General features: G+C 29.9%; 52 protein-coding genes (2 of these 52 cut by a window edge). 40 read left to right on the plus strand and 12 right to left on the minus strand.

Annotation, left to right across the window (positions count from 1 at the left end; translation table 11 throughout):
- From cbiB to I6E17_RS01495, 27 genes are all read left to right on the plus strand, one after another.
- Positions 1–699 carry the 3' portion of an adenosylcobinamide-phosphate synthase CbiB gene (gene cbiB, locus I6E17_RS01365; RefSeq protein WP_235235053.1) on the plus strand. Its footprint begins 249 nt before the window's first position, so 699 of the gene's 948 nt are visible here — the last part of the coding sequence; its start codon lies off the left edge, out of view; its stop codon occupies positions 697–699.
- Positions 700–739: 40 nt separating this feature from the next.
- Positions 740–1,807 (plus strand): pyridoxal phosphate-dependent aminotransferase, encoded by a 1,068-nt coding sequence (locus tag I6E17_RS01370; RefSeq protein WP_235235055.1) that lies wholly within the window; start codon positions 740–742, stop codon positions 1,805–1,807.
- Positions 1,804–3,144 (plus strand): cobyrinate a,c-diamide synthase, encoded by a 1,341-nt coding sequence (locus I6E17_RS01375; protein WP_235235057.1) that lies wholly within the window; start codon positions 1,804–1,806, stop codon positions 3,142–3,144. The genes I6E17_RS01370 and I6E17_RS01375 overlap by 4 nt, the downstream gene beginning before the upstream one ends.
- Positions 3,144–3,791, plus strand: a complete 648-nt coding sequence (locus I6E17_RS01380) for a precorrin-8X methylmutase (protein WP_176829154.1) — start codon at positions 3,144–3,146, stop codon at positions 3,789–3,791. Before I6E17_RS01375 ends, I6E17_RS01380 begins: the two co-directional genes overlap by 1 nt.
- Positions 3,791–4,930, plus strand: coding sequence for a cobalt-precorrin-5B (C(1))-methyltransferase CbiD (cbiD, locus tag I6E17_RS01385; RefSeq protein WP_419180971.1), 1,140 nt, complete (start codon positions 3,791–3,793; stop codon positions 4,928–4,930). Before I6E17_RS01380 ends, cbiD begins: the two co-directional genes overlap by 1 nt.
- The gene (cbiE, locus tag I6E17_RS01390; RefSeq protein ID WP_235235059.1) at positions 4,917–5,552 is read left to right on the plus strand and encodes a precorrin-6y C5,15-methyltransferase (decarboxylating) subunit CbiE; all 636 of its coding nucleotides are present in this window, start codon (positions 4,917–4,919) and stop codon (positions 5,550–5,552) included. The genes cbiD and cbiE overlap by 14 nt, the downstream gene beginning before the upstream one ends.
- On the plus strand, positions 5,552–6,130 hold the full coding sequence (cbiT, locus tag I6E17_RS01395; protein ID WP_235235062.1) for a precorrin-6Y C5,15-methyltransferase (decarboxylating) subunit CbiT: 579 nt from the start codon (positions 5,552–5,554) through the stop codon (positions 6,128–6,130). Before cbiE ends, cbiT begins: the two co-directional genes overlap by 1 nt.
- Positions 6,123–6,842 (plus strand): precorrin-2 C(20)-methyltransferase, encoded by a 720-nt coding sequence (gene cobI, locus I6E17_RS01400; RefSeq protein WP_235235063.1) that lies wholly within the window; start codon positions 6,123–6,125, stop codon positions 6,840–6,842. The genes cbiT and cobI overlap by 8 nt, the downstream gene beginning before the upstream one ends.
- The gene (gene cobM / locus I6E17_RS01405) at positions 6,821–7,588 is read left to right on the plus strand and encodes a precorrin-4 C(11)-methyltransferase (protein ID WP_235235064.1); all 768 of its coding nucleotides are present in this window, start codon (positions 6,821–6,823) and stop codon (positions 7,586–7,588) included. The genes cobI and cobM overlap by 22 nt, the downstream gene beginning before the upstream one ends.
- A gap of 16 nt (positions 7,589–7,604) precedes the next feature.
- A complete protein-coding gene (gene cbiG, locus I6E17_RS01410) occupies positions 7,605–8,588 on the plus strand; it encodes a cobalt-precorrin 5A hydrolase (protein ID WP_235235065.1) in 984 nt (327 codons plus the stop codon).
- Positions 8,581–9,318, plus strand: a complete 738-nt coding sequence (gene cobJ / locus I6E17_RS01415) for a precorrin-3B C(17)-methyltransferase (RefSeq protein ID WP_235235066.1) — start codon at positions 8,581–8,583, stop codon at positions 9,316–9,318. The genes cbiG and cobJ overlap by 8 nt, the downstream gene beginning before the upstream one ends.
- Before the next feature lies 1 nt (position 9,319).
- Positions 9,320–10,078 (plus strand): precorrin-6A reductase, encoded by a 759-nt coding sequence (cobK, locus tag I6E17_RS01420; protein ID WP_176829161.1) that lies wholly within the window; start codon positions 9,320–9,322, stop codon positions 10,076–10,078.
- On the plus strand, positions 10,079–10,981 hold the full coding sequence (hemC, locus tag I6E17_RS01425) for a hydroxymethylbilane synthase (RefSeq protein WP_235235067.1): 903 nt from the start codon (positions 10,079–10,081) through the stop codon (positions 10,979–10,981).
- Entirely contained in the window at positions 10,974–12,452 is a 1,479-nt protein-coding gene (gene cobA, locus I6E17_RS01430; protein ID WP_235235069.1) for a uroporphyrinogen-III C-methyltransferase, read from the plus strand. The genes hemC and cobA overlap by 8 nt, the downstream gene beginning before the upstream one ends.
- Positions 12,453–12,556: 104 nt before the next feature.
- Positions 12,557–13,765: a threonine ammonia-lyase gene (gene ilvA / locus I6E17_RS01435; RefSeq protein ID WP_235235071.1), complete on the plus strand. Its 1,209-nt coding sequence runs from the start codon at positions 12,557–12,559 to the stop codon at positions 13,763–13,765.
- A gap of 100 nt (positions 13,766–13,865) precedes the next feature.
- Positions 13,866–15,137 carry a serine/threonine protein kinase gene (locus I6E17_RS01440; protein ID WP_235235073.1) on the plus strand — a complete coding sequence of 424 codons (1,272 nt, stop codon included), beginning with the start codon at positions 13,866–13,868 and terminating at the stop codon, positions 15,135–15,137.
- Complete coding sequence (locus tag I6E17_RS01445) at positions 15,121–15,963, plus strand: VacJ family lipoprotein (RefSeq protein ID WP_235235076.1); 843 nt, start codon at positions 15,121–15,123, stop codon at positions 15,961–15,963. The genes I6E17_RS01440 and I6E17_RS01445 overlap by 17 nt, the downstream gene beginning before the upstream one ends.
- 128 nt (positions 15,964–16,091) lie before the next feature.
- Entirely contained in the window at positions 16,092–16,874 is a 783-nt protein-coding gene (locus I6E17_RS01450) for an MBL fold metallo-hydrolase (protein WP_235235078.1), read from the plus strand.
- A gap of 11 nt (positions 16,875–16,885) precedes the next feature.
- A complete protein-coding gene (locus tag I6E17_RS01455) occupies positions 16,886–17,479 on the plus strand; it encodes a uracil-DNA glycosylase family protein (RefSeq protein ID WP_235235081.1) in 594 nt (197 codons plus the stop codon).
- Complete coding sequence (locus I6E17_RS01460) at positions 17,472–18,044, plus strand: 5-formyltetrahydrofolate cyclo-ligase (RefSeq protein WP_235235083.1); 573 nt, start codon at positions 17,472–17,474, stop codon at positions 18,042–18,044. Before I6E17_RS01455 ends, I6E17_RS01460 begins: the two co-directional genes overlap by 8 nt.
- A gap of 76 nt (positions 18,045–18,120) precedes the next feature.
- Positions 18,121–18,873, plus strand: a complete 753-nt coding sequence (locus tag I6E17_RS01465; RefSeq protein WP_235235085.1) for a YebC/PmpR family DNA-binding transcriptional regulator — start codon at positions 18,121–18,123, stop codon at positions 18,871–18,873.
- 283 nt (positions 18,874–19,156) lie between these two features.
- The gene (recG, locus tag I6E17_RS01470; protein ID WP_235235088.1) at positions 19,157–21,217 is read left to right on the plus strand and encodes an ATP-dependent DNA helicase RecG; all 2,061 of its coding nucleotides are present in this window, start codon (positions 19,157–19,159) and stop codon (positions 21,215–21,217) included.
- 99 nt (positions 21,218–21,316) lie between these two features.
- Positions 21,317–23,032 (plus strand): proline--tRNA ligase, encoded by a 1,716-nt coding sequence (locus I6E17_RS01475; protein ID WP_235235090.1) that lies wholly within the window; start codon positions 21,317–21,319, stop codon positions 23,030–23,032.
- Between the two features lie 414 nt (positions 23,033–23,446).
- The gene (locus I6E17_RS01480; RefSeq protein WP_235235093.1) at positions 23,447–28,318 is read left to right on the plus strand and encodes an autotransporter domain-containing protein; all 4,872 of its coding nucleotides are present in this window, start codon (positions 23,447–23,449) and stop codon (positions 28,316–28,318) included.
- A gap of 308 nt (positions 28,319–28,626) precedes the next feature.
- Entirely contained in the window at positions 28,627–29,286 is a 660-nt protein-coding gene (locus I6E17_RS01485) for a response regulator transcription factor (protein ID WP_176828584.1), read from the plus strand.
- Positions 29,286–30,632: a sensor histidine kinase gene (locus I6E17_RS01490; RefSeq protein ID WP_235235095.1), complete on the plus strand. Its 1,347-nt coding sequence runs from the start codon at positions 29,286–29,288 to the stop codon at positions 30,630–30,632. The genes I6E17_RS01485 and I6E17_RS01490 overlap by 1 nt, the downstream gene beginning before the upstream one ends.
- A complete protein-coding gene (locus I6E17_RS01495; protein WP_235235096.1) occupies positions 30,629–30,988 on the plus strand; it encodes a hypothetical protein in 360 nt (119 codons plus the stop codon). The genes I6E17_RS01490 and I6E17_RS01495 overlap by 4 nt, the downstream gene beginning before the upstream one ends.
- Positions 30,989–31,037: 49 nt before the next feature.
- Here the strand turns inward: I6E17_RS01495 and I6E17_RS01500 are convergent, their stop codons facing one another.
- Entirely contained in the window at positions 31,038–31,544 is a 507-nt protein-coding gene (locus tag I6E17_RS01500) for a KdsC family phosphatase (RefSeq protein WP_235235097.1), read from the minus strand.
- 174 nt (positions 31,545–31,718) lie between these two features.
- Here I6E17_RS01500 and cobU point away from each other — a divergent pair, with 174 nt between their 5' ends.
- The 13 genes from cobU to topA all read left to right on the plus strand — a co-directional run bounded on the left by cobU (position 31,719) and on the right by topA (position 45,442).
- Complete coding sequence (gene cobU / locus I6E17_RS01505; RefSeq protein WP_235235098.1) at positions 31,719–32,279, plus strand: bifunctional adenosylcobinamide kinase/adenosylcobinamide-phosphate guanylyltransferase; 561 nt, start codon at positions 31,719–31,721, stop codon at positions 32,277–32,279.
- 22 nt (positions 32,280–32,301) lie between these two features.
- Positions 32,302–33,132, plus strand: a complete 831-nt coding sequence (gene cobS / locus I6E17_RS01510; protein WP_235235099.1) for an adenosylcobinamide-GDP ribazoletransferase — start codon at positions 32,302–32,304, stop codon at positions 33,130–33,132.
- Positions 33,133–33,154: 22 nt separating this feature from the next.
- Positions 33,155–33,748 carry a histidine phosphatase family protein gene (locus I6E17_RS01515; RefSeq protein ID WP_235235100.1) on the plus strand — a complete coding sequence of 198 codons (594 nt, stop codon included), beginning with the start codon at positions 33,155–33,157 and terminating at the stop codon, positions 33,746–33,748.
- A gap of 11 nt (positions 33,749–33,759) precedes the next feature.
- Positions 33,760–34,818 (plus strand): nicotinate-nucleotide--dimethylbenzimidazole phosphoribosyltransferase, encoded by a 1,059-nt coding sequence (gene cobT / locus I6E17_RS01520; RefSeq protein ID WP_235235102.1) that lies wholly within the window; start codon positions 33,760–33,762, stop codon positions 34,816–34,818.
- Positions 34,819–34,862: 44 nt separating this feature from the next.
- Entirely contained in the window at positions 34,863–35,540 is a 678-nt protein-coding gene (gene radC, locus I6E17_RS01525) for a RadC family protein (RefSeq protein WP_235235103.1), read from the plus strand.
- A gap of 131 nt (positions 35,541–35,671) precedes the next feature.
- Positions 35,672–36,526, plus strand: a complete 855-nt coding sequence (locus tag I6E17_RS01530) for a PSP1 domain-containing protein (RefSeq protein WP_235235175.1) — start codon at positions 35,672–35,674, stop codon at positions 36,524–36,526.
- Positions 36,527–36,530: 4 nt separating this feature from the next.
- Positions 36,531–37,208: a tRNA1(Val) (adenine(37)-N6)-methyltransferase gene (locus tag I6E17_RS01535; protein ID WP_176828599.1), complete on the plus strand. Its 678-nt coding sequence runs from the start codon at positions 36,531–36,533 to the stop codon at positions 37,206–37,208.
- A gap of 111 nt (positions 37,209–37,319) precedes the next feature.
- Positions 37,320–37,688: an ankyrin repeat domain-containing protein gene (locus tag I6E17_RS01540; protein ID WP_176828600.1), complete on the plus strand. Its 369-nt coding sequence runs from the start codon at positions 37,320–37,322 to the stop codon at positions 37,686–37,688.
- A 161-nt stretch (positions 37,689–37,849) separates the two neighbouring features.
- Positions 37,850–39,838 (plus strand): excinuclease ABC subunit UvrB, encoded by a 1,989-nt coding sequence (uvrB, locus tag I6E17_RS01545; RefSeq protein WP_235235104.1) that lies wholly within the window; start codon positions 37,850–37,852, stop codon positions 39,836–39,838.
- 9 nt (positions 39,839–39,847) lie between these two features.
- Entirely contained in the window at positions 39,848–41,047 is a 1,200-nt protein-coding gene (xseA, locus tag I6E17_RS01550; RefSeq protein ID WP_235235105.1) for an exodeoxyribonuclease VII large subunit, read from the plus strand.
- Between the two features lie 3 nt (positions 41,048–41,050).
- On the plus strand, positions 41,051–41,887 hold the full coding sequence (locus I6E17_RS01555; RefSeq protein WP_176828603.1) for a tetratricopeptide repeat protein: 837 nt from the start codon (positions 41,051–41,053) through the stop codon (positions 41,885–41,887).
- Between the two features lie 20 nt (positions 41,888–41,907).
- Entirely contained in the window at positions 41,908–42,981 is a 1,074-nt protein-coding gene (gene dprA / locus I6E17_RS01560) for a DNA-processing protein DprA (RefSeq protein ID WP_235235106.1), read from the plus strand.
- Positions 42,982–43,132: 151 nt separating this feature from the next.
- On the plus strand, positions 43,133–45,442 hold the full coding sequence (gene topA / locus I6E17_RS01565) for a type I DNA topoisomerase (RefSeq protein ID WP_176828605.1): 2,310 nt from the start codon (positions 43,133–43,135) through the stop codon (positions 45,440–45,442).
- Between the two features lie 456 nt (positions 45,443–45,898).
- On the opposite strand, the gene dapF is transcribed toward topA, so the two are convergent.
- The 11 genes from dapF to secA form a co-directional block, all read right to left on the minus strand.
- Positions 45,899–46,735: a diaminopimelate epimerase gene (gene dapF / locus I6E17_RS01570; RefSeq protein WP_235235108.1), complete on the minus strand. Its 837-nt coding sequence runs from the start codon at positions 46,733–46,735 to the stop codon at positions 45,899–45,901.
- A 13-nt stretch (positions 46,736–46,748) separates the two neighbouring features.
- Positions 46,749–48,053 (minus strand): diaminopimelate decarboxylase, encoded by a 1,305-nt coding sequence (lysA, locus tag I6E17_RS01575; RefSeq protein WP_235235110.1) that lies wholly within the window; start codon positions 48,051–48,053, stop codon positions 46,749–46,751.
- Positions 48,054–48,177: 124 nt separating this feature from the next.
- Positions 48,178–49,074, minus strand: coding sequence for an Hsp33 family molecular chaperone HslO (gene hslO / locus I6E17_RS01580; protein WP_176828608.1), 897 nt, complete (start codon positions 49,072–49,074; stop codon positions 48,178–48,180).
- Positions 49,075–49,089: 15 nt separating this feature from the next.
- Positions 49,090–49,575, minus strand: coding sequence for a ComEA family DNA-binding protein (locus I6E17_RS01585; protein WP_235235111.1), 486 nt, complete (start codon positions 49,573–49,575; stop codon positions 49,090–49,092).
- Between the two features lie 48 nt (positions 49,576–49,623).
- Positions 49,624–51,021: a coproporphyrinogen III oxidase gene (locus I6E17_RS01590; protein WP_176828609.1), complete on the minus strand. Its 1,398-nt coding sequence runs from the start codon at positions 51,019–51,021 to the stop codon at positions 49,624–49,626.
- A gap of 48 nt (positions 51,022–51,069) precedes the next feature.
- On the minus strand, positions 51,070–52,116 hold the full coding sequence (locus I6E17_RS01595) for a type IV pilus twitching motility protein PilT (RefSeq protein WP_235235112.1): 1,047 nt from the start codon (positions 52,114–52,116) through the stop codon (positions 51,070–51,072).
- A gap of 25 nt (positions 52,117–52,141) precedes the next feature.
- On the minus strand, positions 52,142–52,945 hold the full coding sequence (locus tag I6E17_RS01600) for an undecaprenyl-diphosphate phosphatase (RefSeq protein ID WP_176828611.1): 804 nt from the start codon (positions 52,943–52,945) through the stop codon (positions 52,142–52,144).
- A gap of 23 nt (positions 52,946–52,968) precedes the next feature.
- Entirely contained in the window at positions 52,969–53,967 is a 999-nt protein-coding gene (gene rfaD, locus I6E17_RS01605; RefSeq protein ID WP_235235113.1) for an ADP-glyceromanno-heptose 6-epimerase, read from the minus strand.
- Positions 53,968–54,014: 47 nt separating this feature from the next.
- The gene (locus I6E17_RS01610; protein WP_235235114.1) at positions 54,015–54,869 is read right to left on the minus strand and encodes a PHP domain-containing protein; all 855 of its coding nucleotides are present in this window, start codon (positions 54,867–54,869) and stop codon (positions 54,015–54,017) included.
- 292 nt (positions 54,870–55,161) lie between these two features.
- Positions 55,162–55,881, minus strand: coding sequence for a hypothetical protein (locus I6E17_RS01615; protein ID WP_176828614.1), 720 nt, complete (start codon positions 55,879–55,881; stop codon positions 55,162–55,164).
- A gap of 25 nt (positions 55,882–55,906) precedes the next feature.
- On the minus strand, positions 55,907–57,671 hold the 3' portion of the coding sequence (secA, locus tag I6E17_RS01620; protein WP_235235116.1) for a preprotein translocase subunit SecA. Its footprint extends 845 nt past the window's final position; only the last 1,765 of its 2,610 coding nucleotides appear in the window; its start codon lies off the right edge, out of view; the stop codon is at positions 55,907–55,909.

Genomic DNA, 57,671 nt, shown 5'->3' on the forward strand with positions numbered 1-57,671 from the left:
ACTCTTGCTGGGAAATGTCTTGCTGATGAAGGAATAAGAGTATATAAAATTTTAAAATCAGGGGATTTAGAAGATGCTAAGAAAAAGCTCTCTTATCTTGTAAGCCGTGATACAGAAAAAATGGATAATAGACAGATAATAAGAAGTATTCTTGAAACATTCAGTGAAAACTCAGTTGATGGAATAATTTCTCCTATGTTTTTTGCTTTTGCAGGAAGTTTTTTTACAGTGAAAGGAGTTTCACTTGCTCTTCCTTTTGCTATGGGATATAAAGCGATAAATACTCTTGATTCTATGCTTGGTTATAAAAATGAAAGATACATAAATTTTGGAACTGTATCAGCAAAAATTGATGATATAGCAAATTTTATTCCTGCAAGAATAGCTGGTGCTTTTCTTATACCAACAGCAGCTTTTTTTACAGGATTTAACTGGAAAGAATCTTTTAAGATTTTTTTAAGAGATAGACATAATCATGCAAGTCCTAATTCAGCTCATGGAGAATCAGCTTTTGCAGGAGCTTTAGGAGTTCAGTTTGGAGGAAAAACAAAATATTTTGGAGTAGTTTATGATAAGCCAACAATAGGGGATAAGATAAAAGATTTTGAACTTAATGATATTTTAAGAGGAAGAAAACTTTTATATGGAACTTCTGCTATTGGAATAATATTTTTTTCATTATTAAGAATTGTTATATAAAATATTTCAATAATCTTTGTTTAATAGATGGAGGAAAACTGTGGAAATTCATGGAGGAAATATATATAAATTGCAGAGAGAGGGAAGAAAAGATATACTTGATTACAGCTCAAATATTAATCCTCTCGGAGTTCCTGAAAGTTTAAAAAAGGCTGTTTTAGAAAATTTCTTACTTTTAGAAAGATATCCTGATATAGATTATACAGAATTAAGAGAAAAGATAGGAAAGTATAATAATATACCTGCTGAAAATATTATTGTAGGAAATGGTGCAACAGAAGTCCTTTTTCTTTATATGAAAGCTTTAAAGCCTAAAAAAGTTTTAATTGCAGCTCCAACATTTGCAGAATATGAAAGAGCTTTAAAAAATATTGATTGTATAATTGATTTTTTTCAAATGAAAGAGGAAAATAATTTTGTTTTAGATAAAGAAAATTTTATGAAAAAAGCAGCTGAATATGATTTAGCTGTTATTTGTAATCCAAATAATCCAACAGGAAAATTTATTTTAAAAGAAAATATATTTGAAATAAATGAATATCTTGAAAAATCAAATACAAAACTTTTTATAGATGAATGTTTTATAGAATTTATAAAAGGTTGGGAAGATAAAACAGCTGCAGGGTTTAAGTCTGAAAATATTTTTATACTGAGAGCTCTTACAAAATTTTTTGCTCTTCCTGGATTAAGACTAGGATACGGGATAGTTTTTAATAAAAAAATAAGAGAGGAAATAAATAATATAAGAGAACCATGGAGTGTAAATGCTTTTGCAGACCTAGCAGGAAAAGTTATTTTAAACGATGAAGAGTATATAAAAAATACTGAAAAATGGATTGCAGAAGAAAGAGAGTGGTTTACAAAAGAATTAAAAAAATTTGAAAATAATAAAATAATAAAAGTTTATGAGACAGAAACAAATTTTATTTTAATAAAGTTATATAATAAAACAGCAGAAGAATTTAAAAATATGATGACTGAAAAAAATATACTTGTCCGTAATGCTTCAAATTTTAAATTTCTTGATAAAAGTTTTGTAAGACTAGCAATAAAAGACAGAGATAAAAATGAAAAAGTAATAAAAGCTATGAAAGAGGTTTTAAAATGAGAGGATTTCTTATTGCAGGAACAAATAGTGGAATAGGGAAAACAACAGTTTCAATGGGGCTTATGGCATGTTTTGAAAATGTTTCTCCTTTTAAAACAGGACCTGATTATATAGATGGAAAATTTCATGAATATGTTACAGGAAATAAAAGTTATAATCTTGATTACTTTTTAATGGGAGAAGATGGAATAAGAGAAAGCTTTTTAAAACATACAGAAAATTTTGCTATAGTTGAGGGAGTGATGGGACTTTATGATGGAATGGATAACTCTCTTGATAATGGAAGTTCTGCTCATACAGCAAGAATATTAAATCTTCCTGTTATTCTTGTTGTAGATGGAAAAGGAAAAAGCACAAGTATTGCAGCCCAGGTTATGGGATATGTAAATTTTGACAGAAGAGTTAATGTAGCAGGAGTAATTATAAACAGAATTTCAAGTGAGAAAACTTATAAAATTTTAAAGGAAGCTGTAGAAAGATATTGTAATACAAAATGTTTTGGTTATATTCCTGAGCTTAAAGAAGTCTCTGTTTCAAGCAGACACCTTGGGCTTATGCAAGCTCATGAAGTAAAAGATTTGAAAGAGAAGATAGAATTTTTAAAAAATGAAATAAAAAAGACTGTTGATATTCAAGGGATTTATAAAGTTTCAGAATTTATTCCAAATTATTCTTTAAAAAATTTATTTTTTTATAATAAAAATAAATATAAAGGACTTAGAATAGGAATTGCAAAAGACAGTGCTTTTTCATTTTATTATAATGATAATATAGAATTTCTTCAAAATACAGGAGCAGAAATAGTATATTTTTCTCCTTTAATGGATAAAAAAATTCCTGAAAATATTAATATGCTCTATTTTGGAGGGGGCTATCCTGAAATTTATTCTGAAGAACTTTCAAAGAATATTTCAATGATAAATTCAGTGAAGGATTTTTATAATAAAGGAGGAGTTATTTATGGCGAATGTGGAGGATTTATATATCTTTCAGATAAACTTATAACTTTTTTTGGAAAAGAATATTCTTTTGTAGGTCTTACAGGAAATATAATTGAAATGAGAGAAAAACTAGATATAGCTAGATTTGGATATATAAATATAGAATATAAAGAGAATATATATGGAAGAGGGCATGAATTTCATTATTCAAAAATAAAAAAAGAGGGAGAGGAAAGAAAAGAATTTAAAATAGAAAAACCTAATGGAAGAAAATGGGAATGTGGTTTTTCTTCAAAAAATCTTTTGTGTGGTTATCCTCATATTCATTTTTTTAAAAGCAGTGGTATAATTTTTGACCTTATGGACAGAGCATTGAAAAACAAGGAGAAGATGTAATGGGAGATTATATAAAAAAGCCTGAAGATATAGAAAAAAGAAGTTTTGAGATAATAACAGAGGAACTTGGAAAAAAATCAGAAAAATTTACAAATCAGGAACTTCCAATAGTAAAAAGAGTTATTCATACAACAGCAGATTTTGAATATGCTGATCTTATTGAATTTATAAATAATCCTGTAAAATTTGGTGCAGGAGCACTTTCAAAAGGGTGTAAAATTTACTGTGATACAAATATGATAGTAAATGGACTTAGTAAAATAATTTTAAAAAAATATAACTGTGTTCCTTATTCTCTTGTAAGTGATGAAAAAGTTGCAGAGGAAGCTAAAAAAAGAGGAATTACAAGATCAATAGTTGGAATGGAACATGCAGGAAAAGATAAGGAAACTAAAATCTTTCTTATAGGAAATGCTCCTACAGCTCTTTATAAATTAAAAGAAATGATTGAAAAAAAAGAAATAGAAAAACCCTCTCTTGTAGTAGGAGTTCCAGTAGGATTTGTAGGTGCTAAAGAGTCAAAAGAAGTATTTAAAAATACAGGAGTCCCTTATATTACAGTAAATGGCAGAAAGGGAGGAAGTACAGTTGCAGTATCTATACTTCATGGGATTTTGTATCAGATTTATAAGAGAGAGGGATTTTAGTGAAAAAATTAAAATCAGGTTATACTACAGGAGCATGTGCTACTGCCTGTGTAAAAGCTGCTCTTTTGGCTGTCCTTGATAATAAAAATATAGAAACAGCAGAAATAGAAGCCTTAAATGGAGAAACTTTAAAGATTCCTATAAAAAAAGTAAAAAAAAGAAAAAATTCAGCTACTGCAGTTGTAGAGAAATATTCAGGTGATGATCCTGATGTTACAAATGGAATAGATATTTGTGTAAAAATTAAAATACTTGAAAAAAACAGAGAATTTCCTCAAATAAAAAAGGGATATTATTTTAACAATATTTTAATTTATGGAGGGTATGGAGTAGGAGTTGCCACAAAAAAAGGACTTCAGTGTCCTGTAGGAAAATCAGCTATAAATCCTGGTCCTCTTAAGATGATAGAAAATACTGCTGTAGAAATAATTCAGGAAAGAAATATTAGAGCAGAAATAATAATATATATCCCTTCAGGAAAAGAAAAAGCAAAAAAAACTTTTAATGAAAAATTAGGAGTTATAGGTGGACTTTCTGTTTTAGGTTCAACTGGAATATTAAACCCTATGAGTGAAGAAGCTCTTAAAAATTCTCTTTATACAGAACTTAAAGTTTTAAAGGAAAATAGAGGTGGAGATTTTGTAATTTTTTCTTTTGGAAATCATGGAAAAAAATATTGTGAAGAACATGGACTTAATACAGAAAGAATAATTGTGATGAGCAATTATGTTGGTTTTATGCTTGAGAGCGCAGCAGAATTGGGATTTAAAAAGATTTTTCTTGTCGGGCATATAGGAAAGGCAGTTAAAATTGCAGGAGGAATATATAATACTCACAGCAGAACAGCAGATTGCCGTATGGAAATTATGGGAGCAAATGCTTTTCTTATAGGAGAAAGTTATGAGAATATAATGAAAATTTTAAAATCAAATACAGTTGAAGAAGCTTGTGAATATGTAGAGAAAAAAGAGCTTTTTAATTTGATAGCAGATAAGGCAGCACAAAAATCAAAAGAATATGTAAGAGATGAAAAAATAGAGTGTGAAGTCATGCTTTTTGCTTTCAGTGGAAAAGAACTTGGACACAGTAAAGGATTTTATAGACTTTTAAATGAGGTGCAGAAAAGTGAAGAAGATTAATGTTGTAGGTCTTGGAACTGGGAATATAGATTATCTTACAGGAGCAGGAATAAAATGTATAAAGTCTGCTGATATAGTTATAGGAGGAGAGAGACAGCTTGAAGATATATCTTCACTTTTAAATTTATCACAAGAAAAATATATTTTAAAAAAACTTTCAGATACAGTGGAATATGTACAGGAAAAAATATCTGAAAAAGAAATAACTGTAGTAGTTTCAGGGGATACAGGGTTTTACAGTTTTTTGAATTATCTTAAAAAGACAGTCCATAACGGAGTTTTTAATGTAGTTCCAGGTATATCATCTTTTCAGTATCTTTTTGCTAAATTGGGAGAGACTTGGGAACATTATAATTTATACAGTGTTCATGGAAGAGAGATTGATATTCCAGAAGCTTTAAAAAACAGTACTGCAGGTATTATTCTGCTTACAGATGATAAAAATTCTCCTTATTATATAGGAAGGATTTTGATAAAAAATAATTTTTCAAATATAAAAATGATAGTTGGGGAAAGGCTTTCGTATCCTGATGAAAAAATAACAGAATTTTATGCAAGAGATATTGAAGAGCATAAAAGAGATTATAAAATGAATGTGCTTATTTTAAAAAAGGAGAAATAATGGGGCATATAGCAGATAAAGAATTTATAAGAGGGGAAGTTCCCATGACAAAACAAGAAATAAGAGCTGTGTCTGTAGCAAAGTTAAGATTAGAAAAAGACTCAGTTCTTATTGATGTGGGAGCTGGAACAGGATCAGTTGGAATAGAGGCAGCTACATATATTTCTTTAGGAAAAGTCTATGCCATAGAGAAAAAATCTGAAGGAATAGAACTCATAAAAGAAAACATAAAGAAATTTAGTATAAAAAATTTGGAAGTAATACAAGGTACAGCTCCTGATGACTTGAGTATCAAAAAATTTAACAGAATGTTTGTGGGGGGTTCATCTGGAAGACTTGATTCAATAGTTGAATATTTTATAAAATATTCTGATGAAAAAAGTATTATTGTTATTAATGCTATAACTTTGGAAACTATTTCAGAAATAAAAAATATATTTGAAAAATATAAAATAACAAACAGTGAAATTATAAATATGAGTGTAGCCAGAGGGAAAAAAATAGGAAATTATACAATGATGTATGGAGAGAATCCAATTTACATAGTAACAGGAGAAAAAGGAGATTTTAATGAGTAAATTTTATGGAATAGGAGTTGGAGTAGGAGATCCTGAAATGATAACTATAAAAGCAGTGAATGCTTTAAAAGAATTAGATATAGTAATAGTTCCTGATGCAGGAAGAGATTTTGAAAGTACAGCCTATTCAATAGCTAAAAATTATCTTAAAGAGAACTGCACAATTATTAATATGGAATTTTCAATGAATCCAGATATAAAGAAAAGGCAGGAAGAAAGAATTAAAAACAGTAAAATTGTTGAAGAATATTTAGATACAGGAAAGAATGTAGGATTCTTAACAATAGGAGATCCTATGACTTTCAGTACTTATGTATATCTTCTTGAAAATATTTCAGATTTTCATGAAGTTGAAACAATAGCTGGAATTTCTTCCTTTGCTGATATGAGTTCAAGATTTAATCTTCCTCTTGTAATGGGAAATGAAACTTTAAAAGTTGTTCCTCTTCATAAAAAGTGTGATATAAAAAAAGAAATAGAAAGTGCAGATAATATTGTTTTTATGAAAGTGGCTCTTAAATTTAAAGAACTTAAAGAAGCTATAAGAGAAACAGGAAATATGAACAATGTTTTAATGGTATCTGAATCAGGAAAAGAAAGTCAAAAAATTTATTTTAATCTTGATGAAGTTGACAGTGAAAATGTACCATATTTTTCTACAATGATTTTAAAAAAAGGAGGAGTGGAAAAATGGAAAAAGTTTATTTCATAGGTGCTGGCCCTGGAGATCCAGAACTTATTACAGTAAAAGGGCAGAGAATTATAAAAGATGCAGATGTTATAATATATGCAGGTTCTCTTGTGCCTAAAGAAGTAATAGACTGTCACAAAGAGGGAGCTGAAGTTTATAACAGTGCTGTTTTAAATCTTGAAGAAGTTATGGATATAATGATAACTGCAGCAAAAAATAATAAAAAAATAGCAAGAGTACATACAGGAGATCCTGCTATATTTGGAGCTCATAGGGAACAAATGGATATTCTTGATGAAAATGGAATAGAATACGAAGTTATACCAGGAGTAAGTTCATTTCTTGCAGCAGCTGCAGCAGTAAAAAAAGAGTTTACTCTTCCAGATGTAAGTCAGACAGTAATATGTACGAGACTTGAAGGAAGAACTCCTGTTCCTGAAACAGAAAGCCTTGAAAGCCTTGCTTCACATAAAGCATCAATGGCAATATTTTTATCAGTGCAGATGATAGATGAAGTTGTAAAAAAACTTCTGGTTCATTATTCTCCAGATACTCCAATTGCTGTTGTTCAGAGAGCAACATGGGAAGATGAAAAAATATTAATGGGAACTCTTGAAAACATAAGTAAAAAAGTAAAGGAAGAGGGAATAAATAAAACAGCACAAATTCTTGTAGGCCGTTTCCTAGAAGAAAAATCAAACTATTCAAAATCAAAACTTTATGATAAATATTTTACTCACGAATATAGAACAGGGATAAAAAAATAATAAAGGCAGGAAGATTATGAAACTTGCAGTTATAACAGTTACAAATAAAGGTGTAGACAGAGCTTTTTCAATAAAATCAAAGATAGAATGTGATATTTTTACAATTTCTAAATTTATGAGAGAAGGAACTTTTTTAATTGAGGGAAGGCTGCAGGAATTTTATGGAAAAATAAATTTAAAATATGATACATTTCTTTTTATAACAGCAGCAGGAATAGCAGTAAGAACCATAGCTCCTTTTATAAAATCAAAAGATGTAGATCCAGCAGTATTGAGTATGGATGAAGAGGGAAATTTTATAATTTCACTTCTTTCAGGACATCTTGGAGGAGCAAATGAAGCAGCTGTTATTTTGTCTGAAATCACAGGTTCTGTACCTGTAATTTCAACAGCTTCAGATGTATCTGGAAAAATAGCAGCAGATACAATAGCTTTAAAAATAAATGGAAAACTTGAAAGCCTTGAATCAGCTAAAAAAGTTACAAGCCTTGTTGTAGCAGGAAAAAAAGTAGATATAAAAATTCCTGAAAACATGGAAGGTGAAAATCCTGAAGGAGTAATAATAATTTCAAATAGAAAAAATATAGAAATTTCTCATATTATTCCAAGAAATATTGTGATAGGAATAGGATGTAGAAGAGAAAAAGAGGGAATAAAAATAATAGAAGCTATTAGAAATTCCCTTGAAAAATATAATCTTTCAGAAGAAAGTATCAGAATATTTACAACTGCAGATGTAAAGAAAGATGAGAAAGGAATATATGAGGCAGCAGATTTTTTTAAAAGGAAAGTTGAAATAATTTCCTGTGAAGAAATAAAGAAAATAGAAAAAAATTTTGAGCAGTCTGAATTTGTAAAGAAAACAATAGGAGTAGGAGCAGTTTCAGCTCCATGTGCTTTTATAACTGGAAAAGGAAAAGGAAAATTTTTAGCTGAAAAACTTAAATATGATGGAATAACTATTTCTATTTTTGAAGAGGAGACAAAAAAGAATGGATAAAAAAGGAAAAATTTATGTTGTTGGTATAGGGCCTGGAAATAAAGAAAATATGACTTTCAGAGCTTATAATACCATAAAAGAATCAGATATAATAATAGGGCATAAAACTTATATTGCTCTTGTGGAAAAAATATTTCCAGATAAGAAAACAGTAAAATCTGCGATGAAAAAGGAGGTGGAAAGATGTGAAGAAACTTTAAAACTTGCAGAAGAAGGAAATGTTGTAGCCCTTATTAGTTCAGGAGATGCAGGAGTATATGGAATGGCAGGAATAATGCTTGAAGTTGCAGGAGATTCAAATATTGATGTGGAAATTATTCCAGGAGTGACATCTTCAAATGCTTCAGCTTCAGTTGCAGGAGCTCCACTTATGCATGATTATGTTACAATATCTTTAAGTAATCTTCTTACAGATTGGGAACTTATAAAAAAGAGAGTGGCTCTTGCTTCAGAAGGAGATTTTGTAATTTCTCTTTATAATCCAAGAAGTAACGGAAGACCTGAGCTTATAAATGAAGCTACAGAAATTATACTTAAATATAAAAGCAAAAACACTCCTGTTGCTATTGTAAGAAATACTGGACGGGACGGAGAAAGCTGTGACATTACAACACTTGAAAAAATGCTAGATTTTGAAATAAATATGTTTACCACAGTTATAATCGGAAATTCAAAAACTTTTATAAAAAATGGAAAAATGATAACACCGAGAGGATATAAGGTAGATTAAGATGGATTGGATAATAGGCGGGACAAAAGACTCAAGAGATTTTATAAATATTTTATCAGAAGATAAAAATATAGATTTAAAAAATATTATTCTTACTACAGCAAGTGATTATGGAAAAAAACTTGCAGAAGAAAGTGGGGTATATGCAATGTCCCTGCCTATGAATGAAGAACAGATGAAAATATTTATTTCTGAATACAGCATAAAAAGAATTTTTGATTTAAGCCACCCTTATGCACAGGAGGTATCTCTAAATGCAATGAGGGCAGCAGAAAGCCAGAAAATAGAATATTTTCGTTTTGAAAGAGAAAACCTTGGATATAAAAATAGTATAGACTTTACTTCAGCAGAGGAAATGGCAAGGTTTATTGAAAAACTTGAAGGAAATATTCTTGTTACTTTAGGAAGTAATAATATTCATGAATTTAAAAATTTAAAAAATCTTGAAAATATATATTTCAGGATTCTGCCTGTTTCTGAATCTATAGAAAAAGCAGAAAAAGCAGGAATAAAAGCAAAAAATATAATTGGAATTCAAGGGCCTTTTTCAAAAGAATTTAATAAGGCAATTTATAAAAATTATAATATAAAATATGTGGTTACAAAAGAGAGCGGAGCAACAGGAGGAGAAGCTGAAAAAATGGAAGCAGCTTATGAAATGGGAGTTGTTCCTTTAGTTCTTAAAAGACCAAAAATACAATATACATGGGTTACATGTGAAATGAAAAAAATAAGAGAAAAGTTTAAGGAAGGATATTAAATGTTAAGAAATAAAATAGTAATAGGTACAAGAGGAAGTATACTTGCAATGGCTCAGACAGAGCTTGTAGTTCAAATGCTTAAAGAAAAATTTCCTCAAATGATATTTGAAATAAAAGTAATAGTAACTACAGGGGATAAAGATATGAGAACAAACTGGGGAGATAAAAGTGTATCTCTAAAAAGTTTTTTCACTAAAGAGATAGAGAAAGAACTTTTAGAAAAAGATATAGATCTTGCAGTTCACTCAATGAAAGATATGCCTGCTGTAAGTCCTGAAGGGTTAATTTGTGGAGCAATTCCAATAAGAGAGGATAACAGAGATGTTTTTGTTTCAAGAACAGGAAAAAAACTTATGGATCTTCCTGAAAATCCTGTAATAGGAACAAGTTCTTTAAGAAGAGCTGTTTCAATTAAAGATTTAAGACCAGATGCAGAAATAAAACCTATAAGAGGAAATATTCATACAAGATTAAATAAACTTGAAACAGAAGGATTTGATGGAATAGTTCTTGCAGCAGCAGGACTTATAAGAGTTGGACTTCAGGACAGAATAACACAATTTTTTTCAAAAGATGAAGTTATGCCTGCTCCTGCTCAGGGAGCTCTTTGTGTTCAGTGCAGAGAAGATGATAAAGAAATTTTAGAAATGCTTGAAAAAATAGTAGATAAAGATACAACAGAAGTAATAGCAGTTGAAAGAGAATTTTCAAGAATTTTTGATGGAGGATGTCATACTCCTATGGGATGTGCAGCAGAAATTGTAGGAGATGAAATAATAATAAAAGGAATTTATTATAACGGAGAGAAATTATATAGAGGAACACACAGAGGAAAAAGAGAAAAAGGAATCATTCTGGCAGATGAACTGGCAGATAAAATTAGAGGGAATATAAATGGATAAAAACACAAAAGGAAAAGTTTATGTTGTAGGAGCAGGATGCGGAGATTTTGAACTTCTTACACTTAAAGGAAAAAGATGTATAGAAGAAGCTGATTGTATCATCTACGACAGACTTATAAATAAAAGAATATTAAATTTTGCCGGAAAAAGAACAGAATTTATATATCTTGGTAAAGAGAACACAGAGGGCGGACTTATTCAGTCTGAAATTAACAATAAGATTGTTGAAAAGGCTCTTGAGGGAAAAACAGTAGTAAGGCTTAAAGGAGGAGACCCTTTTGTTTTCGGAAGAGGGGGAGAAGAGATAGAGAAAATAGCAGAAAATAATATTCCTTTTGAAATAGTTCCAGGAATAACTTCTGCAGTGGCTGTACCTGAATATGCAGGAATCCCTGTTACACATAGAGGAATTTCTAAATCTTTTCATGTATTTACAGGAATGACAGCAAAAGATAATAAGTTTCATGATTTTGAACCAATTGCAAAACTTGATGGAACACTTATTTTCCTAATGGGAATGAAAAATTTAAATCTTATAACAAAAGAACTTATAAAATATGGGAAAAATCCTAAAACACCAACTGCTGTAATTGAGAAGGGGACAACTGGAAAACAGAGAGTAATAACTGGAACTCTTGAAAATATTTTTGATATAGCAGAAAAAGAGAAAGCAGTTTCTCCTGCAGTGATTGTAATAGGAAATGTTGTTTCAAAGAGAGAAGAATTTAAATGGTTTGAGAAAAAAGATCTTTTTGGAAAAAATATACTTGTTACAAGAGACACTGCACAGGGAGAAGTTTTTTGTCGTGAAATTGAAAAATCAGGGGGAAATGCAGAACTTTTATCTTTTTTAAAGATTCAGGACAAAATGATGAACTTTGATTATTCGGTTTTAAAAAATTATCAGGCAGTTCTTTTTAATTCTCCTAATGGGGTGAGATTTTTCTTTGAGCATATTCCAGATATGAGAGTTTTAGGAAATATAAAAATAGGAGCAGTTGGGGCAAAAACAAAAGAAGAACTTGAAAAATTTAAAATTAATCCTGATGTGATGCCTGAAAAATATCTTACAGCAGATCTTGCTGAAGAAATTTTAAAAATCACAGAACCAAATGACAGAATTCTTATTATAACATCAGACATATCTCCGTGTGATGACATTGAGTGGAGCAAAAAATATAACAGAAGATTTGAAAAATTTGTTGGATACAATACAATTTTTAATTTAAAGTCTAAAAAAGAAGTGGAAAAGATTTTAGAAAATGTTGAATATATAACTTTTTTAAGCTCTTCAGCTGTAAAATCTTTTATAACTAGTTTGGAAAAAGACATTTCGTGCGTAAAAAACCTAAAAGTTATATCTATCGGACCATCAACAAGCAAAACTTTAAAAAATTTTAAAATCAATATCTTTTCGGAAGCTATTGATTATACAGCAGATGGAGTGATTAGTATTTTACGAAAAGAATAAATTTGTGAAAAGTACTTGAAAATTTTCTCTAAAAAAAGTATACTCTGATTGAAAACAAAATAGTTTTTATGAATAAAAACGGTTTTAAGTAGGAGGAATGTAAAATGGAAAGAGTAACATTTGATATGATTAAGGAAGCTGCAGAAACCATAAAAGGGTCAGTAAAAAGAACTCAAATAATAGAATGCCCTACTATGGAAAAATTAACAGGAAATAAAGTTTTCTTTAAATTAGAAAACTTACAAAAAACTGGATCTTTCAAAGTAAGAGGAGCTTTAAATAAAATTATGCACCTTACTGAAGAAGAAAAAGCAAGAGGAGTTATTGCATCTTCAGCTGGTAACCACGCTCAAGGAGTTGCACTTGGAGCAACAAATCTTGGAATAAAATCAACAATTGTAATGCCTGGAACAGCACCATTATCAAAAGTAATGGCTACAAGAGGATATGGAGCAGAAGTTGTTCAAGTAGGAACAGTTTATGACGATGCTTATAAAAAAGCATGTGAAATTCAAGCTGAAACAGGAGCTACATTCTTACATCCATTTGACGATCCTTATGTTATAGCAGGACAAGGAACAATCGGTATGGAAATTATTGAAGACCTTGAAAATGTAGATATGGTAATAGTACCTATCGGAGGAGGAGGTATTGCCTCTGGTATAGCTAAAGCTGTTAAATCTTTAAAACCATCAGTAAAAATGGTTGGTGTTGAAGCTGAAAATGCTGCATCAATGCTTGAAGCTGTTAAACAAGGATGCCCTTGTACAATAAAAACAACTCCTACAATAGCTGACGGTATTGCTGTTGCAAGAGCAGGAGAATTAACTTGTGAAATGATAAGAGACTATGTAGATGAAATCGTTACTGTAAGTGAAGATGACATCGCAAGAGCTATCTTATTCTTAATGGAAAAAGGAAAAGTTGTTGCTGAAGGAGCAGGAGCTACTCCAGTTGCAGCACTTCTTGCAGGAAAAATTAAAGAACAAGGACAAAACATTTGTTGTGTAATTTCAGGAGGAAACTCTGACATCAACATGATAGAAAGAATTATAAACAAAGCTCTTATCCTTGAAGGAAGAAAAGCTGAATTCAATGTGGTTGTTCCAGACAGAGCAGGAGAATTATTCAAAGTTCTTCAAGTTCTTGCTGACAAAAAAGCAAACATCTTAAGAATCAACCAATCTATGTATAAAACAGGAATAAAAATCAATAACCAAGTAGCTAAAATAGTTATTGAATGTGCAAACGCTGAGCACAGAAATGAAATAGCAGTAGCTATAAGAGAAGCTGGTTTTGAATTAAGACCATAGTTTTAAAATTATAATTTGTTTTTTCCTTTGATTTCTAGTAGAATATACCTATATAAAATGACTGGTAGTTCATTACTGGAATAAAAGGAAGGCAGATATAATGAAAAAACTTATATTATCATTATTTATCTTATTTGGAATGAATGTATTTTCTTACAACTTTCCATTTAAAAATCCATATGTGGCAACTGTAGTGGGGACATCCACGATGATGACTCCAAATATCATGGAAAAAATTCCTATTGATATATACAGAATAGGTTTCATAAATACAAGAGAAACTCCTGCCAATTTGGAATATCAGAAAGACTACAAATTTTCAGTAGCCTTACAAGATAAAAAAGCACCATTAGTATTTATTTTATCAGGGACTGGTTCGTCTGCAACATCTCTTAAGACTGAACTTTTCCAAAGAATATTTTATACAGCAGGATACCACGTTGTTGGGGTTTCATCAACTATGAACACCAATTCCGTGGTATCTTTATCTTATGAAAAAATGCCTGGAATACTTTTAAATGATGGAATGGATCTTTACAGAGCCATAAACAGAATAAAAGATATTGTTGAGAAAAAGGCAGAAGTATCAGATTATTATCTTATGGGATATAGTCTTGGAGCAACTCATTCAGCTGTTCTTTCATACATTGATGAAACAGAAAAAGATTTTAATTTTAAAAGAGTATTTCTTGTAAATCCAGCTGTAAATCTTTATACTTCAGCAGCAATACTTGATAATATGTTTGAAAAGGCAATTGATAATGATATAACAAATCTTTTCATAAGAGTTAATGCAATAACTGATAATCTTGCAGTTCTTACAGGAAGAGATGAAGAGATTAAACATCAGAATCCAGAAAAAGTTTTAAGAGATTTAGGAATTACAGACAGAGATCTTCAAGTTGGAATAGGTCTTGTTTTTAGATTGAATGCAATAGATATTAACTTTTTATCAGATGCAGCCAACAAAAGAGGGGTGTATGTAGATAAAAAAATAGAAAAATATGAAGATATGGGAGTTTATTTTGAAAAGATAAACTTTGCAGACTTTGAAGATTATATGGAAAGACTAGCAGTTCCTTATTATCAGGAAAAATATGGAACATCAATGACAACTAAAAATCTTATAAAACTTACAGATTTAAGGGTTATAGAAGATTACCTTCGTAGTGCAGATAAAATTATGGCTGTAACAAACAGAGATGAACTTATTCTTACAAAAGAAAATATAAAATATCTTCAAGATGTTTTTAAAGGAAGAATAATAGTATATCCTTATGGTGGACATTGTGGAAATATGTATTATTATGAAAATGTAAAAAATATGCTGAATTTTATGAAAGGAGGTAAGTTAGTTGAAGTTAAAAAATAAAATTATAATATTTATTTTATCTTCTGTGCTTATTTCCTGTAGCAGTATAGAAAGAGCAGATAATCACACTTTTCATGATGATGTAAGAAAAAGCTCTAATATTGAAAGTGCAGAAAGAAAAGAAATTAATCAGGAACTTGCAATTCTTTATGGAGTTGATGATCCGTTAGGACCTTTAAACAGAAGAGTATATTATTTTAATGGTATGGCAGATAGATATGTATTAAAGCCAGCTGTTACAAAATATAAATATTATACACCTGATTTTTTTCAAAAAAGATTCAGTAATTTCTTTACTAATTTTGGAAATATCAGCACTGCTTTAAACTCTTTTTTACAGCTTAAATTTACTCAGGGCTTTGAATCAGCTTTAAGATTTGGGATAAACAGTACAGTAGGAATTTTAGGACTTTTTGATCCTGCAACAAAACTTGGTATTCCTCAATATAAAGAAAATCTTGGAATGACTCTTGGATACTATGGAGTAGGAAGAGGGCCTTATGTAGTAGCTCCTCTTTTAGGGCCTACAAATGTAAGAGATTTTTCAGCTTTTGCAGTGAATAGCTATGGAGTGGGGCAACTTGATGTATATCACCCTGTAGGAATAGATTTCAGAGAATGGTATATGGGAGCTCTTTATGGATTTTCAACAAAAGTTGATACTGGAATTTATTTCTTAGATTCAGATTATGTTTTTGAATATGAATACATGAGATTTTTAAGTAAAAAATATAATGATTTGGTAGAAAAAAGAAATAAGCATAGAGAAATAAAATATGAAAGAGAAAGAATAAGAAAAGAAAATATTCAAAAAGAAGCAATATAATAATATAAAGACAGTTCCGAAAAATTTATATAATTTAAATCGGTTCTGTCTTTTTTATTTTTATAAGATTCTTTTTATGGTATAATATAAAATAAGTATTTTTATTTTTAAGACAGAAAGGGAATAAAATGAAGGTATCAATATTAGGAAGCGGAAGTGGGGGAAATTCTACTTTTATTGAAGTTGACGGAGTAAAATTTCTTGTAGATGCAGGCTTCAGTGGGAAAAAAATAGAGGGAAGGCTTAAGGAGATAAATGAAAGTCCAGAAGAAATAGAAGGGATTTTAATTACTCATGAGCATTCAGATCATATACAAGGAGCAGGAATTTTATCAAGAAAATATAATATACCTGTATATATAACAAAAGAAAGTTATAGTGTATGTGAAAATAAACTTGGAAAAATAAATGATGGCAATCTTATATTCATAGATAATGAAACTTTTGTTTTAAAAGAAAAGGTAAAAGTTCTTCCTGTTGATGTAATGCATGATGCAAAAAGAACAGTAGGTTTTAGAATAGAGGGAATTGCAAGTAGAAAAACTCTTGGAATTTCAACTGATATTGGATATGTTGATAATAGAGTGAGAGAACTTTTTAAAAATGTAAATATCATGATTATAGAATCAAATTATGACTATAGAATGCTTATGGAATGTAATTATCCATGGGAGCTTAAAGACAGAGTAAAGAGCAGAAATGGGCATCTTTCAAATAATGATGCTGCAAAATTTGTGTGTGAAAGCTATAATACAGATTTAAAAAAGGTCTATCTTGCCCATGTAAGTAAGGACAGCAATAACTTTGAAATTGTATCAAGAACAATTTATCAGGAACTTGGAAGATTTAATATAAATATTCCTATTGAAATAGCTCATCAGGATCAAGTAACAGAAATGTATGAAATATAGGAGGATAAATCATGGAAAAAGATGAATTATGGGAAGAACTGAGATTTGAAATAGGGACTATGAATAGACTGAATTCATCAAAAGAAGATGAAGAAATTCTCCTTGGAAGTGGAAATAAAGAAGCTAAAATTCTTTTCATAGGAGATGATGCAGAGCTTTATGAAACTTCTGATTTAAAAGTTGCAGTAGGTTCAAGTGGTGAATTTTTAATAAAATTATGTGATATTGCTGAAATAAGCCCTGAAGATTATTACATAACAACTCTTACAAAAAGCAAGATAAAATATAGAGAAACTTTTGATGATGAAAAAAGAAAGCTTAAAGATCTTCTTGATATGCAAATAGCACTTATACAGCCAGAAATTATTGTTGCTCTTGGACAAGATGTAGGTGAGCTTCTTCTTGAAAAAGAAATAGATATGGGAAGAGAAAGAGGAGAAGTTAAAACATGGAGAGGTGGAATAAAACTTATTACCACTTATGATGTAAATTTCACTAAAAAATCAAGAGACAGCAGTGGAAAAAAATCAAAAGTAGCTCTTGATTTCTGGAATGATCTTAAAAGTGTAAAAAGCCTTTTAAATGGTGCAGAAATTTATGAATAAAAAATATATAAAAAATCTTGTGAGAAAAGAGATAAGAATAAAAAGGGAATCTCTTGAAGAAAATGAAAAAAGAAGATTAAGTTCTATCATAATTGATAAATTTTTAAATCTTGAAGAGGTAAAAAAAGCTTTAGTGATTATGTCTTATATGGATTTTAAAAATGAAGTGGAAAGCAGAGAGCTTAATAATATTCTTTTAAGTTTAGGAAAAAAACTTTTAATACCAAGAGTCACTGAAAATAAAGAGAAAATAATTCCTGTTTATGTAAATGGGGAGTATAAAAAAGGAAATTTTGGTATTTTAGAATCAGAAGGAAAAGACTTTACAGAAAAAGGAATAGATATAGTTATAGTTCCAGGGATAGCTTTTAATGAAAAAGGTGGAAGAATAGGTTTTGGAAAAGGTTATTATGATAAATTTCTTTCAGAAAGAGAGAAAAACGGAGAGAAAATTCTTAAAATAGCTCTTCTTTATGACTTCCAAATTGACAGAAGATTTGAAAGCGAGGAACATGACAAAGCTGTTGATATTCTTATAACTGAGAGCAGGATTATAAAGCTATAATGTTGAAAAAATTTTTTCTGTATGATAAAATAATGTGGAATAATAATGTTTGATTAAAATTATAGGAGGAAAACTCGTGGCAGGACACAGTAAATGGAATAATATCCAACACAGAAAAGGTGCTCAAGATAAAAAAAGAGCTAGCTTATTTACAAAATTAGGAAAAGAATTAACAATCGCAGCTAAGGAAGGTGGAGGAGATCCAAGCTTCAACCCAAGACTTAGACTTGCTATAGAAAAAGCTAAAGCAGGAAATATGCCTAAAGATATCCTAGAAAGAGCAATTAAAAAAGGTACAGGAGAATTAGAAGGTGTAGATTATATAGAAATGAGATATGAAGGATATGGTCCAGAAGGAACAGCTTTCATAGTTGATGTTGTAACAGATAACAAAAACAGATCAGCATCAGAAGTAAGAACAACATTCTCAAGAAAAGGTGGAAACTTAGGTGCAGACGGTGCAGTTTCTTGGATGTTTAACAAAAAAGGAGAAATCATTGTTCCAGCAGCAAATGTAGAAGATGCAGAAGAGTTTATGATGGTAGCTCTTGAAGCAGGAGCAGATGACATTGTAGAAGATGGAGATGAATTCCAAGTTCTTACAGAACCTGCAGCTTTCCAAGGTGTATTAGATGCTTTAACAGAAGCAGGATATAAATATGAAGATGCAGAAGTAACAATGATTCCTGAAAATAAAGTAGTTATTACAGATGTAAATGTTGCTAAAAAAGTTATGCTTCTTTATGATTCATTAGATGAACTTGATGATGTTCAAGAAGTATATTCAAACTTTGACATTGCTGATGAAATAATGGAGCAACTTGATTAATAAATAATTATGTTACTTTCTTTGCTTGTACAAAGAAAGTAACCAAAGAAATACCCCCTGTTAGTGAAAAAATTTTCTATTTATTTTGTTCGTTTCACTAAAAATGACAAACTCGCTTTCGCTCAAACATGTCATTTTTTAGCGTTCAACTCACTGCATAAATTACGAAAATTTTTTCAATACAGGGATTTTTTATTAAATTTTAAAATTTTTAAAAATTTTATCTTAAGTATAAAAGAACAGTTATTATGAAAAATGAAAAATTGACAAATAAGGAGGGAAAATGAAAGAAGATTATAAAATTATTTTTGAAGATTTAAAAAATTTAAATTTAAAATCTCTTACATTAAAAGAAGTAGAAAAAATAAAAAATCTTAATATAAATACTCTTCATGACCTTCTTTATTATTTTCCTAGAGCTTATGACGACAGAACAAATATAAAAAAGATAGAAGACTTGAGGGGAGATGAATATGTTGTACTTAAGGTGCAGTTTCTTGCAGTTTCAACTCCCTATATTCCTGGAAGACTAAAAATGACAAAGGCAAGGGCAACAGATGGGACAGGAGTTATTGATGTTGTGTGGTTTCAGATGCCATATCTTGCAAAATCATTAAAAATAGGAGAAGACTATATTCTTATAGGCCATATAAAAAGAGGATATAATTTTCAGATGACAAATCCAGAATATAAAAAAGTTTCTAATCAAATAGAGATGGAAAAAGGTGAAATTCTACCTGTTTATAGTACAGTTAAAAATTTTGCTCAGAACAGTCTGAGAAAGGTTCTGAAAAAAAATATATCTGCAAATAAAAAATATTTTTATGAAAATATTCCTGATGAAATTTTAAAAAAATATAAAATAATGGAAAGACAAAAGGCTCTTAATGAAATACATTTTCCTTCAGATCATAAAAATCTTGAAGAAGCAAAAAGAAGATTTGCTATAGAAGAACTTATGATACTTGAAATGGGAATACTTGAAAAAAAATTTATTGAGGGAGTGACTGAGGGAAAAAAATATGAACTTAGTGATAATAAGTTTCTTGTAAAAAATTATCTTAAAAATCTTAATTTCACTCTTACAAAAGCCCAGAAAAATGTAATTACAGATATATATAAAGAGCTTAATAATGGAATTTTTATAAACCGTCTTGTGCAGGGAGATGTAGGAAGTGGAAAAACAGTTGTAGCTATGGTTCTTCTTTTATATATTATAGAAAATGGTTATCAGGGAGTTATTATGGCTCCAACAGAAATTCTTGCTGCACAGCATTATCTTTCAATAAAAGATGATTTTGAAAAATTAGGTGTAAGAACTGAGCTTTTAACAGGAAGTGTTAAAGGAAAGAAAAAGGAAGCACTTCTTCAGAGAATAAAAAATGGAGAAATTTCCCTTGTAATAGGAACTCATGCCCTTATAGAAGATAATGTGGAATTTGAAAAACTTGGTTTAATAGTTATAGATGAGCAACATAGATTTGGTGTAGTTCAGAGGAAAAAACTCCGTGATAAAGGGATTCTTTCAAATCTTTTGGTTATGAGTGCTACTCCGATTCCTCGTTCTTTGGCTCTTAGTATTTATGGAGACTTGGATATTTCAATAATTGATGAACTTCCTCCAGGGAGAAAAGCTATAAAGACAAAATGGATAGGAAATGAGCCTGATTTGGAAAAAGCTTATAATTTTATAGAGAAAAAACTTCATGAGGGAAGACAAGCATACTTTGTAGTTCCCCTTATTGAAGACAGTGAAAAAATGGCAGTAAAATCTATTGAGCAGTATAAATATGAGATAGAAAATAGATTTTCAGGGTATAAGATAGGAATACTTCATGGAAAAATGAAAAACTCAGAAAAAGATGAAGTTATGAAATCTTTTAAAAACAAAGAAATAGATATTCTTCTTTCAACAACAGTTGTAGAGGTTGGAATAAATGTTCCTAATGCAACAGTAATTTCAATAATAAATGCTGAAAGATTTGGGCTTTCATCTCTTCATCAGCTTCGTGGAAGAGTGGGAAGAGGGGAGCACCAGTCTTATTGTTTCCTTATTTCAAAAACAGATAATGATACATCAAAGGCAAGGCTTAGAATTATGGAAAAAACACAGGACGGATTTGAAATTGCTGAAGAAGATTTAAGACTTAGAAAATCTGGAGAGATATTTGGTACAAGACAGACAGGTTTCAGTGATTTAAAATTTATAGATATAACACAAGATGTAAAAACAATAAAAGCTGTAAAGGATATGTGCACAGAATATCTTAAAGAAAAAAAAGGAATAATAGATAATGAATATCTGAAAATGGATATTGAAGATAAATTTAAAGAAAACTTGTAATAAAATTTTATTTTTTAGAAATTGTTGTTTTCAAAAAATAATAATTATGGTAAGATAACAGAAGGTATAGTCAAAAATTTTAAGGAGGATAGATAAAAAATGAGGTTTAGTAAATATTATGTGAAAACATTAAAAGAAAACCCAAAAGAAGCTGAAGTTGTCAGCCACCAACTGCTTTTAAGAGCCGGTATGATTAAAAAAATGGCAAGCGGAGTGTACAGCTATCTTCCCTTAGGGTATAAGACACTTAGAAAAGTAGAAAATATTGTAAGAGAAGAAATGGACAGAGCAGGTGCAGTAGAACTTCTTATGCCTGTACTTCAGCCAGCTGAAATTTGGCAGGAAAGTGGAAGATGGGATGTAATGGGGCCTGAAATGATGAGACTTAAAGACAGACACGAAAGAGATTTTGTCCTTGGGCCAACACATGAAGAAGCTATAACAGATATAGTAAGAAGCGATATATTTTCATATAAACAATTACCAATAAATTTATATCAAATTCAAACTAAATTCAGAGATGAAAGAAGACCAAGATTTGGACTTATGAGAGGAAGAGAGTTCCTTATGAAAGATGCTTACTCTTTTGGAGTGACAAGAGAGGATCTTGATAAAGAATTTGATAATATGCAGGAAGCATATTCAAGAGTATTTAAAAGATGTGGACTTGATTTCAGAATTGTTGATGCTGACTCAGGAGCAATTGGAGGAAGTGGATCAAAAGAATTCCATGTTATGGCAAACTCAGGAGAAGATGAATTAATATTCTGTGATTCATGTCACTATGGAGCAAATGTTGAAAAAGCTGTAAATGTTATTACAAATCTTCCTAAAGAAGAATTAAAAGAACCAGTGCTTGTTCCTACACCAAATATTGCAAAAATAGAAGATGTAGTTGCAAACTTAGGTGTTGAAATAGAAAGAACAGTAAAAGCAATAATGTATAAAGATATGGTTACAGATGAACCTTATATGGTTTTAATAAGAGGGGACATTGAAGTAAACGAAGTAAAAGTAAAAAATTTAATTGATACAATAGATATTGCAATGCTTACTGATGAAGAACTTGAAGCTCTTGGACTTTTCAAAGGATTCATAGGACCATATGGAATGGATTTAAAAGCTAAGGGAATAAAAGTAATAGCAGATCCATCTGTAACAGAAATTCCTAACCATACAGCAGGAGGAAACAAGCCTGATACTCACTATTTAAATGTAAATTACGGAAGAGACTATGAAGCTGATATAGTTGCTGATGTAAGAAAAGTTAAAGAGGGAGATACTTGTTCAATCTGTGGAAAACCTCTTCGTGTTGCAAGAGGAATTGAATGTGGACATATCTTTAAACTTGGTAAAAAATATTCTGAGCCTATGAAAGCAACAGTTCTTGATGAAAATGGAAAAGATATTGTTATGGAAATGGGTTGCTATGGAATAGGAGTATCAAGAACAATGGCAGCTGCTATTGAACAAAATAATGATGAAAACGGAATTATTTGGCCGTCAGCTATAGCTCCTTTTGTAGTTGATGTTATTGCAGCAAATATAAAAGATGAAGCTCAAACAAATCTTGCAGAAGAGGTTTATAAAAATCTATTAGATTCAGGAATAGAAACTATCTATGACGACAGAAACGAAAGAGCAGGATTTAAATTTAAAGATGCTGACTTAATTGGATTCCCATTTAAAGTTGTATGTGGTAAAAAATCAGCAGAAGGAATTGTTGAATTAAAAATAAGAAGAACAGGAGAAACTATTGAAACAGCAAAAGCTGATGTAGTTGCAACTGTAAAAGAATTAATGAAAAAATATTAATATTAAAGTCCTCTGAAAATTTTCAGGGGATTTTTTTATTTATATAAAATTGTATTTGTTATTTTTTCAGAAATTTTGAGCTAGAATAAAATATTTTGCTCTATATTAAAATTTTTTTTGATAAAAAGACTTGATAATTTTTTTATTTGGGCATATAATAAGAAAAAAGATAGGCATAAAAGTGTATAAAAACTTAAAAAAATTTAAACATGAAAGATAAGAAGAATTTTTCATATTCTTTTGATACTTTTTTGTAAAAAAGCAAAAAAAAGCATGAAAATTTCTTTTCATGCTTTTAGTTTAATAACTTTTAAATATTTATACAATTATGTATTATTTTTTCTTTTGGGTTAAAGAGATTTTATTTTTTTATGTGAAAACTTTTATTAAAATCAAGAAGGGGGAATTTTATTTATGAATAACTATGTTAGCACAGAAAAATCATTAAAAAGATGGTTAAAAACGAGAGTAAAAGTAACAATGGCAACTGTAGTAGGATTCCTTATTGCAGGAACTGTAGCTTTTGGAGCTGGAACTATTCCAGAAGATGGTGTATATAATAATGATGTTTTATTAAATACTTTACAAAGTACAAAATTTGCTGTAGGACAAAATGGAAATCTTGAAATTTATTCAAATGGTAGTGTTGGACATTTATTATCAGATTTACAAGGCAATCATTCTTTATCAGGAATACAAAATGCATTAAGTCAGCAGAATAATCATCCTGGATATGTTGTTTTAACAGGAGCTTTAGCAGGAGAGGGAAATTATGATGGACTAACTGTTGCTGCTTTAAATGTTCTTTCAGGAAAAGGAGGTTCTCTTGGTAATTTAGCAAAAGCTTTAAAGAGATTTGATACTTCAAATAAAACAGGGAATATAGAAATTGTTGGAGATACAAAAACTATTGTAGGAAATACAGAAAATTCTCCAGTTGTTTTAGGATTAATTGGTGGAGATTTTTCAGCTGGATTACTTGGAACAGTAGAGCAGTCATTAACAAGAACAGGAAATACATCAGTTACAATAAATAATGGTAATGTTTTTGGAGCAACAGTTGGAAGCACAGCGATTTCAGCAGGAAATTTAAAAGTGAAATATTCATTTTTACCTATTTCAGCAAATAATAAAGGAACAGCTACAATTAATGGAAATACTACATTAAATATAAATGGTCCAGCAAATGCAGCAGGAATTACAGCAGGAGGACTTGCAGCAGCAATAGGTGGTACAGCAACATCAACTGTAAATGGAGATTCTAATATAAAAGTTAATTCTGTAGTTAATGCTGGTAAATTGGAAGGATTAACAGTAGGATTATTTGGTGGAGGAATGACAGTTTCTACTTTAGGTGGAAAAGCTGAAGCAAATACAACAGGAACTACAAATGTAGAAATAACTGATGGGCTTTCTGTTGGAGTAATAGGTGGAGGACTTGCAGTTTCAACTGATGCTTCTCAATATTTAAAAGATGGATTAGAAATAGGTGGTAAAAAAGGAAGAATAGATGGAAAAGGAAATTTTGTAATTGATTTAGATGGAATACCACCAATTACAGTTTCAGGACTTAAAGCTGGTGGAACATCAACAGTTAAATCTGGAGATATTAATGTAAATCTTAATGGAAAAACAGCTGCAGCTGCTGTATTAGGAAATGGTATTGCAGTATCACATCAAAATGCACCTCAAGGGGCAAAACCTACTGAAAACGATAAAATTTCAACATCAACAGTAGAAGCAAATAATATTACAGTAAATATAGATTTAACTAAAAACTTAAATGGAACAGAAATAGGAAATAATAATGTAATAGGAAAAGTTAAAGATGTATTTGTACAATTAAAAAATATTGTTGATCCAAAAGTAGGTACAGATGTAAGTAAAGTAATTGGTTCAATGCAAGGTGCAGTAGGAGCATTAAAAGATGGTGGAATAGCAGTAGGGGTAGCAGGAAATGGTATTGCAATAGCTGCTGATAAAGGAGTTTCAACAGTAAAAGCTAATAATACAACTCTTAACTTAAATGGTGGATATATTGTTGGAGCTTTAGGAAATGGTATTGCTATGAATAATGCTTGGGCAAAATCAACAGCAGAAGTAGGAAAATCTGTAATAAATATTGATGGAGAAGATACAGAAGTAATTGGAGTTTCTGGAAATGGACTTGCAGTTTATTATGGTTCAGGAAATTATGACGGAAGCTTAAACTTTGAAGGTAAAGCTCTTGTTCAAGTAAAAGACAGTGAAATTAATATTACGAATGGTTCAGCTGATGGAGTATTTGGTGGAGGAATTGCAATAGATGATTCTGAACTTAATACAAAAAATGCAGAAGCTATAACATCAGGAACTTCTACAATAAAGGTAACTGGTGGACTTGTTAAAGATTTTGGTTATGAACATTTAGGTGGAGTTATATCTGGTGGAACAATTGGAGGACAAGATTATGCTTCTTATTATAAAGAAGTACAAGCTCTTGGAGATGGAGTTGCTATAGTTGGTGGAGGAGTTGCAGCAGGAAATAATGCTAAAGCTCATGTAGAAAATTCTATAATTGAAATCTCTGGTGGAAAAATAGAAGGAGATATTTTAGCAGGAGGACTTGCAACAAGAGGAGCAGAATCTACTGTTAAAGAATCTACTATTAATATTACTGGTGGAGAAATCATTGGTAGTGTTTACGGAACAGGAAAAGCAACAGAAGCTGGAAAAGGAAAATTAACAGAGGCAGGAAAAGCAACTGTAGAAAATTCTGTATTAAATATTGATGGTTACACAAACAGCATAAAAAATATCAGTGGATTTGATAAAATTACTATCTCTAAAGCTACAGATATGAAAGTTAATAATATTCTTTTAGAAGAAGGGGAAATATTAACAAATGATGGAAAATTAACTCTAGGATTAGATAAAGATAACGCATCACTTATAACAATAAAAGGTGGAACAGCAGAAAATAATGGAACTATCGTAGTAAAATCAACACAAAAAGTTGTTTCAAATACTGATGGTAAATTTGAAAGTGCAGGTACAATTCAAATCTCTGATATAGAAAAAGATAAATTAGGAGAATTTAAAGCTTCAGATTTATTTGATGGAAAATATACATTTACAGGAATGCTAAAAGATAAAAATGGAAATGGTATATTAACAACAGATGATATAATTACTGGTGGTGGAGATTATAACTCTGATGAAATAAATAATGCTGGAAAAGAAAATAATGGAGAAGTAAACCTTGGAGATAAAGTTGCTTTAGTTGGAGGAGAAAAACCAATAGATGTTGGTTCAGTAAACATTTATAACGATATTACAGTAAAAAATAATGAAGAAGAAAAAGGAGTTACAATAGAAAATACTCCTATCAATATTAGTGGAGATAAACATATTACAATAGGAGAAGAAACAATAAAGGCTGATTTAACAATCAAAGATGGAACAGTAAATGGAGAAGAAGGAAAAACAGCTGTAGACTTTGCTAATAAAGATTCATCTCTTACTCTAGATGGAACAAACTTCACAGGAAATATAGGAACAGAAAATAATACAAACGGAACTGTTAGTGTAACTGATTCAACAGTAGATGGAGATATTACAGCAGGAAGTGTTGTTACTGGAGATGAAGATTTATGGAATAGTTTATTTGGAAGCACTAGATTAAGAACAGCATTGTTTGCTGCAACAGCTAAAGAAGTAAAAACAACAGTATATAATGGTAATGTAACTGCAAGCGATAAACTTGGTGTTATAAATGAAAATGCAATTTATAATGGAAAAGTTACATTTACTGGTAATGATGGTGATGGAATAAATATAGGAGCAACAGCAGGAAATACAGCTTCAGCAAGATTTAATGGAGATATAAAATCTAATAATATAAGACTAGTTGGAGATGCTACAGCATACTATGCTTCAAATATTACAATGACTGGAAAAGATAATGATACTACAGGAACAAAAATTAATGGAGGAACAAATATATTTGAAGTAAGTGAAAAAGGAGAAAATGCTCTTCTTAATACTTCTAATAAAGTAGGAAATGCTGGAACTGGAGTATCAATTGCAGATAATTCTGGAGTAAAACTTGAAGCAAATATTGATAAAGATACAGTAATTGATTTAGGAGATAAAACAAATCTTAATAATAATGATGTTAAATTAACTGAAAATAGTGATGGATTCTATGAATTATCTAAAGTTGGTACAGAAGGTAATAAATATGCTCTTAACTATAAAGACAATATAGCAAGTGAAAATGGATATAGTGCAGAACTTAATGATGTATTTGCAGCTTCTCAAGTTATCCACTCTAAATTAAATGAATTTGGATATAAAACAGTTGATGAAAGAGCAGAAGTACTAGATAAATATTATTCATCTAACATCTATTCTGAAACTGTAAAAGCAGCTTATGATACTGTTAAAATGAATGAAGAAGCAGTACTTTCTCTTGCTAGAAAATCTGAAGTAGGAAAATGGACAGCTGAAGGTAAAGCACTTTACTCTAAAGATGAATATGATAGAAAAGGAACTGTAGGAGATTATTCTTCTGAAATAGAATCAACAGGACTAATGGCAGCATTTGGTTATGGATTAAATGAAACTACTACAGCAGGAGTAGCTTTCTCTGGTGTAAAACAAGATGTTGATACAGATACAGGAAGTGCTGATGCTGACTTATTCTACTTAGGAGTATATGGAAATAAAGTTTATGGAAACTATGACTTTACAGCAGGATTAGGATACCAATTTGGAGAATATGAAGCTGATAACAATATTCTAGGAACAACAGGAGATAAATACGATTCTAAAGCATTAAGCGGATATGTACAAGGAAGATATACAGCAGACTTAGGAGATGGATTATCACTACAACCTAGAGTAAGATTAGGATATACTTATGTAGAACAAGATGATACAAGAGATTCTTACTTTGGAGTATCTGACGCAGAAATTTCAACATTTGATGCAGAATTTGGTTTAGATACAGTTAAATCAGTTCAATTAGAAAAATCTAAAGTAGATGTAAAATTCGGAGTATCTTATGTAAGAACAATGGGAGATACAGATGATGAATTTACAGGAAGATTCTATGGAGCAACAGCAAGCGAAGGATTTAATGTATTAGGAGCAGAACTAGCAGAAAATGTAGTTAAATTTAACTTAGGAGCAGAAGTAACAAATGAAAATGGATTCTTCTATAATGGTGGATTAACTTATGAATTCGGAAGCAATGATACAGAAGCTTACGGTGTAACAGCAGGTGTAGGATATAAGTTCTAATAAAATAGAACTCCTTATATCATAAATAAAAATTCTCACAAAAACAGGGCTCAGAGAAATCTGAGTCCTGTTTTTTGTCATTATATTTTTTATGCCACTTATTTGACACAGTAGTATAGTATTCTTAGAATATAATTATAAAAATGGAGATAGATTAAATGTTAAGTTTGCCGGCAGACAATACTTTATTTTATAAGATGCAAAACCAGCTGCATGAGCAGGAGAGGAATAGAAAACTTCTCCTGTTTTTGTTATAATTATAAATATAAAAGAATAAAAATCCTGCATAAAAATTTAAGGAGATGTAAATGGATAAGAGAATACTGCTGGTTGAAGATGAGTGGAAATTAAGAAGAATAGCTGCTGACTTTTTAAAAAGAGAAAAGTTTAATGTTATAGAGGCTGGAGATGGAGAAGAAGCTTTAGATTTTATACTTACAGAAAAATTTGATTTAATAATTTTAGATTTAATGCTTCCTAAAATAAATGGCTGGGAGCTTTTAAAAGAGATAAGAGAAAAAGATTCATCTCTTCCTGTTATAATGCTTACAGCAAGAGGAAGCGAAGAGGATATTTTAAAAGGATATGAAATGAAGGCTGATGAATATATTGTAAAGCCTGTAAGCATGAAAGTCCTTGTGGCAAAAGTAAAAGCATTTTTAAGAATACATAGCCTAGGTGAAACAATTTCATTTGGGGGAATTACAATAAATACAGATACAAGAGATATAAAAATGGACGGAGTTCCTTTGGAACTTTCTCAAAAAGAGTATGAACTTTTACTTTTCTTTATAAAAAATAAAGGGCAGGTTCTTTCAAGAGACCGTATAATTACATCTTTATGGGGATATGATTATGATGGAGATATAAGAGCTGTTGATTCTCAGATAAAGAGAATAAGAAAAAAGCTTGATGGAAAATATATTAAAACTATAAGAGGTGCAGGTTACAAAATAGAGGAGGAATAATGAGCAGTATCCGTAATAAACTGTTTTTCCTTATAGCCTCAGTTATTACAATGATAATGTTTTTTATGGTTGCTTTTAATGAGGTGTATTTTGAAAAATACTTTTTAAAAATAAAAAAGAATCAGCTTTTTTATCTTGCAAATGAGATAAAAGATCCTCGTTCTTTAATAGATTTAAGTGCTATTGAAGAAAAAAATAATATAAAAATATATATAATAAACGAAAGATATCTTAATGATATAGATGTATCTCTTTCTAAAGAGGATATGACAGAACTTTTTGAAAATCCTAAAAAATTTGTATTCAGGCTTACAGATACATCATTTTCTTTGGATAAGGAACTTACTATAATAACATCATATAATAAAAATCAGCTTCTTATAATAAGCACTCCTTTCAGTTCTGTAAAAGAGCCTGTAAATATTATTACATCTTTTCACCTGAAAATAGTTCTTACAGCTCTTGTTTTAGGTTATGTTCTTTCAATTATACTTTCAAGAATTATAACAGCTTCAATTATAGATATGGGGGAAACTGCCAAAAGAGTTGCAAAATTAGATTTTTCTCAGGAGTTTAAATCTTATTCAAAAGATGAGATTGGAATTCTGGGAGAGAACCTTAATATAATGTCAGCACAGCTTAAGGACAGTATAGAAAAACTTCAGGAAGATATAGAAAAAGAAAGAAAAATAGATAAAATGAGAAAAGAATTTATCTCCAGTGTCAGCCATGAACTTAAAACTCCCATTGCAATTATAAATAACTATTGCGAGGGATTAAAAGAGGGAATAGCAGATGATAAAGAAACAGCTGACTTTTACCTTGATATAATTATGGAAGAAACTGAAAATATGAATAAGCTTGTTCAGTCACTTTTATTTTTATCAAGGGCAGAGAGAGGATTTATTACTTTTAATTCAGAGAGATTTAATATAAAAGAAATTATTGAAAATGAAGTAAAAAGAGCTGAAAACTTAAATACAGAAGATAAAAAAGTTATTGTAGATATAAAAGATAAGTTTTTTGTTGGAGATAAAGAACAACTTACTGCTGTTATTAAGAATCTTGTAGAAAATAGTTTTAAATATGTAGAGCCAGAAGGTGAGATAATTATAAAATCTGAAAACAATAGATTTACTATAGGAAATACATCTCATATTTCAGAAAAGGAAATAGAAAATATATGGCTTCCTTTCTACAGAGCAGATAAAGCCAGAGATAGAAAACTGGGAACAGGTCTTGGGCTTGCAATAGTAAAAGAGATACTTGAGAGCCATAAACTTAAATATGGTGTTTATAAAGAAGATGATAAAATTATTTTTTGGTTTGAAGGAGGAGAAGAATGAAAAAGCTAATATTTGCAGCCTTTATTTTTATAGCATGTACAATATTTGCAAAACATAATGAGTATACTCTTACAGATCCTCTTAAAGATTTCAGAGAAAAAAAATCCATAGAATATCTTACTGCAGATCAGAAAGATAAACTTCTTATTTTAAGAAGGGAGTATTTCAGAGAACTTAAAGATATTCAGGAAAAAGTGAGAGAACTTAGAAAAGAAGCCAATGAATGTATGATGAATAATGATGAAAAAAGATATGAAGAAATTCATGATGTGATGAATGAACTTAAACTTAAAAGAGAACTTGTGAAAGAAAATTATAGAGAACAAATAGATGAGATTTTAGAACAAAAAAATTAAAAAAATCCCTGCAAAGGAAAATAAATTTTCAATGCAGGGTTTTTATTTTTTATTGTTCTGTAGCTGTAAAATTTTCTATAATATTATTCCAAAGGTTTTGTTTTTTCAGAATAAATTCAAGAACCTCTCTTACAGCTCCACAGCCTCCATTTTTTGAAGAAATAAAGTCAGAGATTTCAATAATTTCAGCAGCAGAATCTTTAGGACAAGCAGAAAATCCACAAAGTTTCATAGGTTTTAAATCTATAAGGTCATCTCCTATATAAGCAGTTTCTTCAAAAGTTAAATTATATTTTTTTAATATTTTTTCAAGATCTGCAACTTTGTCCCAGCTTCCTTGAACTATTTCTTGAATTCCAAGTTCTTTCCCTCTTCTTTCAACAATTTTAGAAGTTTTACCAGTAATGATTGCAAATTTTATTCCTTGTTTTATAGACTGGCTTATTGCAAGCCCATCTTTAACATCAAAGGCTTTCATTTCATTTCCCATGTTATCTATATAAAGTTTTCCATCAGTAAGAGTTCCATCTACATCAAGAACCACAAGCTTTATCATTTTATATCCTCCTTAAATTAAACTTTACTATAAAATAATATCATAATTTTAAAAAATATTAAATAAAATTAAATCTTATCAGTCTGTTTTAATTTATTTTGGGAATTTTAACATATAATATGATATAATTGTTCTTAGAAAGCAGTGAATATGATACTGAAAGGAGGGATTATTTTGGGAAAAATAATTTACATAACAGGGGGAGCAAGAAGTGGAAAAAGTTCTTTTGCTGAAAAGCTTATACAAGAGCGTTATAAAAGTAAAATATATCTTGCAACAGCTATTCCTTTTGATGACGAGATGAAAGACAGAATAGAAAAACATAAAAAACAAAGAGGAAAAAATTGGAAAACAATAGAAAATTATAAAAATCTTTCAGGAATATTAAAGAATCATATAGAGGAATATGATGTGATTCTTCTTGACTGTATTACAAATATGGTGACAAATCTTATGATTATTGAAAATGAATATGATTGGGATAATATATCTATGAAAGAAGTAGATTCAGTAAGAGAAAAAGTAATAAGAGAGATAGAATCTGTTATTGAGTTTATAAAGAAAAATGATATTGATATGGTAGCTGTATCAAATGAAGTGGGGTTAGGGCTTGTACCAACAACTGCCCTTGGAAGACATTTCAGAGATATAGGTGGAAAAATAAATCAGATAATGGCAGAGGCTTCAGATGAAGCATATCTTGTTGTATCAGGTTTAAATATGAGATTAAAATAATTTTGGAGGTTTTTTATTTATTATGAAAGGGTTGATTTTACTTTTTAAATTTATGACAAGACTGCCTATTCCTGTAAATTCTGAATTTGATTCAAAGGAACTTGGAAAAAGCATGAAATTTTTTCCTGTTGTAGGAATAGTGATAGGTATTATTTTATATGCAGTATATCTTATAGGGGCTAAATTTATTTTATCTTCATATCTTCTTGCAGCTGTAGTAGTTTTGGTTGAAGTTATTCTTACAGGAGGACTTCATCTTGATGGTCTTGCAGATACTTTTGATGGAATATTCAGTTACAGAAGTAAACAAAAAATGCTTGAGATAATGAAGGATTCTAGATTAGGTACAAACGGAGGAATAGCTATTGTTCTTTATTTTATTTTAAAAATATTATTAATAGCAGGAATAAGAGATACAGGATTTGGTATAGCTGGAGAAATGTTTGGACTACAGAATGCAGCAGGAGCAGTTGTTCTTGTAACACCTGTACTTGCAAGAATAAATACAGTTCTTAACTGTGCAGCAGCACCTTATGCAAGATCTTCAGGAAGTGCTAAAGATTTTGTGGAATGTACTGATAAGGCAGGAGTATTAACAGCAGCAGCAATAGCTCTTGTTTTTTCAGGGATAGCAGGATGTGGAATATTAGGTATATTAAATCCTCTTCATCTTGTAAATATAACAGCAGTAACAATGGTTCTTGGACTTTACTTTGCTAAGCTTATGGAAAGAAAAATAGGGGGAGTTACAGGGGATACTCTTGGAGCAATACTTGAACTTTCAGAAATAGTAATTCTATTTGGATTTTATTTTTCAGCAGCAGCATCACTAGGTTCAAAACTTTCATTTTAGAAATATTTAAAAGGGAGGTCTTATGGGAAAGCTTATTTTAATAAGGCATGGTCAGACTGATATGAATAAAGATCAGATGTATTATGGAAGAATGGATGTCCCTATTAATGAAACAGGGAGAAAGCAGGCTGAAAAGGCCCGTGAGACTCTTATTAATTTAAAAATAGATTATGATAAAATTTATTCAAGCAATCTGAAAAGAGCTTATGAAACAGCAAAAATAGTAAATTATAAAAATTTAGAAGTAGAAACTGATGAAAAAATTCAGGAAATGGATTTTGGAATTTTTGAAGGTTTATGCTATGAAGAAATTGTAGAAAAATATCCTGAAGAGATGGAACTTTTAAAAAAGGATTGGAAGACATATTCTTATGTAACGGGAGAGAATCCTTTTATGCTTCAGAAAAGAGCAGTTGAGTTTTTAGAATCAATTGATAAGAGCAAAGATAATATGGTAGTAACACACTGGGGAATAATATGTTCCCTTTTAAGCTGGCTGTTCTCAAGTGAACTTGACAGTTATTGGAAATTCCAAATAAAAAATGGCGGAATAGCAGTTATTGATTTTGTTGACAATAATTATCCTGTTCTGTGCAGTTTTAATGTTGGGGGATAGGCAGGTATTTTATGAAAAGATTAGAAGAAAGTCTTAAAGAAATAACAGTTTTAAACAAAAATTCTATGAACAAGTGTCAAAAAATATGGGATTCTAAGATGAAGCCTGTTGGAAGTCTTGGAGTCATGGAAAATATAGTTTTAAAACTAGCAGGAATATTTGAAGATTCCTTTGAAAATATAAAAACAAAAGGCTGTCATATTGTAGCAGCTGCAGATAATGGAATAATAGATGAAGGAGTTTCATCATGTCCAGTTGAATATACAAGAATAGTATCTGAAGCAATGCTTAATAATACAGCTGCAATTGGTATTATGTGTAATACCTTAGGAATAGATTTAAAAGTTGTAGATACAGGAATAAAAACAGAGATAAAAAGAAAATATCCAAATCTTTATGAGATGAAAGTGATGAATGGAACAGAAAACTTTTACAGAACTCCTGCTATGACAATGGAACAAGCTGTAGGAGCTGTTGAAAATGGAATTTTCTTTATGGAAGAGCTTGAAAATGATTATGATATTTTCTCAACTGGAGAAATGGGAATAGGAAATACAACAACAAGTTCTGCAGTGCTTTATTCTCTTACAAAATCAAGTATAGAAGAGGTTGTAGGAAGAGGAGGAGGACTTTCTGATGAAAGTCTTATAACAAAGAAAAAAGTTATATTTGAAAGCTGTGTGAAATATAATACCTTCCAGCTTGATACCCTTGAAATTTTAGCAGATGTAGGAGGACTTGACATAGCTTTTTTAACAGGGCTTTATATAGGTGCTGCAAAATGTAGAAAGCTTATTCTTGTTGATGGTTTTATATCAAGTGTGGCAGCTCTTGCAGCATGCAAACTTAATCCTCTTGTAAAAGATTATCTTCTTATAACTCATTTAAGTGAAGAGCCAGGAATGAAAATCGTTTTAAGAGAACTTGGAGCAGAGCCATTTCTTAATATGAATTTAAGACTTGGAGAGGGAACAGGAGCAGTGCTTGCATATCCTATAATAAAATCTGCACTGGAAGTTTATAAGAATATGAAAACACCAGAAGAGGTATACAAACTTTTTTCTGAATAATTAACATTTAAAATATATACAAAAGAAAAAAGAAGGGAAGGAAAATGGCTGAAGACTATATAGGGCACAGAAAAAGACTTCGTGAAAGATATATAAAAAATGGTTATAATGCTCTTGCAGACTATGAAATTGTAGAACTTCTCCTTACATTTGCAAAACAGAGGGTTGATACTAAGCCTCTAGCAAAAAGTCTTATAAAAAAATATGGGACTCTTGAAGATATATTAAAAGCTGATATGAAAGATTTAAAAGAAATTGATGGAATAGGAGAAGTCACAGCATTTTTTCTTAATTTTGTAGGAGATATTGCAGCTTGTTCCTTTAAAGATAAAACTAAAAAAGAAAAAGTTTCTTTAAAAAATAAAAATCAGCTTATAGCTTATTTAAGAAATGAGATAGGTTTTTCAAAAAATGAAGAATTTAAAGTCTTGTTTTTAAATTCAGCAAATGAGATAATAGAAACTGAAATACTTTTTACAGGAACAATAGATAAAAGTGCAGTGTATCCAAGAAAAATTCTTGAAAGAGCATTATATCACAATGCAAGAGCATTAGTTTTTGCTCATAATCATCCTTCTGGAAATATATCTCCTTCAGAAAAAGATATAGAACTTATAAAGGAAATGAAAGAGTTTTTTAAAATAGCAGATATATATGTACTGGATCATATAATAATAACAAGGGATTCCTATTTCAGCTTTTTAGAAGAGGGAATAATTTAAGAATAGAATTGGAGGAATTAATGACTGAAGAGATAAAAGAAATTAAAGAAACAGATATTCAGACAGAGATAATAGAAGTTATAGAAGAACAAGAACCAGCAGAAGAAAAATTTTATACAGTTCTTGGGGTTATGTTTGATATCACAAAGAAAAGATATTATTTTGAAGTTGTAGATAAAAACGAAGTATATAAAAAAGGAGATAAAGTTATAGTAGATACTGTAAGAGGGCAGGAAATAGGAGTAGTTTATAATCTTCCTGTAACTTTATCTGAAAAATTTCTTGTGCTTCCTTTAAAACCTGTTATTAAAAAAGCAAATGAAGAAGAGACAGCAAGATATGAAGAACTTAGAAAAGAAGCTGTTGAAGCACAAAAAATATGTAAAGAAAAAATAGCAAAACATAATCTTCCTATGAAACTTGTAAATACAGAATATACTTTTGATAAAACAAAACTTATATTTTATTTTACAGCTGAAGGAAGAATTGATTTCAGAGAACTTGTAAAGGATCTTGCAAATATATTTAAGCTTAGAATAGAGCTTAGACAGATAGGTGTAAGAGATGAAGCAAGAATATTAGGAGATATAGGTGTATGTGGAAAAGAACTTTGCTGCAGAACATTTATAAATAAATTTAACTCTGTTTCAATAAAAATGGCAAGAGATCAAGGACTTGTAATAAATCCGTCTAAAATTTCAGGAGTATGTGGAAGACTTCTTTGCTGCATAAATTATGAATATGCTCAATATGAAGAAGCTCTTAAAAACTTCCCTGCAATAAATCAAAATGTAGGGACAGAAAAAGGAGAAGGAAAAGTTGTCAGCATAAGTCCTCTTAATGGATTTTTATATGTAGATGTTCCAAAACTTGGAATAACAAAATTTGATATAGAGGAAATTAAATTTAACAGAAAAGAAGCTAAGAAATTAAAAAGTGAAACTACAGAAGAAGAAAGAGCACATAAAGACTTAGAAAAAGAGTAAAAATATGAAAGAAAAATATGATATTACTTTTCTTGAAAGTGGGACAAAAATATATCAGCTGACAGATGGATTTAGATTTTCTGTAGATCCTGTTATTCTAGCAGATTTCTTTGAAGGAAATCCTAAAGGAAAAGTTCTTGACATAGGAAGTGGCTGTGGAATAATTCCCATTCTGCTTGCAGAAAAAAAAGGAATGAAAGATATATGGGGAGTTGAAATACAGAAAAGTTCAGCAGAAGTTTTTAAAAAAAATATTGAAGAAAACAACTTTTCAGATAGAATTACAGTCTTAAACTGTGATGTTGAGGAGTTAACTTGTGGGAATAGTTTTGACTACATAATTTCTAATCCTCCTTATATGGCTTTTGATGGTAAAAAAATATCTGAAAATGAAAATAAGAAAATAGCAAGACATGAAATATATCTTGATCTTCAAAAACTTATTAAAAATGCAAAGAGACTTTTAAAGCCAAGAGGTGAGTTTTTTCTTGTGCATAGAAGTCATAGATTTTTAGAAATTGCAAAAATTCTTGAAGAAAATAATTTTTCTGTAAAAAGAGTATGTTTTACTTTTTTTGATAAAGAAAAAGATTCAAATCTTGTTCTTATTCAGGCATCAAAAGGAAGAAAGCATATACTTAAAATAGAAAGTCCTCTCTTCCTTCAAGAAAAAGGTTATTAAATACTTGAAAATAAATAATTTTATAGTATAATAGAATGTGAAAACAAAAAATTAAAAATAACAAAAACAGATAAAATTAATAAGAAAGGAAGAACTTAATTAGGGGTGACAATGGAACTTTTGGCTTTTTTAGAAAATGATGATCTAGAAAACTTTAATGAGAATATGAGCATCAGTGCAGTGGAGGAGAAAGACAGTAAAGGATTTACAATTCTTCATCTAGCTGTTTTAAAAGAAAAATATGATTTTGTGGACGCTTTAATGTATTATGGAGCAGATCCTAATGTTGAAAATAAAAATCATGAGACACCTTTACATATTGCAGCTAAACAGGATTCAGATGAGATTTTTAAGCTGCTTTGGGACTATGGAGCTGATCTTGATCAGGAAAATTATAAAGGGCAGACTCCAAAAGATATTGCTGAGGCAAATCACAGCAAAAAAGTATTAAGAGTTATTGAAGAAATAGAAGAAGATTAATTATTAGTGAGACTGTTGCAGGTTTATTTACAACGGTCTCTTATTTTTTTATTATATATAGTTTTTAAAAAATAAAATTTTATTTTTATAAATTAGAAAATATAAATAGTTTTGCACTTAGATATAAAATCATATACAATATGATAAGAGGTGATTATAAAATGGATTTTAAACTGCATTCAAAATTTAAACCTACAGGAGACCAGCCTGAAGCAATAGAAAAAATATCTGAGGGAATAGAAAGAGGAGTTAAGGATCAGGTTCTTTTAGGAGTAACAGGTTCAGGAAAAACTTTTACAATAGCAAATATTATAGCTCGTACAGGAAGACCAGCTCTTATTATGGCACCGAATAAGACTTTGGCAGCACAGCTTTACTCAGAGTATAAAAACTTTTTCCCAGAAAATGCAGTTGAATATTTTGTTTCATATTATGATTATTATCAGCCTGAAGCATATATAAAATCCACTGATACATATATAGAAAAAGATTCAGCTATAAATGATGAAATAGACAGGCTTCGTTATGCTGCAACATCAGCAGTTATAAACAGAAGAGATACAATTATAGTGGCTTCAGTTTCTGCAATTTATGGTTTAGGTTCTCCGGAAACATATAAGAAAAATTCAATTCCTATTGATTTAAAAACAGGTTATGACAGAAGAGAACTTATAGAAAAATTGGTAGCCTTAAGATATGAAAGAAATGACATAGCTTTTGAAAGAGGAAAATTCAGAATAAAAGGAGATGTTATTGATATTTATCCATCTTCTCATGAAGTAGGATATAGACTTGAGTTTTTTGGTGATGACCTTGAAACAATGTCAGAGATAAACACAATAACAGGGCAGAAGATAAAAAAGAATATAGAAAGAATTATAATACCTCCAGCTTCTCACTATCTTACAGAGGAAGATGAAGTTGAAAGAATTCTGGGCGATATAAAAAGAGATATGGAAACAGAAGTTGAAGCTTTTAAAAAAGAGGGAAAACTTTTAGAAGCTCAGAGACTGGAACAAAGAACAACATATGATATGGAAATGATAAAAGAGATAGGGTATTGTAAAGGAATTGAAAATTATTCAAGATATCTGAGTGGAAAGAAACCAGGAGAAAGACCTGATACTCTTATAGATTATTTTCCAAAAGACTTTTTGATATTTATAGATGAATCTCATATAGGAGTATCACAGATAGGGGGAATGTATAACGGAGACAGGGCAAGAAAGACAAATCTTGTTGAAAATGGATTCAGACTTAAAGCTGCTCTTGATAACAGACCTCTTACTTTTGAAGAATTTAGAAAAACAGCTAATCAGATTGTTTATGTGTCAGCAACTCCTGGAGATTATGAAATGGAAGTTTCAAATGGAGAAGTGGCAGAACAGCTTATAAGACCAACAGGACTTATAGATCCTGAAATTGAAGTTAGAAAAACAGAAAATCAGGTTGATGATCTTCTTCATGAAATAAGGGAAAGAGTTAAGAAAAAAGAGAGAGTTCTTGTTACAACTCTTACTAAAAAAATGGCAGAAGAACTTACAGAATATTATATTAATTTTGGGGTAAAAGTAAAATATATGCATTCTGATATTGATACTTTGGAAAGAATTGATATAATAAGAGACCTTCGTCATGGAGTGATAGATGTTCTTGTGGGAATAAACCTTTTAAGAGAGGGGCTTGATATTCCTGAAGTATCACTTGTAGCAATTCTTGAAGCAGATAAAGAGGGATTTTTAAGAAGCAGGCGTTCTCTTATTCAGACAATAGGAAGAGCAGCCAGAAATGTAAATGGGAAAGTTATACTTTATGGAGATATAATTACAAAATCAATGAAACAGGCAATAGATGAAACAGAAAGAAGAAGAACTGTTCAGAGGGAATATAATGCCTTCCATCATATAGATCCAAAAAGTGTTGTAAGAGAAGTTTCAGAAGAAGTTTTAAATCTTGATTATGGACTTCCTCAGGAAGAAGTAAAAAAAGTTTCTTCAGAGAAAAAATATCATTCAAAAGAAGAAATTGAAAAAGACATTTCTAAACTTCTTAAAGAGATTAAAAAACTTTCAGAAGAACTTGATTTTGAAAATGCAATTAAGAAAAGAGATGAAATGTTAAAACTTAAAAATATATTATTGGAACTTTAAAGAGGAGATATGGCAGACAGAGTATACAGTGTAAGTGAATTTAATAAAATAGTAAAAGGTTATCTGGAAGAAAACCCTGTTCTGCAGGAATTTTTCTTAAAAGGAGAACTTTCAGGAGTAAACTACTACAGAAGCGGACATCTTTATTTTACCTTGAAAGATAGTAAATGTCAGGTAAAATGTGCAGCTTTCAGTTATAAATATAAAAGAATACCTGAAGATTTAAAAGAGGGAGATTCTGTTAAAATTTTCGGAGATGTTGGATTTTATGAAAACAGAGGGGATTTTCAGATTCTTGTAAGACATATTGAAAAAGAAGATAAAATAGGAGAGCTTTACAGAAAACTTGAGGAGGTAAAAAAATCATTTGAAGAAAAAGGATATTTTTCTCCTTTATACAAAAAACCTCTTCCAAAATATCCAAAATCAGTGGGAGTAGTTACATCTCTTAATGGAGCAGCTCTTCATGATATTATAAACACTGCAAGAAAAAGAATGAAAAATATAGATATCTATGTTTATCCTGCAAAAGTTCAAGGGCCAGGTGCGGCTGAGGAAATAGTAAAAGGGATTGAAACTCTTGATAAGATAGATGAAATAGATTTTATAGTAGCAGGAAGAGGAGGAGGAAGCATAGAAGATCTTTGGGCTTTTAATGAAGAAAAAGTGGCTCTTGCATTTTTTAACTGTAAGAAACCTATAATTTCTGCTGTAGGGCATGAAATAGATTTTCTTCTTTCAGATTTAACAGCTGATATAAGGGCAGCAACTCCTACTCAGAGTATGGAAATAGCTGTTCCTGTAAGAAGTGATATAGAGAGTATGCTTGAAAATAAAAAGAAATATCTTGATTCTCTTATAAAAAGCAAAATAGAAAAAAGTAGAAAAGAACTTGAAAATTTAGAAAATTCTTTTGCACTTAAAAATTTTTCAAGATATATTGATGACTGCAGAGAAGAAGTTGTATCAAGAGAAAAAGAACTTCAAAGAGCATTAAAAATTTTTCTTGAAAGAAAGAGACAGGAACTTATTCTTAAAACAGAAAAGATTATAAATATTAATCCTCTTTCAACTCTTTCAAGAGGATATAGCATTACAAGAAAAAACAATATAATTTTAAAAGATACATCTTCTCTTAAAGAGGGAGATGAAATTACTACTAATTTATATAATGGTACTGTAATAAGTACAGTAAAGGAGATTAAATAATTTATGAAAAAACTGGCAGTAATATTTTTTATTATCTTTTCTTCAATGACATTTGCAGAAAAAGATACATATTCTTTTTTTGAAGGATTCTTTTCTGGAAAACCTAAGACAGATCAGAATAAAAAAGAGGAAAAAAAGGAAAGCACAGCACCTTCTCTTATTCCTATAATAGAAGGAGAAACTGTTCCTGAATATCTTGAATTTCAATATATAGATGAAAAAACAAAGGAAGAAAAAACATTTCGTGTTTATGTAACTTCTCTTCAGCCTGGAGACAGAAGGCCAGCAGAAATAGCTGCTCTTGAAAATGCAATTGCTAAAGAAACAGTAAGAGAAAAAATAACTCCAATGATGAGATATTATGAAAACAGTTTTAAAAAGCATATTGAAAATATAAGCAGCAATCCTGAAAAAATATATCTTTTAGGAAATCAATATTTTATTAATAAAAAATATGAAAGAGCGAAGGATATTTTTAGTAAAAATATAGATACAGCAGATAATCTTTTTGGGGCAGCTGTGACAAATAGATTTCTTGGATATGATAAGACAGCAATAGATTACTATAGTGAAGTGATATATTTAGAACCTAATCTTGCAGAGCCTTATCTTGGAAGAGGGATATGCTATAGAAATATAGGGAGATACAGAGAAGCTCTGGCAGACTTTTTAAAATATAAATCAATGAAAAATACAGAAGAAGCTTATACAGCCTTGGGAAATATTTATATTTTAAGAGAAGAATACAGTCAGGCAAAACAAATTCTTACAGAGGGAAGAATGCTTTATCCAAATTCAAAACTTATAAGTGAATTGCTTGTAAAAGCTTATGCAAAATAAAAACATTCGGGGGTAGGTTTATGGAATGGTATAGACTTAAAGCTGCCGGAATAAAAGACAGTATTATAGGAAGACTTATGAAAGAACTGGAAAATTATCAGGATATTTTTTTGCTTGATAGAAATCAGCTGAAAAAATATTTTAAGATAGATGATGAGACAGTTAATATTATATATGAGTCAAGAAATGCAGATTTTTCAGAAGAATTTAAAAAACTTGAAAAATTAAATATAAAAGTTATTTCTATGAAAGATGAAAAATATCCAGAAAGATTAAAACAAATTGCACAGCCTCCAGTCTTTCTTTATTACAGAGGAGATATATCTCTTGCAGGAAAAGAAAAGATAATAGCTGTTGTAGGTACAAGAAAACCTACTGTATATGGAAAAAATTCTTGTGAAAGAATAGTAGATGAACTTACAGAAGGAGATGTTACAACAATAAGTGGGCTTGCTCTTGGAATTGATACTGTTTGTCATAAAAGAACTCTTCAAAAAGGAGGAAAAACAATAGCTGTTGTAGGTTCAGGACTTGATGTTGTATATCCTTATGAGAATAAAAAATATTGGGAAGAAATTGGAGAAAAAGGACTTCTTCTTTCTGAATTCCCTCCTGAAACCCCTCCCAATGCTTATAATTTTCCAAGAAGAAACAGAATAATTGCAGGACTTTCAAGAGGGGTTGCCGTTATAGAAAGTAAATCAAAGGGAGGAAGTCTTATTACAGCTTATCTTGCTTTAGAAGAGGGAAGAGATGTATTTGCAGTTCCAGGGGATATTTTTTCTCCTGCTTCAGAAGGAACAAATGAACTTATAAAAAAATCAGAAGCAAAGCTTATAACTTCTGGAAAAGATATTCTTGATGAATTTGGATGGAATATTTTAAATGAAGAAAAAGAGGAAAAATTGTGTAAATTTTCTATGACAGAAGAAGAATATAAAATTTATGAAATTTTAAATGTTGAAAAAAACCTTGATGAAATAATTTTAGAAAGCGGAATAAAAGCTGGAAATTTACTGGCACTCCTTATGGAAATGGAGATTAAAGGAATTGTTTCAAGTATCTCAGGGGGAAAATATAGAAGAAAAAAGTGATAAAAAGGTAAAGAAATATTGATTTTTTAATATTCTTCTACTATAATTAAACAAGAAGTTTCATTATATATGTTATAATGATATATATCAAAAAGAAAAGTTTCTGAAAAAGACAGAAAATTATAATAAAATGTGTGGAAGGGATAGAATAATGGCAAGAAAAAAATCACCAAAGAAAAACTTAGTAATAGTTGAGTCCCCAGCTAAAGCAAAAACAATAGAAAAAATATTAGGAAGTAATTTTAATGTAACAGCTTCCTTCGGACATATAAGAGATTTGCCTAAAAGCACACTTGGAGTGGATATTGAAAATGGTTTTAAGCCTAATTACTCAACTATAAGAGGAAAGGGAGAGATAACAAAAGCACTTAAAGAACTTGCAAAAAAATCAGATAAAATATATCTTGCTTCCGATCCAGATAGAGAGGGAGAGGCAATAGCATGGCATATAGCCCATACTTTAAAGCTTGATGAAAATGAAAATAACAGAATAGAGTTTAATGAGATTACTTCATCAGCTATAAGAGAAGCTATAAAACATCCAAGAAAGATAGATACAGATAAAGTAAATGCTCAGCAAACAAGAAGAATTTTAGATAGACTTGTAGGGTATGGTATAAGCCCTCTTTTATGGAAAACAATATCAGCTAATACAAGTGCAGGAAGAGTTCAGTCAGTTGCTCTTAAACTTATCTGTGAGCTTGAAGACACTATAAAAAACTTTGTTCCAGAAAAATTTTGGGATATTAAAGGGAAATTTAATGATAACCTTGAACTTCTTCTTTATAAAATTGATGATGAAAAGATTGATAAATTAAAAGATGAAAGTTTAGTTAAAAGAGTTCAGACTTTGGAAAAAGAAAAATTTCTTGTAGAAAATGCTAAAGTAAACAAGAAAGTAAAAAATCCTCCTCTGCCTTTAAAAACAAGCACTCTTCAACAGCTTGCATCATCATATCTTGGTTTTGCTGCTTCAAAAACAATGAGAGTTGCTCAGGGACTTTATGAGGGGATAAATATAGAAGGAACTCATAAAGGGCTTATAACATATATGAGAACAGACTCAACAAGAATATCAGAAGAAGCAAAAGAAATGGCAAAAGATTATATTCTTAAGAATTTAGGAAAAGAATATTTAGGAAAGGATACACCTAAAAAGTCTGAAAAAAAACAAGAGAATGTTCAAGATGCTCACGAAGGTATAAGACCTACTGATATAAATTATCATCCAAAAGATTTACAAAAATACCTTGATAAAGACCAAATGAAACTTTATACACTTATCTGGGAAAGATTTTTAATTTCTCAGCTTGCACCTATGAAATATGATCAGTTTGAATTAATATGTGGTAAAGATAATGTTCAATTTAGAGGAGTTTTAAATAAAATAACTTTTGATGGATATTATAAAATATTTAAAGAAGAAGATGAAATACCTGTGGGAGATTTTCCAGATATAAAAACAGGTGATAATATGACTTTAACAAGCCTTGAAATAAAAGAAGATTATACAAAACCTCCTGCAAGACTTACAGAGTCATCTCTTATTAAAAAACTTGAATCTGACGGAATAGGAAGACCTTCAACTTATGCAACAATTATAGATACTCTTAAGAAGAGAGAATATGTGTCTCTTAAAGGAAAAAGTTTCGTTCCTACACAGCTTGGATATGAAGTTAAATATGTTTTGAATGAGCATTTCCAAGATATAATGAATGAGAAATTCACTGCTGATCTTGAAAATAAACTTGATGAAATAGCCGAAGGAAAAGAAAACTGGCAGAAAATTCTTGAAAATTTCTATAAGGGACTTTCTAAAAATATAGAGAAATATAAAGCTGAAGTTGAAAAAGATGAAAATAAAGTGATTGTTTCAGATGTAAAATGTCCTTGTGGAAGAGGATATATGATATTAAAGAATGGAAGATTTGGAAGATATCTTGCATGTGAACATGAAGACTGTAAAGAAAAATTTTCTCTTAAAGGAATAGATATTCCTATGGAAGATATTCAGACAGGAAAGATATATGTAAATGATATTTTAAAAGAAAAGCTTGATGCAAAAAGAGGAAAAACAACAGATGTAAGAACTCCTGAAGGAGCAGTAATGCTTCTTAAATTAGGAAGATTTGGAAGTTATCTTGAAAGTGAAAATTATGCTTCAGATAATATAAGAGAGCCACTTCCTTCAGAAATAAGAAAACTTCTTGCTCAAGGAAGTGTAGAAGAAAAAGATGGAGTAGTTCTTCTTAATGAAAAGATAAAGGCTATAAAAGATGAAGAAAATAAAATTCTTTCAAAAGCTGGAGTCTGTGAAAAATGTGGAAAGCCTTTTAAAATAGGAAGAGGAAGATGGGGAAGATTCCTTGCATGTACAGGATATCCTGAATGTAAAAATATTAAAAAAATTGATGCAGAAGGAAATATAATAGAAACAAAAGAAAAAACAAAAAAGAAATAATTTGTATGGATATATAAAAGATATATTGGTTTATTATAATGGGTACATAAGAAAGGAAGCAATGAACTTTCTGGAAAAATTACCATATTATCAAAATGTTTATGAGTAGAATTTTATTTTTATCTCTCTCCCTTACATGTATAAAAATAAAGTTTATATTCATAAATACAACCATCAATTAAATGCCTAAACCCAAAATAAAGGAGATGATACCCGTCATCTCCTTTTCCCTTTTTTGTAAATTTTAATATTTTAAATAGAGCTGTTGTAAATCTATAAAAATAAAATTTTCTTCTGTGAAAATATTTTTTATTTATATTGTTCGTTTCACTAAAAATGACAAACTCACTTCGTTCAGACAGTGTCATTTTTCAGCGTTCAACTCACTTCATAAATTACAAAAATATTTTCAATATTCTAAAATTTTATTTTTATAAATTATAAAATGCAGTATTCTTATTTCTTTAAATCAACAGTTCCTTCAAAAGTAATTTCTGCACTTCCTCTTAATTTAACTCTGTCTTCAAGGACTTGAACTTCAAGTTCTCCTCCTTCTGTATAAACTTTTATTGTGTTGTCCATTCCTTTTAATTTATGGCATAAAAGAGCAGCAGAACTTGAACCAGTACCACATGCCAAAGTTCTTCCAGCACCTCTTTCCCAAGTAAATATTTTTATTTCGTTATTAGAAAGAGGAAGAACAAAGTTTACATTTGTTTTCTTAGGAAAAATAGGATTAACTTCAATTTTAGAACCTATATCATTGACATCGTATTGCCCTTCATGTTCTATGAAGATTACAGTATGGGGAACACCTAAAAATATAGATGAAAAAGTAATTTCTTTTCCGTCAATTGTAAGTTTTTTATTAAAAGCATTTTCTCCTTCAACATTTACAACTATATCTTTAGGAGAATATTTTATATTTCCTATTTCAATTTCAATTTTTTCAACAATTCCTTTATCATTTATATTAAGGACAGCTGTCTGAACTCCTGCAAGAGTTTCTATTTTTAATATATCTTTTTTTACAATATTTTTTTCATATACAAACTTAGCAAAGCATCTTATTCCATTGCCACACATTTCCCCTTGTGAACCGTCACTGTTATAATAGTACATTTTTACATCGCATTCTGTACTTGGAAGAGCTACCATGATACCATCTCCTCCAACTCCAAATCTTCTGTCACAAAGACTTTTAATTTTAGGAACTATTTCATCAAGATTGTATTTAAAGCCGTCTATAAGCAGGAAATCATTTCCGGCTCCTTGCATTTTTGTAAATTCCATTTAATCCTCCTGTTTAGTCTTCAAAATTTACATCATTTCTTATTAAATATTCGTATGTTTCCCTTCTTACTAGAAGTCTTGATTTTCCATTTTTAACAAGAACAACAGCTGGTTTTCTAAGTCTGTTGTAATTGCTTGCCATAGAATAATTGTATGCTCCTGTTGTTGCTACAGCAAGAATATCCCCTGCCTGTGCTTCTGCCATAAAAGTATCTTTTATAAGCATATCCCCTGATTCACAGCATTTTCCTGCAACAGTAACTTCATCAGAAGTTTTTTCATTCATTTTATTGGCAATACATCCTTCATATTCTGCCTGATAAAGAGCTGGTCTTATATTATCTGCCATTCCACCATCAACAAATATATATTTCTTTCCACTGTGAGTTATTTTTGTTCCCCCTACAGTGTATATTGTTGTCCCTGCATTTCCAACAATACTTCTTCCAGGCTCTATAATAACTTTTTCAAGAGAAATTTCATATTCATCAAGTTTATTTTCAAGTATTTCTACCATTTTTTTCATAATCTGAGGAATATTAAGTTCTTTATCCCCTTGAACATAATATATTCCAAATCCTCCTCCAAGATTAAGAACTCTTGTATTAAAATTTAGTTTCTCTTTTACAGTTTCTATAAATTTCATCATAGTTTCTATTTCTTCATAGAATGCTTTTGTATCAAATATTTGTGAACCTATATGGCAGTGAAAACCAAGAAGTTCAACATACTCAGATTTTTGGAACTCTTTTATTATATCATATATTTTATCTTCATATATAGTTTCTCCAAATTTAGAAGAATCTTTTGATGTTTTTATGTATTCGTGAGTATGTGCTTCAATTCCTGGATTAACTCTTAAAAGTACTTTTACTTTTTCTTTTTTTATTCTACATATTTCTTCTAGTTTTTTTAATTCAGAAAAACTATCAACAATAATTGTTCCTACTCCATAATCAATACACATTTCAAGTTCTAAATCACTTTTATTATTTCCATGCATATATACATTTTCCATAGGAAAACCAGAATGCTTTATTGTAAAAAGTTCCCCATCAGAAACAGCATCAACTCCTAAACCAAATTTATTTACAAGCTGACACATTCCTATATTTAAAAAAGCTTTTGTGGCATATATAACCTGTGTTTTAAATTTTTCAGAAACAAAATATTCTTTATATTTTTTCATATTATCTTCAATAAGTTTTTGATCCATTATATAAAGAGGTGTTCCATATTCCTCTCTAAGTTTTTCAACAGATATTCCTCCAATATGAAGAACACCATTTATAATTTCAGAACTTCCAAACAATTTCATATCCATCACCTTTTAAAAATATTTGAGTAAAAAAAATCACAGTCTGAAATACCAAACTGTGATAAAAAATATAAAATGCAGTAGAATTTTTCACAGATAACATTTTATTTTATTAATTTTTTAATTATTTTTCTAAAAAATCTTTAAAGTCATCTTCAGTGAACTGATATTTTTTTCTGCAGAAATGACATTCAGTTTCAATAGTACCTTTCATTTCTTCAAAAAGTTTTTTTAATTCCTCTTTTCCAAGAGTGATAAGACCTTTGTAATATTTTTCTTTGCTGCAGTTACAGCTGTATGAAATTTCTCTCTCTTCCATAATCTCATAATCTTCAACAAGTCTTTCGTGATTTTCATCAGTCATGTCTTCATAAAGAAGTTTCAGGATTCTTTCAAGATCCATTCCTCCTTTAAATAACTCTGTAACATTTCTGATTGCTTTTATTTTTTCTTCAAGACGGTCTATAAACTTTTCATCAGCATCAGGGAAAAGCTGTATCATATATCCTCCAGCTGATCTTACAGTTTTATTATCTTTTAAATCAACTCCAAGAGCTATAACTGTAGGAGTTTGTTCAGAAGTTACATAATAGTATGCAATATCCTCTGCAATTTCTCCTGAATTAATTTCAGAAAGTCCCACATAAGGTTCTTTTAATCCCATATCTTTAATAACTCTTAAACTACCTTTACCTATAAGGTTTGCAACATCAGGTCTTCCTGTAGGTCTTGGAGGAAGATCTGCCTGAGGATTAGCAAGATATCCTTTAACTTCTCCTTTTCCATTTGCTGTAACTGTCATCTGAGGTACAAGTCCGTCAGTTGAAGTGATAAGTGTTAAAAGGTCATCACCTTTTAAAGACATTCCCATTATAACACCAGCTGTTAAAAATCTTCCAAAAGCTGCTATTGCAGTTGGGCTGCATTCATGTATGTCCAATGCTTTTTGAACAATTTCAGTTGTATCTGCAAGAAAGAATCTTGCATTTTTACTTGCTCCTCTTATTATTCTGCTTTTCATTTTATATACTCCTTCCTAGTAAACATCATATCTTATAATATCTTTGTATTTTTCATATTTATTTTGTGAAATAACTTTTTTTAATATGATGTTGTTTTTTATCTTTTTATTTTTTTCTAAAAATTTTCTTATATTTTTTATTTCTTTTTTATTAAATCCATAGTAAGATAAAATTTTATCATCAGCTTTATTAATATAAAGTGGTTTTATATTTGGAATCTCATTTATAAAAAAATATTTTTTTAATTTTTCACATGTTTTTTCACCAATTCCACTTACACTTTCAAGTTCATTAATATTTTCTATTCCACCTTTTATATCTCTGAAACTTATTATTTTGCTTACATAGCTTTCGGCTACTCCACTTCTTAACATCTCTTCTCTGGTTGCTTTATTTATGTCAAGCTTTCCAGAAGCATTGTCACTTATTATCATTTTATATTTTGCCCCGAAAGAAAAAATGGATATTATAAAAAATAAAGTTAATATAATTTTTTTCATAAAACCTCCGATAAAGCTGATGATTGTATAAAGAAAATGAACAGAAAATTAAAAATTAAAAAGTTCCTCTTTTTGCTTCATTCTTTCTTTCATCTCACATATATACATATATGGATCTTTAGGATTAATATATCTTACAATAGAAGCTCTTGTTTCATCAATCATTTCTACTTTTTTACTTATAGCTCCTCCTCCAAGAGCTATTGTTGACTGATTTTCTTCTATCATTTCAATATTAAATATAGATTCTTTTCCTTCTTTTGAATATCCCACATTTTCTCCCCATTCAAGACTATTTTTTTGTCTGTAAAGATAATATGGTTTTAAATTCATTTCCTCAGTAAGTTTTTCTATTTCTGCTTCAATTTTTTCATTTTCAATAGCAGTTATTTTATATTTTTCTCTTACAAGTTTTGAACCATTTTTAACAGCAAGAGCATGGATTGTAAGGTTATCTATATCATATTTTCTTACTTCATTAAGAGTTCTTAAAATATCTTCAACACTTTCTCCAGGAAGTCCTAAAATTAAATCCATGTTTACTATAAATCCAAGTCTTTTTATTTCTTTAAAGATTTCATCAAAGTGTTTTCTATCAAAGTTTCTGTTAAGTTCCTTTAAAATATGTTCATTGAAACTTTGAGGATTAAGACTTACTCTGTCAACTCCTTCATCTTTTAGAATTTGAAGTTTTTCAATATTTAAAGTATCTTCTCTTCCAGCTTCAAAGGTAAATTCTTTTAAATGCTCAAGGTTTATATTTTTATATACAGCGTCAATAACTCTTTTTAAATCTTTTTCAGTAAGAATGCTAGGAGTACCCCCTCCCATATAAAGAGATTCTATTCTGCATTTTTTTCCTTGAAGCATTTCTCCTGTAAGTCTTATTTCTTCAAGAAGTGTTTCTACAAATTCATCGTAGAATTTTCCAAGTTTGCTGTTGATTTCATAAGAAGCAAATGAACAATATCTGCATCTTGTAGGGCAGTATGGTATCCCTATATACATATTTACAGCCTTATCATTAAGATAAAGGCTTTCTTTTTTAACCACATCTATAAGAAGTTTTCTTTTTTTAGGAAAAGCAAAATAAAGCTTATCAAGGATTTCATCAATTTCCTCATAAGAATATCCCATAATAAGAAAACGCCTTACAAGTTTTGTAGGTCTTACTCCCATTAAAGCACCCCAAGGGTATACTTTTTTAAATAATTTTAAAAGTCCTGCTTTTATCATTACAATTTTTTGATCAACCATTTTATCACTGTAATTTTTCAGAGTGAAAACAAAAGAATTTTCTCCTGAAGTAAGTTCAAGAGAGATAATATCTTTATTTTCTTCAAGAGTTCTTACATTAAGAGTATCTATTTCCACATCAGGAAGCATAACTTTTTTAAATTCATGTATTGTATTATCTTTAATATTAAAATCTAAATTAATTTTCACTTAATTCTCCATATATTTTTATAAATTTTCTGTATTAAAAAATAAAAGTTATCTGTTTTTTCTTAAAGCTTTCACCATATTTTCATATTGAATATTGCTTATTTTATTTTCTTTATACAGATCTTTTAGACATTCTTCTTTATTAAGCATTCCGTCTCTTCCACTTATATCTATAAAAGACTGAATTTGATTTATTTTACCATTTTTTATAAGATTTGCAATTCCTCTATTTATATAAAGCATTTCACAAAGAGGAACTCTTACTTCAGAGATACCTTCAATAAGTTCTTGATAAATTACCCCAATAAGATTTGAAGCCAGCTGTCTTTCTATAAGATTTTTTTTATTTTCAGGAAATACAGAAAGGATTCTGTCAACAGTATCAACAGCTCCATTTGTATGAAGAGTTGCAAGAACAAGATGGCCAGTTTCAGCAGCTGTAAGAGCCATTTCCAAACTTTCAGTATCTCTTAGTTCTCCAACCATTATAATATCAATATCCTGACGAAGAGCAGATCTTAATCCATCAATAAAACTTTTAGTATCCCGTCCCACTTCTCTTTGTCTTATAATGCTTTTCTTTCCTTTGAAAATATATTCAATGGGATCTTCAATAGTTAAGATATTAAGATTTTCTTCCCTATTAAATTTTTCTATAATTCCTGCAAGGGTACTGCTTTTTCCACTTCCACTTTTTCCTGAAACTATAATAAGCCCTTGTTTTTTTTCAAGAAGTTCATATATTTTTTTATTTATTCCAAGTTCTTCAAGAGTAAAAGGTTCTTCTCTTATAAGCCTTATACTCATGCCTATGTTTTCTTTTTCATAAAAAATATTTATACGGCAGTTAATTCCACAAGCTTTAAAAGAAAAATCAAGTTCTTTTTCTAAATTAAGAATTTTTTTATCTTCTTCTTTAGAAACAAAAGAGGATAGGTCTTTCATATCCTCTTCTGTAAAAGCATTATATTCTTCTATTCTTATAAGTCTGCCGTTAATTCTGAACACAGGAACTTCTCCAGCAAGAAGATGGATATCTGAGGCTTTCATCATTTTTCCTTTGTTTAAAATTTCAAAAAAAGTTTCTTTGTTCATAAAACCAGACTCCTTTTTTATAATTTTATTTTATAAGCAGCAGTACTAATATTCCAAGAATTATTCTGTAAACTCCAAAAAGTTTGAAAGTTCTTGTTTTAATATATCCCATAAACCATTTTATTACAATGTAAGCTACAATAAAAGCTGTAAATGAACCTGCAAACATAAGAGTCCATTCCTGAGAAGTAAAGCTAAGCCCACTTTTCATAAGTTTTAGAAGAGTAGCTCCAAACATTGTAGGTATTGCAAGGAAGAAAGAAAATTCTGCTGCAACACTTTTTGACAGTCCAAGAAGAAGAGCTCCTACAATAGTAGCTCCTGATCTTGAAGTTCCTGGTATCATTGCAAGGCATTGGAAAAAACCAATAGCTAATGCTGTTTTATATGATATATCTTTAAGTGATGTTATTTTTTTTGCCTTTATTTTATCTTCAATAAAATAAAGGATTATTCCATAAACTATAAGCATTATTGCAACAATTTTTGTATTTCCCATAAACATCTCTGTAATGTAGTCATCTGCAAGAAAACCTATTACTCCTGCTGGAATAACTCCTACAAGAATTTTACTCCAAAGAGTAACTCTTTCAATTAAAACTTCTTTATTTTTTACAAATGGGTGAATATCTCCCCAAAAATAAAGAAGAACTGAAATTATAGATCCAAACTGAACTATAACAAGAAAGTTATCCATAAAATGTTTGCTTATATTAGGACTGTTAATAAATCTTTCAACAAGAATCATATGTCCTGTACTGCTTATTGGAAGAAATTCTGTAACTCCTTGAACTATTCCAAGAAGAATAACAAGTAAAAAAGGATTCATTTTTTATTTTCCTCCCAAGTATATTATAGATAAGGATCTTCTTTAGAAAGATAGTTTACAACATAATCATAAACTCCCTCTTCAAGAGTATGGAATTTTTTAGTATATCCTGCTTTTTTAACTTTATCCATTTTTGCTTCAGTAAAGTATTGGTATTTTCCTCTTAAGTCTTCAGGCATAGGAACAAAAGTAATTACATATTCTTCTTTTAAATCAGGGTTTCCAGAAGCTGCTCTCATTGTTGCCATAGAAAGATCTTTAAAGCTTCTTGCTTTTCCTGTTCCTACATTATATACTCCTGAAGGAACTTCTTCTGTTAAGAAATAATATAATAAATCAACAACATCTTTTATGTATACGAAATCTCTTAGTTGTTCTCCATCAGCATACCCTTCTTTATGAGATTTGAAAAGTTTAACTCCTCCATCAGCTTTATATTGGTTGAAAGTATGGAATACCATAGATGCCATTCTTCCTTTGTGGTATTCTTGAGGGCCATAAACATTAAAGAATTTACAGCTTATCCATTGTTTTGGAGTCTTAGTTTGTTTGAAAGACCAGTCATCAAAAAGTTTTTTAGAATATCCATATTTATTTAAAGGAAGAAGCTTATGGAATTGTTCAACAGTGATATCGTCATCATATCCTTGTTCTCCAGCACCATATGTAGCAGCAGAAGAAGCATTAACAAAGTTTATATTGTGATCAGCACAGAATTCCCATAATTTTTTAGTATAACCATAGTTATTACTCATTAAGAAATCTCCGTCTCTTTCTGTTGTTGCTGAGCAAGCACCAAAGTGCGCTACTCCTGTAATTTTAGCTGCATTTTTCTCATCAGCAAGCCATTCAAAAAGGTTATCTCTGTCAACCCAGTCAGCATAATCTCTTTTTCTTAAATTAAGCCATTTATCTTCTGTTCTCATTTTATCAACAGCTAATATGTCGTTGATTCCCATTTCATTTAATTTCCATATAAACGCACTTCCGATAAAACCGGCAGCACCAGTAACAATAATCATTATTTTACCTCCGTTATTTAGCCTTATATATAAATTCTAGCTGTTTTTTACAATAAATTCAAACTTTTTTTCATATTCTCATATTCTGAAAGATTAAGTCCCGTATCTCCAAGAGAAACTTCAACTCTGTTTCCTCCATGGAAATCTGATCCTCCTGTTATGATAAGGTTGTATTTTTCAGCAAGTTTTTTATAATATTCCTTATCTTTTTGTGAAAAACTGTAATAATTAACTTCAAGTCCTTTTAAACCATGTTTTATAAGTTCTGAAATAAGTTTTTCAACCTCATCTTTGTTTTCAGTTATAAGCTTAGGATGAGCAAGAGAAACAAAAGCACCATTTCTCATAAGAATATCAACTGCATCGGCAGGTTTATAGTCTCTTTTTTCTACAAAGGCTGCTCCTCCTTTTCCAAGATAATTTTTAAAAGCATCAGATTTACAGCTTACATATCCTTTTTTTAGCATAATTTCTGCAAAATGTGCTTTGCTTATAACATTTCCTTGAACAATGGTTTTAAGTTCATCCATAGTTACAGGAAGATTTAAATCAGCCAGTTTTTTTATAATTTTTTCGTTTCTTTCATTTCTTATATCAGCAATTCTGTCAAGTTCTTTTAAAAAGTCTGTATCATCAAGATTTAAAAAGTATCCTAAAATATGAACATCTTTTCCATTAAGATTGCATGACATTTCAATGCCTTTTATAATTTCAATATTATATTTTGCTTCATATTCTTTTATCTTCTTACTGTCTTTAAGTCCATCCACAGTATCGTGATCTGTTACAGCAAGAACTTTAAGCCCTTTTTCAGAAGCCATTTTAACAAGTTCTTCTACTGTATATGTACCATCAGAATTTACTGTGTGAGTGTGTAAATCTGCAATTACTTTATTTTCCATTTCTTTTTTCCCTCTCTTCTTTATCTCAAATAAAAAATAAAAGGCTGTTGTAAACTATAAACTTATAAAAAAAATTATTTTTATAAGTTTTTCCTGCATTGAAAAATAGTTTGTGATTAATGCAGTGAACAAAACATGAAAATTCATATGTTTGAGGGCAAAGCCCGAGTTTATGAATTTTAGTTTTGAGAACAACATTAATAGAACTATTTTTCGCCAGCAGGACAGTTTTCTTTTGGTTCGTTTTCTTTGACTGTACAAAGAAAATGAACAACAACAGCCTTATTTTTTATTAGTTATCCCATTTTTCAAGTTCAGAAAGATATGGAGAGTAAGCAATGTATAGAGCTTTAGCATTTACATTGTTTCTTTCTTGTTTAGTAAGCATTCCTTTTTTATAAATAGTTACAATTTCCATAACTCTATCTGAAACTTCAGAACCATACCAGCTGTTTTCATTGAAAAACTCAGCTCTTTTTATAAATTTGTTAAGAAGTTTTCTAAGTCTTTTTATATCTTTTTTATCTAAATCAGATTTTTGAGAGAAAGCAACTATTTCGCTCCATTCTTCAGGTGTAGCTACTGTATTTTGAATATGGTTTGAAGGATTTGCCATTCTAAGACGGGCATCACTTACCATTTTATCAACAAGACCTTTTCCATTTTTTATGTTTGTATCGCTAAGATAAAAACTTCTGTCAAGACCTGAAACATATCCATTAAGAAGAGAGTTAAATTTATCTCTGTCTTCTTGTGTAAGCTCTTCTTTTTCAGGAAGAGTTTTAAGGAAATTGTAGTCTTTTTCACTCATTTTTCCTGTTTTTTGTAAATAATAGATAGGATTTTGGTTTCCATACCAGTCAGGGATAAGAGATTCTTCAACAACAACCTTTGCTATTGTACGATCCCATTGTTTTATATCTTCATCTTTTATCTCATGCTTTTCTGTTACTTTTACAGAACTGCATGCAGTTACTAATAATAATGCTCCAACAGCTAATAATTTTTTCATAATTAATCCTCCTGTAATTTGGTTATTATCTTCCACAACACTTATTATATGGCTTTCCGCTTCCGCAAGGACAAGGTCCTTCAGGATTTTCATCTCCTCCTGCAACAGCTTCTGCTTCCATTTGTTCTTTTGTTTTTACAACAACTTTAAACATATATGATGTTGTTTCCATTTTAATAGTTTCAAGCATTCTTCCATAAAGCTCCCCTGAAAGAAGTTTGTATTCAATTACAGGATCTTTCTGACCATAAGATCTCAGATAGATTCCTTCTCTTAAACCGTCAAGAGCTTTTAAGTGCTCTCTCCATCTGTTATCAACTACTTCAAACAGAACATATTTTTCTATTTCTCTCATCAGGTCTGAACCAATTTCATTTTCTCTTTCCTGATATTTAGCTTCTATTTCTTCAAATAACTTATCTGCATATTCTTCAATACCATAAGATTTATATTCTTCAAAATCTTTGATTTCATATCCATAATGTTCTTCAAGGAATTCAGAAAGTCCTTTGATATCCCATTCGTCTTTAAATTCTCCAACAAATCTTTCAATAACAGCAGACTGAATAGTTCCTCTAAGCATTTCTGTAATAGTGTCTTTTAAATCAGTTTTAGAAAGAGCTTCATTTCTGCTTGCATAAATTGCTTCTCTTTGTTTATTCATAACATCGTCAAATTCAAGAAGAGATTTTCTGATTCCAAAGTTTCTTGATTCAACTTTTTTCTGAGCATTTTCAATAGCTTTGCTTATCATTTTATGAGCGATAGGTTCTCCTTTAGGGATACCAAGTTTTTCCATAACAGTTTTTACTCTGTCAGAACCGAAAAGTTTCATAAGATCATCTTCAAGAGAAAGGTAGAATTGAGATTCTCCAGGATCTCCTTGTCTTCCTGATCTTCCTCTTAACTGATTATCTATTCTTCTTGATTCATGTCTTTCAGTACCAAGAATATAAAGTCCTCCAAGAGCTTTAACTTTTTCTTTTTCAGTTTCACATTGAGCAATGTATTTATTTAAGATTTCACTGTATCTTTCATCTGAAACAGGAACTTCACTTTTTGCCATAAAGTCTGGATTTCCTCCAAGCATAATGTCAGTTCCTCTACCTGCCATATTTGTAGCTATTGTTACAGCTTTATATCTTCCTGCCTGAGCAACAATTTCAGCTTCTTGAGCATGGAATTTAGCATTAAGAACATTGTGAGGAATGTTCATTTCTTTTAATCTATTAGAAAGAAGTTCAGAACCTTGAATTGTAATTGTACCTACAAGCACAGGCTGTCCTTTGTCGTGAAGTTCTTTTATTTTTTCAACGATAGCATCTATTTTTTCTTCTTTTGTTTTATAAATAATATCTCCGTTGTCTTTTCTTATAACAGGTTTGTTTGTTGGGATAATAACAACTTCAAGACCATAGATATGCATAAATTCAGCAGCTTCAGTTTCAGCAGTACCAGTCATTCCAGAAAGTTTTTTATACATTCTAAAATAGTTTTGAAGAGTTATTGACGCAAGAGTTTGGTTTTCACTTGCTATTTTAACTCCTTCTTTTGCTTCAATAGCTTGATGAAGGCCGTCAGAATATCTTCTTCCTTCAAGTGCTCTTCCAGTAAATTCATCTATTATAACTACTTCATTTTCTCTTACAAGATAATCTTTATCTTTAACAAAAAGTTCTTTTGCTTTTAAAGATTGCATTAAATAGTGTGTAAGTTCAATATTATTTGGTGAGTAAAGGTTATCAAGTCCAAGCATTTTTTCAACTTTTTTAACACCTTTTTCAGTAAGA

Source organism: Fusobacterium perfoetens (genome assembly GCF_021531595.1).
Lineage (GTDB): Bacteria > Fusobacteriota > Fusobacteriia > Fusobacteriales > Fusobacteriaceae > Fusobacterium_B.

Bases quoted from the DNA above. Each gene is read 5' to 3' on its own strand.
- cobM (WP_235235064.1), top strand. From the start codon at position 6,821: ATGGAAAAAGTTTATTTCATAGGTGCTGGCCCTGGAGATCCAGAACTT.
- I6E17_RS01460 (WP_235235083.1), top strand. From the start codon at position 17,472: ATGAATAAAAAATATATAAAAAATCTTGTGAGAAAAGAGATAAGAATA.
- cobT (WP_235235102.1), top strand. From the start codon at position 33,760: ATGAAAAGATTAGAAGAAAGTCTTAAAGAAATAACAGTTTTAAACAAA.
- I6E17_RS01530 (WP_235235175.1), top strand. From the start codon at position 35,672: ATGTTTGATATCACAAAGAAAAGATATTATTTTGAAGTTGTAGATAAA.
- hemC (WP_235235067.1), top strand. From the start codon at position 10,079: ATGTTAAGAAATAAAATAGTAATAGGTACAAGAGGAAGTATACTTGCA.
- I6E17_RS01585 (WP_235235111.1), bottom strand. From the start codon at position 49,575: ATGAAAAAAATTATATTAACTTTATTTTTTATAATATCCATTTTTTCT.
- I6E17_RS01615 (WP_176828614.1), bottom strand. From the start codon at position 55,881: ATGAAAAAATTATTAGCTGTTGGAGCATTATTATTAGTAACTGCATGC.
- I6E17_RS01535 (WP_176828599.1), top strand. From the start codon at position 36,531: ATGAAAGAAAAATATGATATTACTTTTCTTGAAAGTGGGACAAAAATA.
- cobK (WP_176829161.1), top strand. From the start codon at position 9,320: ATGGATTGGATAATAGGCGGGACAAAAGACTCAAGAGATTTTATAAAT.
- cbiG (WP_235235065.1), top strand. From the start codon at position 7,605: ATGAAACTTGCAGTTATAACAGTTACAAATAAAGGTGTAGACAGAGCT.
- ilvA (WP_235235071.1), top strand. From the start codon at position 12,557: ATGGAAAGAGTAACATTTGATATGATTAAGGAAGCTGCAGAAACCATA.
- I6E17_RS01475 (WP_235235090.1), top strand. From the start codon at position 21,317: ATGAGGTTTAGTAAATATTATGTGAAAACATTAAAAGAAAACCCAAAA.
- I6E17_RS01480 (WP_235235093.1), top strand. From the start codon at position 23,447: ATGAATAACTATGTTAGCACAGAAAAATCATTAAAAAGATGGTTAAAA.
- I6E17_RS01500 (WP_235235097.1), bottom strand. From the start codon at position 31,544: ATGATAAAGCTTGTGGTTCTTGATGTAGATGGAACTCTTACTGATGGA.
- I6E17_RS01495 (WP_235235096.1), top strand. From the start codon at position 30,629: ATGAAAAAGCTAATATTTGCAGCCTTTATTTTTATAGCATGTACAATA.
- lysA (WP_235235110.1), bottom strand. From the start codon at position 48,053: ATGAAATTGTTTGGAAGTTCTGAAATTATAAATGGTGTTCTTCATATT.
- I6E17_RS01555 (WP_176828603.1), top strand. From the start codon at position 41,051: ATGAAAAAACTGGCAGTAATATTTTTTATTATCTTTTCTTCAATGACA.
- I6E17_RS01455 (WP_235235081.1), top strand. From the start codon at position 16,886: ATGGAAAAAGATGAATTATGGGAAGAACTGAGATTTGAAATAGGGACT.
- I6E17_RS01600 (WP_176828611.1), bottom strand. From the start codon at position 52,945: ATGAATCCTTTTTTACTTGTTATTCTTCTTGGAATAGTTCAAGGAGTT.
- I6E17_RS01380 (WP_176829154.1), top strand. From the start codon at position 3,144: ATGGGAGATTATATAAAAAAGCCTGAAGATATAGAAAAAAGAAGTTTT.
- recG (WP_235235088.1), top strand. From the start codon at position 19,157: ATGAAAGAAGATTATAAAATTATTTTTGAAGATTTAAAAAATTTAAAT.
- radC (WP_235235103.1), top strand. From the start codon at position 34,863: ATGGCTGAAGACTATATAGGGCACAGAAAAAGACTTCGTGAAAGATAT.
- I6E17_RS01490 (WP_235235095.1), top strand. From the start codon at position 29,286: ATGAGCAGTATCCGTAATAAACTGTTTTTCCTTATAGCCTCAGTTATT.
- cobI (WP_235235063.1), top strand. From the start codon at position 6,123: ATGAGTAAATTTTATGGAATAGGAGTTGGAGTAGGAGATCCTGAAATG.
- I6E17_RS01485 (WP_176828584.1), top strand. From the start codon at position 28,627: ATGGATAAGAGAATACTGCTGGTTGAAGATGAGTGGAAATTAAGAAGA.
- xseA (WP_235235105.1), top strand. From the start codon at position 39,848: ATGGCAGACAGAGTATACAGTGTAAGTGAATTTAATAAAATAGTAAAA.
- dprA (WP_235235106.1), top strand. From the start codon at position 41,908: ATGGAATGGTATAGACTTAAAGCTGCCGGAATAAAAGACAGTATTATA.
- rfaD (WP_235235113.1), bottom strand. From the start codon at position 53,967: ATGATTATTGTTACTGGTGCTGCCGGTTTTATCGGAAGTGCGTTTATA.
- I6E17_RS01375 (WP_235235057.1), top strand. From the start codon at position 1,804: ATGAGAGGATTTCTTATTGCAGGAACAAATAGTGGAATAGGGAAAACA.
- cbiT (WP_235235062.1), top strand. From the start codon at position 5,552: ATGGGGCATATAGCAGATAAAGAATTTATAAGAGGGGAAGTTCCCATG.
- hslO (WP_176828608.1), bottom strand. From the start codon at position 49,074: ATGAAAAGCAGAATAATAAGAGGAGCAAGTAAAAATGCAAGATTCTTT.
- I6E17_RS01440 (WP_235235073.1), top strand. From the start codon at position 13,866: ATGAAAAAACTTATATTATCATTATTTATCTTATTTGGAATGAATGTA.
- cobS (WP_235235099.1), top strand. From the start codon at position 32,302: ATGAAAGGGTTGATTTTACTTTTTAAATTTATGACAAGACTGCCTATT.
- I6E17_RS01450 (WP_235235078.1), top strand. From the start codon at position 16,092: ATGAAGGTATCAATATTAGGAAGCGGAAGTGGGGGAAATTCTACTTTT.
- topA (WP_176828605.1), top strand. From the start codon at position 43,133: ATGGCAAGAAAAAAATCACCAAAGAAAAACTTAGTAATAGTTGAGTCC.
- I6E17_RS01610 (WP_235235114.1), bottom strand. From the start codon at position 54,869: ATGGAAAATAAAGTAATTGCAGATTTACACACTCACACAGTAAATTCT.
- cobA (WP_235235069.1), top strand. From the start codon at position 10,974: ATGGATAAAAACACAAAAGGAAAAGTTTATGTTGTAGGAGCAGGATGC.
- cobJ (WP_235235066.1), top strand. From the start codon at position 8,581: ATGGATAAAAAAGGAAAAATTTATGTTGTTGGTATAGGGCCTGGAAAT.
- I6E17_RS01540 (WP_176828600.1), top strand. From the start codon at position 37,320: ATGGAACTTTTGGCTTTTTTAGAAAATGATGATCTAGAAAACTTTAAT.
- uvrB (WP_235235104.1), top strand. From the start codon at position 37,850: ATGGATTTTAAACTGCATTCAAAATTTAAACCTACAGGAGACCAGCCT.
- I6E17_RS01595 (WP_235235112.1), bottom strand. From the start codon at position 52,116: ATGAACAAAGAAACTTTTTTTGAAATTTTAAACAAAGGAAAAATGATG.
- dapF (WP_235235108.1), bottom strand. From the start codon at position 46,735: ATGGAATTTACAAAAATGCAAGGAGCCGGAAATGATTTCCTGCTTATA.
- I6E17_RS01515 (WP_235235100.1), top strand. From the start codon at position 33,155: ATGGGAAAGCTTATTTTAATAAGGCATGGTCAGACTGATATGAATAAA.